Origin of the sequence: Microbacterium sp. 70-16, assembly GCF_001898315.1 — a bacterium.
Taxonomy (GTDB): domain Bacteria; phylum Actinomycetota; class Actinomycetes; order Actinomycetales; family Microbacteriaceae; genus Microbacterium.
On record NZ_MKTQ01000008.1, the window covers coordinates 54609 to 112279 of the forward strand.

47 protein-coding genes (2 of these 47 cut by a window edge) are annotated in these 57671 nt (G+C 70.1%); 18 read left to right on the forward strand and 29 right to left on the reverse strand.

Annotation, left to right across the window (positions count from 1 at the left end):
* Positions 1-744: the 3' portion of an NADH:flavin oxidoreductase/NADH oxidase gene (locus tag BGO46_RS00805; protein ID WP_292674665.1), read on the forward strand. 330 nt of this gene lie to the left of the window's left edge; 744 of the gene's 1074 nt are visible here — the last part of the coding sequence; its start codon lies beyond the left edge, outside the window; the stop codon is at positions 742-744.
* A gap of 72 nt (positions 745-816) precedes the next feature.
* On the opposite strand, the gene BGO46_RS00810 is transcribed toward BGO46_RS00805, so the two are convergent.
* The 3 genes from BGO46_RS00810 to BGO46_RS00820 form a co-directional block, all read right to left on the reverse strand.
* Complete coding sequence (locus tag BGO46_RS00810) at positions 817-1872, reverse strand: hemolysin family protein (protein ID WP_292674662.1); 1056 nt, start codon at positions 1870-1872, stop codon at positions 817-819.
* A complete protein-coding gene (locus BGO46_RS00815) occupies positions 1869-3197 on the reverse strand; it encodes a hemolysin family protein (RefSeq protein ID WP_292674659.1) in 1329 nt (442 codons plus the stop codon). Before BGO46_RS00815 ends, BGO46_RS00810 begins: the two co-directional genes overlap by 4 nt.
* 116 nt (positions 3198-3313) lie before the next feature.
* Positions 3314-4771: a GuaB1 family IMP dehydrogenase-related protein gene (locus BGO46_RS00820; protein ID WP_292674656.1), complete on the reverse strand. Its 1458-nt coding sequence runs from the start codon at positions 4769-4771 to the stop codon at positions 3314-3316.
* 109 nt (positions 4772-4880) lie between these two features.
* Between BGO46_RS00820 and BGO46_RS00825 the strand changes: the two genes are divergently transcribed.
* Positions 4881-8612 carry a multifunctional oxoglutarate decarboxylase/oxoglutarate dehydrogenase thiamine pyrophosphate-binding subunit/dihydrolipoyllysine-residue succinyltransferase subunit gene (locus tag BGO46_RS00825; RefSeq protein WP_292674653.1) on the forward strand — a complete coding sequence of 1244 codons (3732 nt, stop codon included), beginning with the start codon at positions 4881-4883 and terminating at the stop codon, positions 8610-8612.
* A gap of 82 nt (positions 8613-8694) precedes the next feature.
* Entirely contained in the window at positions 8695-9594 is a 900-nt protein-coding gene (locus BGO46_RS00830; protein WP_292674650.1) for a diacylglycerol kinase, read from the forward strand.
* Between the two features lie 8 nt (positions 9595-9602).
* Here BGO46_RS00830 and BGO46_RS00835 read toward each other — a convergent pair whose 3' ends face one another.
* Positions 9603-9848 (reverse strand): zf-HC2 domain-containing protein, encoded by a 246-nt coding sequence (locus tag BGO46_RS00835; RefSeq protein WP_292674647.1) that lies wholly within the window; start codon positions 9846-9848, stop codon positions 9603-9605.
* Complete coding sequence (locus BGO46_RS00840; RefSeq protein WP_292674644.1) at positions 9845-10465, reverse strand: sigma-70 family RNA polymerase sigma factor; 621 nt, start codon at positions 10463-10465, stop codon at positions 9845-9847. The genes BGO46_RS00835 and BGO46_RS00840 overlap by 4 nt, the downstream gene beginning before the upstream one ends.
* A gap of 110 nt (positions 10466-10575) precedes the next feature.
* Here BGO46_RS00840 and aroA point away from each other — a divergent pair, with 110 nt between their 5' ends.
* Together aroA and rsgA are read left to right on the forward strand one after the other, a co-directional pair.
* Positions 10576-11919 (forward strand): 3-phosphoshikimate 1-carboxyvinyltransferase, encoded by a 1344-nt coding sequence (gene aroA / locus BGO46_RS00845; RefSeq protein ID WP_292674641.1) that lies wholly within the window; start codon positions 10576-10578, stop codon positions 11917-11919.
* Between the two features lie 12 nt (positions 11920-11931).
* Positions 11932-12969, forward strand: coding sequence for a ribosome small subunit-dependent GTPase A (rsgA, locus tag BGO46_RS00850; RefSeq protein ID WP_292674639.1), 1038 nt, complete (start codon positions 11932-11934; stop codon positions 12967-12969).
* Between the two features lie 35 nt (positions 12970-13004).
* Here the strand turns inward: rsgA and BGO46_RS00855 are convergent, their stop codons facing one another.
* On the reverse strand, positions 13005-14705 hold the full coding sequence (locus BGO46_RS00855) for an AMP-binding protein (RefSeq protein WP_292674635.1): 1701 nt from the start codon (positions 14703-14705) through the stop codon (positions 13005-13007).
* A 95-nt stretch (positions 14706-14800) separates the two neighbouring features.
* Between BGO46_RS00855 and bcp the strand changes: the two genes are divergently transcribed.
* Complete coding sequence (gene bcp, locus BGO46_RS00860; RefSeq protein WP_292674632.1) at positions 14801-15268, forward strand: thioredoxin-dependent thiol peroxidase; 468 nt, start codon at positions 14801-14803, stop codon at positions 15266-15268.
* A 35-nt stretch (positions 15269-15303) separates the two neighbouring features.
* On the opposite strand, the gene BGO46_RS00865 is transcribed toward bcp, so the two are convergent.
* On the reverse strand, positions 15304-15702 hold the full coding sequence (locus BGO46_RS00865) for a histidine kinase (RefSeq protein WP_292674629.1): 399 nt from the start codon (positions 15700-15702) through the stop codon (positions 15304-15306).
* Positions 15703-15962: 260 nt separating this feature from the next.
* Here BGO46_RS00865 and BGO46_RS00870 point away from each other — a divergent pair, with 260 nt between their 5' ends.
* Positions 15963-16211: a WhiB family transcriptional regulator gene (locus tag BGO46_RS00870; RefSeq protein WP_196324119.1), complete on the forward strand. Its 249-nt coding sequence runs from the start codon at positions 15963-15965 to the stop codon at positions 16209-16211.
* A 13-nt stretch (positions 16212-16224) separates the two neighbouring features.
* Here BGO46_RS00870 and BGO46_RS00875 read toward each other — a convergent pair whose 3' ends face one another.
* The 3 genes from BGO46_RS00875 to BGO46_RS00885 are packed head-to-tail and all read right to left on the reverse strand — an operon-like array spanning position 16225 to position 19671.
* Positions 16225-17724: a PAS domain-containing sensor histidine kinase gene (locus BGO46_RS00875; protein ID WP_292674626.1), complete on the reverse strand. Its 1500-nt coding sequence runs from the start codon at positions 17722-17724 to the stop codon at positions 16225-16227.
* Between the two features lie 34 nt (positions 17725-17758).
* A complete protein-coding gene (locus BGO46_RS00880; protein ID WP_292674623.1) occupies positions 17759-19042 on the reverse strand; it encodes a P-loop NTPase in 1284 nt (427 codons plus the stop codon).
* The gene (locus tag BGO46_RS00885) at positions 19039-19671 is read right to left on the reverse strand and encodes an SAF domain-containing protein (protein ID WP_292674620.1); all 633 of its coding nucleotides are present in this window, start codon (positions 19669-19671) and stop codon (positions 19039-19041) included. The genes BGO46_RS00880 and BGO46_RS00885 overlap by 4 nt, the downstream gene beginning before the upstream one ends.
* Before the next feature lie 97 nt (positions 19672-19768).
* On the opposite strand from BGO46_RS00885, the gene BGO46_RS00890 reads away from it, so the two are divergent.
* Complete coding sequence (locus tag BGO46_RS00890) at positions 19769-20050, forward strand: helix-turn-helix domain-containing protein (protein WP_292674617.1); 282 nt, start codon at positions 19769-19771, stop codon at positions 20048-20050.
* A 60-nt stretch (positions 20051-20110) separates the two neighbouring features.
* Here BGO46_RS00890 and BGO46_RS00895 read toward each other — a convergent pair whose 3' ends face one another.
* Entirely contained in the window at positions 20111-20713 is a 603-nt protein-coding gene (locus BGO46_RS00895) for a hypothetical protein (protein ID WP_292674614.1), read from the reverse strand.
* Between the two features lie 170 nt (positions 20714-20883).
* Between BGO46_RS00895 and BGO46_RS00900 the strand changes: the two genes are divergently transcribed.
* The gene (locus BGO46_RS00900; protein WP_292674611.1) at positions 20884-21324 is read left to right on the forward strand and encodes an Rv3235 family protein; all 441 of its coding nucleotides are present in this window, start codon (positions 20884-20886) and stop codon (positions 21322-21324) included.
* Positions 21325-21355: 31 nt separating this feature from the next.
* On the opposite strand, the gene BGO46_RS00905 is transcribed toward BGO46_RS00900, so the two are convergent.
* A complete protein-coding gene (locus BGO46_RS00905; protein WP_292674608.1) occupies positions 21356-22579 on the reverse strand; it encodes a pyridoxal phosphate-dependent aminotransferase in 1224 nt (407 codons plus the stop codon).
* 79 nt (positions 22580-22658) lie between these two features.
* Positions 22659-25466 (reverse strand): preprotein translocase subunit SecA, encoded by a 2808-nt coding sequence (gene secA, locus BGO46_RS00910; RefSeq protein WP_292674606.1) that lies wholly within the window; start codon positions 25464-25466, stop codon positions 22659-22661.
* A 218-nt stretch (positions 25467-25684) separates the two neighbouring features.
* On the opposite strand from secA, the gene BGO46_RS00915 reads away from it, so the two are divergent.
* Positions 25685-26002: a DUF2249 domain-containing protein gene (locus BGO46_RS00915; RefSeq protein ID WP_292674604.1), complete on the forward strand. Its 318-nt coding sequence runs from the start codon at positions 25685-25687 to the stop codon at positions 26000-26002.
* 93 nt (positions 26003-26095) lie between these two features.
* A complete protein-coding gene (locus BGO46_RS00920; RefSeq protein ID WP_292674601.1) occupies positions 26096-27424 on the forward strand; it encodes a hypothetical protein in 1329 nt (442 codons plus the stop codon).
* Between the two features lie 231 nt (positions 27425-27655).
* Here the strand turns inward: BGO46_RS00920 and raiA are convergent, their stop codons facing one another.
* The 5 genes from raiA to mtrA form a co-directional block, all read right to left on the reverse strand.
* Entirely contained in the window at positions 27656-28318 is a 663-nt protein-coding gene (raiA, locus tag BGO46_RS00925) for a ribosome-associated translation inhibitor RaiA (protein WP_292674598.1), read from the reverse strand.
* Between the two features lie 113 nt (positions 28319-28431).
* A complete protein-coding gene (locus tag BGO46_RS00930) occupies positions 28432-29115 on the reverse strand; it encodes a phosphoribosyltransferase family protein (protein ID WP_292674596.1) in 684 nt (227 codons plus the stop codon).
* Positions 29116-29255: 140 nt separating this feature from the next.
* The gene (locus BGO46_RS00935) at positions 29256-30938 is read right to left on the reverse strand and encodes an LpqB family beta-propeller domain-containing protein (RefSeq protein WP_292674593.1); all 1683 of its coding nucleotides are present in this window, start codon (positions 30936-30938) and stop codon (positions 29256-29258) included.
* Positions 30935-32722: an MtrAB system histidine kinase MtrB gene (mtrB, locus tag BGO46_RS00940; protein ID WP_292674590.1), complete on the reverse strand. Its 1788-nt coding sequence runs from the start codon at positions 32720-32722 to the stop codon at positions 30935-30937. The genes BGO46_RS00935 and mtrB overlap by 4 nt, the downstream gene beginning before the upstream one ends.
* Before the next feature lie 10 nt (positions 32723-32732).
* The gene (mtrA, locus tag BGO46_RS00945) at positions 32733-33413 is read right to left on the reverse strand and encodes an MtrAB system response regulator MtrA (RefSeq protein WP_292674587.1); all 681 of its coding nucleotides are present in this window, start codon (positions 33411-33413) and stop codon (positions 32733-32735) included.
* A 252-nt stretch (positions 33414-33665) separates the two neighbouring features.
* On the opposite strand from mtrA, the gene aqpZ reads away from it, so the two are divergent.
* Positions 33666-34481, forward strand: a complete 816-nt coding sequence (gene aqpZ / locus BGO46_RS00950) for an aquaporin Z (RefSeq protein ID WP_292674583.1) — start codon at positions 33666-33668, stop codon at positions 34479-34481.
* 123 nt (positions 34482-34604) lie between these two features.
* Here aqpZ and katG read toward each other — a convergent pair whose 3' ends face one another.
* The 5 genes from katG to BGO46_RS00975 all read right to left on the reverse strand — a co-directional run bounded on the left by katG (position 34605) and on the right by BGO46_RS00975 (position 40633).
* The gene (katG, locus tag BGO46_RS00955; protein WP_292674580.1) at positions 34605-36875 is read right to left on the reverse strand and encodes a catalase/peroxidase HPI; all 2271 of its coding nucleotides are present in this window, start codon (positions 36873-36875) and stop codon (positions 34605-34607) included.
* Positions 36876-36894: 19 nt separating this feature from the next.
* On the reverse strand, positions 36895-37329 hold the full coding sequence (locus BGO46_RS00960) for a Fur family transcriptional regulator (RefSeq protein WP_292674579.1): 435 nt from the start codon (positions 37327-37329) through the stop codon (positions 36895-36897).
* A 336-nt stretch (positions 37330-37665) separates the two neighbouring features.
* On the reverse strand, positions 37666-38649 hold the full coding sequence (locus BGO46_RS00965) for a DUF559 domain-containing protein (RefSeq protein WP_292674577.1): 984 nt from the start codon (positions 38647-38649) through the stop codon (positions 37666-37668).
* A gap of 252 nt (positions 38650-38901) precedes the next feature.
* Complete coding sequence (ahcY, locus tag BGO46_RS00970; protein ID WP_292674574.1) at positions 38902-40380, reverse strand: adenosylhomocysteinase; 1479 nt, start codon at positions 40378-40380, stop codon at positions 38902-38904.
* A 46-nt stretch (positions 40381-40426) separates the two neighbouring features.
* Entirely contained in the window at positions 40427-40633 is a 207-nt protein-coding gene (locus tag BGO46_RS00975; protein ID WP_292674572.1) for a DUF3499 family protein, read from the reverse strand.
* 101 nt (positions 40634-40734) lie between these two features.
* On the opposite strand from BGO46_RS00975, the gene BGO46_RS00980 reads away from it, so the two are divergent.
* A complete protein-coding gene (locus BGO46_RS00980; RefSeq protein ID WP_292674570.1) occupies positions 40735-41169 on the forward strand; it encodes a metallopeptidase family protein in 435 nt (144 codons plus the stop codon).
* Positions 41170-41193: 24 nt separating this feature from the next.
* Here the strand turns inward: BGO46_RS00980 and BGO46_RS00985 are convergent, their stop codons facing one another.
* From BGO46_RS00985 to manA, 4 genes are all read right to left on the reverse strand, one after another.
* Positions 41194-42591: a DUF5719 family protein gene (locus BGO46_RS00985; protein ID WP_292674568.1), complete on the reverse strand. Its 1398-nt coding sequence runs from the start codon at positions 42589-42591 to the stop codon at positions 41194-41196.
* Positions 42588-45515, reverse strand: a complete 2928-nt coding sequence (locus tag BGO46_RS00990; RefSeq protein ID WP_292674566.1) for a glycosyltransferase — start codon at positions 45513-45515, stop codon at positions 42588-42590. The genes BGO46_RS00985 and BGO46_RS00990 overlap by 4 nt, the downstream gene beginning before the upstream one ends.
* 105 nt (positions 45516-45620) lie before the next feature.
* Complete coding sequence (locus BGO46_RS00995) at positions 45621-45938, reverse strand: WhiB family transcriptional regulator (protein WP_292674563.1); 318 nt, start codon at positions 45936-45938, stop codon at positions 45621-45623.
* A 151-nt stretch (positions 45939-46089) separates the two neighbouring features.
* Entirely contained in the window at positions 46090-47238 is a 1149-nt protein-coding gene (gene manA / locus BGO46_RS01000; RefSeq protein ID WP_292674562.1) for a mannose-6-phosphate isomerase, class I, read from the reverse strand.
* Positions 47239-47279: 41 nt separating this feature from the next.
* Between manA and BGO46_RS01005 the strand changes: the two genes are divergently transcribed.
* From BGO46_RS01005 to BGO46_RS01015, 3 genes are read left to right on the forward strand one after another with little or no spacing between them, the layout of a single operon-like run.
* Positions 47280-48683: an O-antigen ligase family protein gene (locus BGO46_RS01005; protein WP_292674560.1), complete on the forward strand. Its 1404-nt coding sequence runs from the start codon at positions 47280-47282 to the stop codon at positions 48681-48683.
* A 48-nt stretch (positions 48684-48731) separates the two neighbouring features.
* Positions 48732-50048, forward strand: coding sequence for an O-antigen ligase family protein (locus tag BGO46_RS01010; RefSeq protein ID WP_292674558.1), 1317 nt, complete (start codon positions 48732-48734; stop codon positions 50046-50048).
* 12 nt (positions 50049-50060) lie between these two features.
* Positions 50061-51056: a glycosyltransferase gene (locus tag BGO46_RS01015; protein ID WP_292674556.1), complete on the forward strand. Its 996-nt coding sequence runs from the start codon at positions 50061-50063 to the stop codon at positions 51054-51056.
* 1 nt (position 51057) lies between these two features.
* Here the strand turns inward: BGO46_RS01015 and BGO46_RS01020 are convergent, their stop codons facing one another.
* A complete protein-coding gene (locus BGO46_RS01020; protein ID WP_292674553.1) occupies positions 51058-52491 on the reverse strand; it encodes a cell wall-binding repeat-containing protein in 1434 nt (477 codons plus the stop codon).
* A 304-nt stretch (positions 52492-52795) separates the two neighbouring features.
* Here BGO46_RS01020 and BGO46_RS01025 point away from each other — a divergent pair, with 304 nt between their 5' ends.
* Entirely contained in the window at positions 52796-55228 is a 2433-nt protein-coding gene (locus tag BGO46_RS01025) for a discoidin domain-containing protein (RefSeq protein WP_292674550.1), read from the forward strand.
* Between the two features lie 14 nt (positions 55229-55242).
* Here BGO46_RS01025 and BGO46_RS01030 read toward each other — a convergent pair whose 3' ends face one another.
* Positions 55243-57087, reverse strand: a complete 1845-nt coding sequence (locus tag BGO46_RS01030; protein WP_292674548.1) for a DUF4012 domain-containing protein — start codon at positions 57085-57087, stop codon at positions 55243-55245.
* Between the two features lie 136 nt (positions 57088-57223).
* Between BGO46_RS01030 and BGO46_RS01035 the strand changes: the two genes are divergently transcribed.
* Positions 57224-57671, forward strand: the 5' portion of a protein-coding gene (locus BGO46_RS01035; RefSeq protein WP_292674545.1) for a glycoside hydrolase family 99-like domain-containing protein. The gene runs 746 nt beyond the window's last position; only the first 448 of its 1194 coding nucleotides appear in the window; it begins with the start codon at positions 57224-57226; its stop codon lies off the right edge, out of view.

The window sequence follows — 57671 nt, forward strand, 5'->3', positions numbered from 1 at the left end:
TCGCCGTTCACGGGGCAGCGCGGTTCCGTGCCCGTGGACGCGGGCGGCTGGCAGACCGTCGCGCCGTCGGCTGTGGCGTTCGACGGCTTCGCCGACCCGGTCGCGCTGGATGTCGCGGGCATCGACGCCGTCGTCGAGGCGTTCGCCGCGGCGGCGGTCCGCGCGGTCGCCGCCGGGTTCGAGATGCTCGAGCTGCACGCGGCACACGGGTACCTGCTGCACCAGTTCCTGTCACCGCTGTCCAACCTGCGCGAGGACGAGTACGGCGGGTCGCTGGAGAACCGCGCGCGGCTGCTGCTGCGCGTCATCGACGCCGTGCGGGCGGCAGCGCCCGACGCGATCCTGACGGTGCGTCTGTCTGCCACCGACTGGGCCGAGGGCGGCTGGGATGCCGCGCAGACCTCGACGGTCGTGCGCTGGGCCGCCGAGCACGGCGCCGTGTTCTTCGACATCTCGTCGGGCGGGCTCGTCGCCCACCAGCAGATCGTCACCGGCCCGGGCTACCAGGTGCACCTGGCCGCCGAGGTGCGCGCGGCGGCGGGTGTCGCCGTCGGCGCGGTCGGCGAGATCACGACCGGCCCGCAGGCCGAGAGCGTCCTCGCCGAAGGCGATGCCGACGTCATCCTCGCGGGTCGTGAGTGGCTGCGCGACCCGCACTTCGCGCTGCGCGCCGCGACCGAACTCGGCGAGCCCGCCGCGGCCCCCTGGCCGCCGCAGTACGTCCGCGCCCGTCCCCGCGCATGACCCCGGACGATCGCCCCGGCGCATAGCGCACTGACCCCCGAGCCTGTCGCGACCCCCGAGCTTGTCGAGGGGTCAGTACCCCCGCCGGGTCGCATCGTGCACTTCGCCGACGAGCTCCTCGATGATGTCCTCCAGGAACAGCACGCCGGTCGTGACGCCCTCGGCGTTGCGCACCTGCGCGAGGTGACGACTCGAGCGGCGCATGAGGGCGAGGGCATCCTCGAGGTCGGTCGATTCCAGCAGCGACACCATGTGGTGGATCCGCTTGGACTTGATCGGTGCGGCGACCTTGTTCTCGGCATCCGCGCCTTCGGCGGCGCGCAGCACGTCCTTGAGGTGCACGTAGCCGATGGGCACGTCGGCGGCATCCACGATCACGTACCGCGAGAACCCGTGCTTGGCGACGGCCCGCTCGATCTCGTCGGGCGTCGTGATCTCGGGCAGCGTCACCAACTGCGACAGCGGCACGGCGATGTCGCGCGCCTTCTTGTCGGTGAACTCGACGGCAGCCGTCACGGCACCCGACGCGTCGTCGAGCACGCCCTCGATGCGCGACTGGTTCACAATTGTGGCGACCTCGTCCAGCGTGAACGTCGACGCGGCCTCGTTGCGCGGCTCGACGCGGAATAGCCGCACCGCGTGATTGGCAACCCAGTTCAGCGCAACGATGATCGGATAGAAGAGCTTCGACACCCACACGAGCGGCGTCGCGAGCATCAGCACGGCGCGATCGGGCAGCGAGAACGCCAGGTTCTTCGGCACCATCTCGCCGAACACGACGTGCAGGTACGACACGACGACGAGCGCGATCGCGAACGCGACCCCGCCGATGACGGCTTCGCTCCAGCCGGTGAGGCCCAGCGGCCCCTCCAGCAGGTGGTGGATCGCCGGCTCCGACACGTTCAGGATCAGCAGCGAGCAGATCGTGATGCCGAGCTGGCAGGTGGCCAGCATGAGCGTCGCGTGCTCCATCGCGTACAGCGCGGTCTTCGCCCCGCGCGACCCCTTCTCGGCGAGCGGTTCGATCTGTGAGCGACGGGCCGAGATGACCGCGAACTCGGATGCCACGAAGAATCCGTTGAACGCGAGCAGCACGACCAGCCATGCCAGGCCTGCCCAGTCGCTCATCGCCGCTCACCTCCCTCGATCTCGGCCCCTTCCGGCAGCGGACGCGGGGTGAACTTCACGCGGTCGACGCGGCGACCGTCCATGCGCTGCACCTCGAGGATGCCGTCCTCGAGTTCGATGCTGTCGCCGACGGTGGGGATCCGCTCGAGCGTCGACATCACGAACCCGCCGACGGTGTCATAGACCTCGCCTTCGGGCACGCGGATGCCCGTGCGGTCGAGCACCTCGTCGGGGCGCAGCTCACCGGGGAAGATGACGGCGTCGGCGACGCGGACGACGCCGGCGCGGCTCCGGTCGTGTTCGTCGAGCACCTCACCGACGATCTCCTCGACGAGGTCCTCGAGCGTCACGACGCCAGCGGTGCCGCCGTACTCGTCGACGACGATGGCCATCTGGTACCCACCGGCGCGCAGTTCGGACATCACGGCATCCAAGTGCACGGCCTCCGGCACGCGCAGCGGTTCTTCCGCGATCGCGGCGGCGGGCACTTCGGCGCGGCGGTCGCGGGGAACACTGACGGCCTGCTTGAGGTGCACGATGCCCGTGATGTCGTCCATCGAGTCGGCGTACACGGGGAACCTGCTGTGGCCGGTGCGGCGCGCGAGCTGGATGACATCCTCGACGCTGTCGCCGGCGGCGACCGCGTGGATCGACGGGCGCGGCGTCATGACATCCGCCGTCGTCAGCCGCGCGAAGGTCAGGGTGCGGTTCAGCAGCGACGCGGTGTCCTGCTCGAGCACACCCGCGCTCGCGGAGCGCCGCACGAGACTCGACAGCTCGTCGGCCGTTCGAGCGCCCGACAGCTCCTCCTTGGGTTCGATCCCCATGCTGCGCAGGATGGCGTTCGCACTGCCGTTGAGCACCGCGACGGCGGGGCGGAACACGGTCGTGAAGCCGACTTGGAACGGCATGACCAACTTGGCCGTCTGCCGCGGGATGGCCAGAGCGAAGTTCTTCGGCACGAGTTCGCCGAGGATCATCGAGAAGATCGTGGCGATCGCGATGGCGACGACCGTCGAGATCGTGCGCGCGACGGCATCCGGTATGCCGCCCGCCGTGAACAGCGGGCTGAGCAGGTTCGTCAGCGCCGGTTCCATCGTGTAGCCGGTGAGCAGCGTCGTGAGCGTGATGCCCAGCTGCGCGCTGGAGAGGTGGGTCGACGTGATCTTCAGCGCGTCAATCGTCAGTGACAGCCGCGACTCGCCGGCGGCCTGGCGGGCTTCGAGGTCGGCGCGGTCGAGGTTGACGAGCGCGAACTCGCTCGCGACGAACAGGCCGGTACCAACGGTGAGCAGCAGCCCCACGCCCAACATGACGTAATCCATCACATGTCACCCCCGCTCACGCGGGAGGAGGGTTGGTGGGGCGAACGTCTGCAACTGGGAGGGTCGTCCATTGTGCCGACGATTCTACGGCACCGCCGCCGAGATGCCGCCGTGTCCTACCAGCTGACCGGCAGGGCCTTGCCCTCTTCGTACCCGGCGGCGGACTGCAGTCCGACGGTCGCGCGCTCGTGGAACTGCGCGACCGTGGATGCCCCGGCGTAGGTGAACGACGAGCGCACGCCCGACGTGATCATGTCGACGAGGTCCTCAACCGAAGGGCGCAGCGGGTCGAGGTAGATCTTCGACGACGAGATGCCCTCGGCGAACAGCTCCTTGCGGGCGCGCTCGTACGCGTCGAGGCGGCCGAAGCGGCCCTGAACGGCCTTCGTGGAGGCCATGCCCCACGACTCCTTGTACACGCGGCCGCCCTCATCGACCTGCAGGTCGCCCGGCGCCTCGATCGTGCCGGCGAACCACGAGCCGATCATGACGGATGCCGCGCCGGCGGCGAGCGCCAGGGCGACGTCGCGGGGGTAACGCACTCCCCCGTCGGCCCACACGTGCGCACCCAGTTCGGCCGCCGCTTGCGCGGTCTCGAGCACGGCGGAGAACTGCGGGCGGCCGACGGCGGTCATCATGCGGGTCGTGCACATCGCGCCGGGGCCGACGCCGACCTTGAGGATCGAAGCACCCGCCTCGACGAGGTCGCGGGCTCCCTCGGCTGTGACGATGTTGCCGGCCGCGATCGGGATGCCGAGGTCGAGGCCCGCGACGGTGTCGAGCGCGCGCAGCATGCCCTCCTGATGCCCGTGCGCCGTGTCGACGACGAGCACGTCGACACCGGCTGCGACGAGGGCCCGCGCCTTCGCCGCGACGTCGCCGTTGATGCCGACCGCGGCGGCGACGATGAGCCTGCCGTCCGCGTCGACGGCGGGCCGGTACAGCGTCGCGCGCAGCGCGGTGCGCTGCGAGAGCGTTCCGACGAGGTAGCCGTGGTGCAGAACGCACACGATGTCGGCCTCGGTCGCGACGACCAGGTCGAACGCGTGGCGGGCATCGGTCACGTCGTCGGCGTCGATGGCGGCGGCGCGTCCGCGCGCGAGATCGCCCAGGCGGGCATCAGGCAGGGCCGTACCGAGCCGCGTCGCCGGCAGCACGCCGAGGATGTCGTCGACGTGCACTCGGTCGGATGCCTCGCGCACGACGACGATCCCGTGCCCGGTCGTCGCCGGCAGCAGCACCGCGGCGTCGGCGACAGTCGCCTCGGCAGGCAGCACGATGGGGGTGTCCCACCGCACAGGCTGGTCCTTGACCCAGCGGATCGCGGCATCGAGGTTCTGCAGCGGCATGTCCTGCGGCAGCACGCCGAGTCCGCCCCGTCGGGCGAGGGCAGCGGCCAGGCGCGGACCCGTGACGGAGTTCATGTTGGAGGCGACGAGCGGGATCGTGGCGGTCGAGCCATCCCCGGGCGACAGGTCGACGTCGAGGCGGCTCGTCACGGATGAATGCCGCGGAACCAGGAAGACATCAGAGTACGTCAGATCGACGGTGGGAGCCGGGCCGGAGAAGTGCATGCGACCACGGTACCCACTGCATTCCTGGGATACCCTTGATGAATGTGTGCGTGTGGGCTGCACAGGCCCCGCACCGTGTGGACTTCATCGATGAAAGCAGGCGCATACCGTGTCCAATCCGGCGACCGGCGTGGGGACTTCGAACGACGGCGACTTCGGGGCCAACGAGTGGCTCGTCGCTGAAATGTACGACCAGTTCGCGAAGGATCGCGAATCGGTCGACCGGTCGTGGTGGCCGGTGCTCGAGGCGTACGAGCAGGCACACAAGGATGCCCCGGCAGCGCCGCAGGCATCCACCCCCGCCACCCCCGCCACCCCGGCCGCCTCGGTCGCGACGACGGCGCCCGCCGCCGCGACCGAGGCTCGCCCGCTGACTGCACCGATCCCCGTCGTGGGCGCTCAGCCGGTCGCGAAGACCACCACGCGCCCCGCCGCGCGGCCGCCCGTGCCCGCGCAGGCGCCGAAGGTCGAGCCCGCTGCGCCGACCGACGAGACCGGCGTCGATGTCGTGACGCCCCTGCGCGGCATGCCGAAGACCCTCGCGGCGAACATGGACGAGTCGCTGACCGTCCCCACTGCGACGAGCGTGCGCACGGTGCCGGCCAAGCTCATGATCGACAACCGCATCGTGATCAACAACCACATGTCGCGCACGCGCGGCGGCAAGGTCAGCTTCACGCACCTCATCGGCTGGGCGCTGATCCAGGCGCTGAAGGTCTTCCCGAGCCAGAACGTGTCGTACGCAGAGGTCGACGGCAAGCCGTCAGTCATCGCCCCCGCCCATGTGGGTCTCGGCATCGCGATCGACCTGCCCAAGCCCGACGGCACGCGCGCGCTCATGGTGCCGTCGATCAAGCAGGCCGAGTCGCTCACGTTCGGCGAGTACCTCGCCGCGTACGAAGACCTCGTCAAGCGCGCCCGCGGAAACAAGCTGACCGCGGCCGACTTCCAGGGCACGACGATCTCGCTGACCAACCCGGGCGGCATCGGCACCGTCCACTCGGTGCCCCGCCTCATGAAGGGCCAGGGCTGCATCGTCGGCGCCGGCGCCCTCGAGTACCCCGCCGAGTTCCAGGGCTCGAGCGAGAAGACGCTCGTCGAGCTCGGCATCGGCAAGACGATCACCCTGACGAGCACGTACGACCACCGGGTCATCCAGGGCGCCGGCTCGGGCGAGTTCCTCAAGATCGTGCACGAGCTGCTCACGGGCCAGCGCGACTTCTACGAGGGCATCTTCGCGGCGCTGCGGATCCCGTACGCGCCGATCCACTGGTCCAACGACATCAACGTCGACCTCGCCGAGCGCGTCGACAAGCAGGCCCGCGTGCAGGAGCTCATCAACTCGTACCGCGTGCGCGGTCACCTCATGGCCGACATCGACCCGCTCGAGTACGTGCAGCGCACGCACCCCGACCTCGAGATCGAGAGCCACGGCCTGACGTTCTGGGACCTCGACCGCGAGTTCGTGACCGGTGGCTTCGGCGGCCGCCGCACGATGAAGCTGCGTGACATCCTCGGCGTGCTGCGCGACTCGTACTGCCGCACACTCGGCGTCGAGTACATGCACATCCAAGACCCCGCACAGCGAAAGTGGTTCCAAGACAACGTCGAGGTCAAATACCAGAAGCCCAGCCATGCCGAGCAGCTGCGCATCCTCGACAAGCTCAACCAGGCCGAGGCGTTCGAGACGTTCCTGCAGACCAAGTATGTCGGGCAGAAGCGCTTCAGCCTCGAAGGCGGCGAGTCGCTGATCCCCCTTCTGGACCAGATCCTGCAGGGCGCGGCGGGCGCGAACTTGGAGGGAGCCGCGATCGGCATGGCTCACCGCGGCCGCCTCAACGTCCTGACCAACATCGCCGGCAAGACCTACAGCCAGATCTTCCGCGAGTTCGAGGGATCAGTGGCGATCGGCTCGAAGAGCGGGTCGGGCGACGTCAAGTACCACCTGGGCACTGAGGGCACGTTCGTGTCGGATGCCGGGACCGAGATCCCGGTCTACCTCGCCGCCAACCCGTCGCACCTCGAGACCGTCGACGGCGTGCTCGAGGGTGTCGTGCGCGCCAAGCAGGACCGCATGCCGATCGGCAGCTTCGCGTGGATGCCGATCCTCGTCCACGGTGACGCGGCATTCTCGGGCCAGGGTGTCGTCGTCGAGACGCTGCAGATGTCGCAGTTGCGCGGATACCGCACCGGCGGCACGGTGCACGTCGTCGTCAACAACCAGGTCGGCTTCACGACGCTGCCGCAGGATGGCCGCACGTCGGTCTACGCGACCGACGTCGCCAAGACGATCCAGGCGCCGATCTTCCACGTCAACGGCGACGACCCCGAAGCTGTCGTCCGCGTGGCAGAGCTCGCCGTCGCCTACCGCCAGGAGTTCAAGCGCGACGTCGTCATCGACCTGGTCTGCTACCGCCGTCGCGGTCACAACGAGGGCGACGACCCGTCGATGACGCAGCCGCTCATGACGAACCTCATCGAGGCCAAGCGCTCGGTTCGGCGTCTGTACACCGAGTCACTCGTCGGCCGCGGTGACATCACCGAAGAGGAATACGACAAGGCGAAGGCCGACTTCCAGAACCGCCTCGAGATCGCCTTCGCCGAGACGCACGCGGCCGAGACGGGAGCCACCGGCATCGTCTCGCCCACCAGCGGCAGCCTCGACCCGGTCGTCGGCGAGCCCGAGACCACCGGTGTCGCCACCGAGGTCGTGCACCAGATCGGCGACGCGTTCGTCAACAAACCCGAGGGCTTCACGGTGCACAGCAAGCTGCAGCAGCTGCTCGAGAAGCGCCTCGACATGAGCCGCAACGGCCTCATCGACTGGGGCTTCGGCGAACTGCTCGCGTTCGGCTCGCTGCTCATGGAGGGCACCAACGTGCGCCTCGCCGGTCAGGATGCCCGACGCGGCACGTTCGTGCAGCGCCACGCCGTGCTGCATGACCGCGCGAACGGCCAGGAGTGGCTGCCGCTGGCGAACCTGTCCGAGAGCCAGGGGCGCTTCTATGTCTACGACTCGCTGCTGAGCGAGTACGCGGCGATGGCGTTCGAGTACGGCTACTCGGTCGAGCGTGCCGACACCCTCACCCTGTGGGAGGCCCAGTTCGGCGACTTCGCCAACGGCGCCCAGTCGGTCATCGACGAGTACATCTCGGCGGCCGACCAGAAGTGGGGTCAGCAGTCGAGCGTCGTGCTGCTGCTGCCGCACGGCTACGAGGGCCAGGGCCCCGACCACTCGTCTGCGCGCATCGAGCGCTACCTGCAGCTGTGCGCGCAGGAGAACATGACGGTCGCCCGCCCGTCGACGCCGGCGTCGTACTTCCACCTGCTGCGTCGCCAGGCCTATGCGCGGCCGCGCCGTCCGCTGATCGTCTTCACGCCGAAAGCCATGCTGCGTCTGCGCGGCGCGACCAGCAACGTGCAGGACTTCACGACCGGCCGCTTCGAGCCCGTGCTCGACGACGAGCGCGGCATCGACGCGTCGGCCGTGACGCGCGTGCTGCTGCACTCGGGCAAGATCCACTGGGATCTGAAGGCAGAGCTCGAGAAGAAGCCGAACCCGCAGATCGCCCTCGTGCGCCTCGAGCAGCTGTACCCGGCGCCCGTCGACGAGCTCAACGCGATCATCGACCGCTACCCGAACGCCGAGCTGGTCTGGGTGCAGGACGAGCCCGAGAACCAGGGTGCGTGGCCGTTCATCGCACTCGAGGTCGTCAAGCACCTGCACGGGCGCACGATCCGCCGCATCTCGCGGGCTGCTGCCGCCTCGACGGCGGCCGGATCGCCCAAGGTGCACGCCCGCGAGCAGGCCGCGATCCTCGAGACGGCGCTCGCGGTCTGACCAGGATTGCGAGTGGGGGCGGGTGCCATGGCATCCGCCCCCACTCGCATCCCCTCCTGCCTCTCCACCCCTGAAGGACGACATGGACGTCGCGCTGTTGCTGAACCCGGCGGCACGCTCGGGCGCGCACACGGGCGTCGCGACGCGCGCCGCGGAACGCCTGCGCGCGGCGGGCATCCGCGTGACAACAGTGTCGGGCGGCAGCGCCGCAGAGTCGTCGCGTCTGCTGCGCACGGCGCTGACGCTCGGAGCGGATGCCGTCGTCGTCGCCGGCGGTGACGGCACGGTCTCGCTCGCCATCCAGGAGCTCGCCGGCACGGGCACCCCGCTCGGGATCGTGCCCGCCGGCACCGGCAACGACTTGGCGACCTCGCTCGGACTGCGCGACCTCGACGCCGGTGCGGCGGCGGACGCCGTCATCGCGGGCCGCACCCGGACGATCGACCTGGCCCGCGTGACCCGCGCCGACGGCACGACGACGCTGTACGGGACGGTGCTGGCGGCGGGGTTCGACTCGAAGGTCAACGACCGTGCGAACCGCATGCGATGGCCGCGCGGCGCGATGCGCTACAACATCGCGATCCTCGTGGAGTTCCTGCGGCTGCGTGGCATCCCGTTCGAGGTCGAGCTGACCCTGGCCGACGGAAGCACCACCCGCGTCGCGCGCGATCTGATCATGGCCACGGTGGGCAACGGCCGCACCTACGGCGGTGGCATCCCCATCTGCCCCGACGCCGATCTCGAAGACGGACTGCTCGATGTGACGCTCGTGCTGCCCGTCAGCAGAGCCAGACTGCTGCGACTGCTGCCGCGTGCATACCGTGGCACGCATACGTCGCTCGATGACGTGTCGACGTTCCGCGTGCGCTCAGCGCGCCTTACGGCCGCGGACGTCACGGCGTACGCTGACGGCGACCCGATCGGGGCGCTGCCGCTGCAGGTCGATGTCGTGCCGAGCGCGCTCGTGGTCTTCGCGCCGTAGGCTCGCCCTCAGTGGTGGGTGGCTTGCTCGCTGCGCAGACGCGCGAGCACCTGGTCACGCAGCTGCTCGGGGGCGGTCTCCTTGCAGGCACGGGCGATCACGGCCGTCAGGGTCGTCGCAACGAGGGCCTCATCCCGGCAGGCGGGGCAGTTCTCGAGGTGCTCGGTGATGTCCGAGTGCTCGGTCTTGCAGACCTCGTGGCGAAGGTACTCTTCCAGGTCCTTCCGGGCTTTGGTACAGCCGCAGTCGCTCATTTCTTGCTCCTTGAGGGGGCGGCAGCCGGCACCTTGATGCCGCGCTCCCGCGCGTAGTCGGCCAGCAGGTCACGCAGCATCCGCCTGCCGCGATGCAGACGGCTCATGACCGTGCCGATGGGGGTTTTCATGATGTCCGCGATCTCTTGATACGCGAAGCCTTCGACGTCGGCGAGGTACACCGCGAGGCGGAAGTCCTCGGGCAGCGACTGCAGGGCATCCTTGACGACGGATGCCGGCATGTGGTCGATCGCTTCGGCTTCGGCCGAGCGGGTGCTCGTCGCGGTCGTCGACTCGGCGCCGCCGAGCTGCCAGTCCTCGAGGTCGTCGATCGTGCCCTGGTAGGGCTCACGCTGCTTCTTGCGATACGTGTTGATGTACGTGTTGGTCAGAATCCGGTACAGCCACGCCTTGAGGTTCGTGCCCTGGGTGAAGGATGCCCACGAGGCGAACGCCTTCACGAAGGTCTCCTGCACGAGGTCGGCGGCATCGGCCGGGTTGCGGGTCATCCGCATCGCGGCGGCGTACAGCTGGTCCATGAACGGCAACGCCTGCTGCTCGAACTGGACGCGCGGATCCTGCGTGGTCTGCGGCTCTGCGGCCGCCTGCTCTTCCATCGCGGCCCAGTCTACTTCTGAGAGGTCCGCGGGAACGGGGGCGAGTGTCGCTGTCACCGGGGGATGCCTTCTTTTCTGCGCGTCGGACGGGTTCGTTAGGGTAGAACCCGATGACCACGTCCGGGTATTCCCTTCCGCAGTCCGCATCGTCGTCGCCGTGGCCGGCGCCCCGGCTCGAGACGCCCGTGCAGGCGACGGTCGTCGTGCCCGGATCGAAGTCGCTGACCAACCGCAAGCTCGTGCTCGCCGCCCTCTCCGATGCGCCGAGCACGCTGAGCGCTCCCCTGCACTCCGAGGATTCGGCGCGCATGGTCGACGCGCTGCGGGCGCTCGGTGCGACGATCGACGAGGTGCCCGGTGACGGCGCCTTCGGGCCCGACCTGCACGTGACGCCGCCGGCGGCGTTCCACGGCGATGTCACGATCGACTGCGGGCAGGCGGGCACCGTCATGCGGTTCATCGCGCCGCTCGCGGGCCTTGCGACCGGCGATGTGACGATCACGGCGCACGCCAGCGCCCTGCACCGCCCGATGGGCGAGATGATCAAGGCGCTGCGCGAGATCGGCGCCGACATCGACGACGGCGGGCACTGGGCGCTGCCGTTCACGGTGCGCGGGCGCGGGCACATCCGCGGCGGCGAGGTCACGATCGACGCGAGCGCATCGAGCCAGTTCGTGTCGGGACTGCTGCTGGCCGCTCCCCGCTTCGACGTGGGACTGCACCTGATCCACTCCGGAGAGCGCCTGCCGTCGATCCCGCACATCGACATGACGGTCGAGACGCTCGCGCGCCGGGGCATCCAGGTCGAACGCCCGAACGCCAACGAGTGGCTCGTCCCCGCCGGTGTGCCGCGCGGGCGCGACACCGCGATCGAGCCCGATCTGTCCAACGCCGCACCGTTCCTGGCCGCGGCGCTGTTGACCGGCGGGTCGGTCACGATCCCCGGCTGGCCGCCCACTTCGACACAGCCCGGGGCGCTACTGCCCGAGATTCTGGCGTTGCTGGGTGCGCGCACGGGCCGCCGCGGCGGCGCGCTCACCGTCACAGGCACGGGCCGCGTCGCCGGCGTCGACCTCGACCTCACGGCGGCGAGCGAGCTCACGCCCACCCTGTTCGCACTCGCGGCCTTCGCCGACGCGCCCACGACGCTGCACGGCATCGGTCACATCCGTGGGCACGAGACCAACCGGATCGACGCGCTCGTCACCAATCTGCAGCGCCTCGGCGGAACGGCCGAAGAGCTACCCGATGGCATCCGGATCACGCCCGTGCCCCTGCACGGGGGCCTCTGGCGCGCGCACCACGACCACCGCATCGCGACGGCTGGGGCCCTCATCGGTCTGCGCGTGCCCGGTGTCGAGGTCGATGACATCGGCACGACGGCAAAGACGATGCCCGAGTTCCCGCAGTTGTGGCACGACATGATCGTCGCCGACGGAGTGGGCACCCCGTGAGCCTGGTCTGACATGAGCTGGCTGGACGACCTCGACGACGACGAGCCTGAGTTCGACGAGTCGGACGTGCGTGTGCGGCCGAACCCGAAGGCCAACCGCCCGCGCACCAAGCGTCGCCCCGCCCACGCCGACGCGCGCATCGCACGAGTCCTGGGCGTCGACCGCGGTCGCTACACCGTGCTGATCGACGAAGACGGCCCCGACGAGCACACGGCGCTCGCGACGCGTGCGCGCGAGCTGCGCAAGCAGCCGATCGTCACGGGCGACCGCGCCCGCGTCGTCGGCGATGCAACCGGAGACGAGGGAACGCTCGCGCGCATCGTCGGCATCGAGGAGCGCACGTCACTGCTGCGCCGCAGCGCCGACGACACCGACCAGGTCGAGCGCATCATCGTCGCCAACGCCGACCAGATGCTCATCGTCGTCGCAGCCGCCGACCCCGAGCCGCGCCCGCGGCTGGTCGACCGCTACCTGATCGCGGCGCTGGATGCCGGCATCCACCCCCTTCTCGTCGTGACGAAGACCGACCTCGCCGACCCGACCGACTTCCTCGCCCATTTCGAGGGTGTCGACGACCTGCGCGTGTTCCGCAGCGGGTCGGGCGACATGCCGGTCGACGAGATCGGCGCGCACCTCGTCGGCCACTCCACCGTCTTCGTCGGGCACTCCGGCGTCGGCAAATCGACGCTCGTCAACGCGCTCGTGCCGACCGCGGGCCGCGCCACGGGACATGTCAACGAGGTCACCGGCCGCGGCCGGCACACGTCGAGCTCGACGGTGTCGCTGCGCTACCTCGGTGCGAGCGGCCGAGGCTGGGTCATCGACACACCAGGCGTGCGCTCGTTCGGCCTCGGGCACGTCGACCCGGCCAACATCCTGAAGGCCTTCAGCGACTTGGCGGCTGTTGCGGAAGACTGCCCGCGCGGGTGCACGCATCTGCCGGATGCCCCGGACTGCGCCATCATCGAAGCCGTGGCCGAAGGCCGCCTCGGCGAGCGCGGCGCGGCGCGCCTCGACTCGCTGCAGCGCCTGCTCGAGACCTTCTCCTGAGGGCCGACGCTCGGGAGCTCGGCCCTTGAGACCCGTCAGCCCTTGAGGCCCGCGAAGTCGCTCTCGCGGAACTCCGTATCGATGCGGGTGCCCGCCCGTTCGACTTCGCGCTCGCGCAACTCGACCCGACGGATCTTCCCCGAGATCGTCTTGGGCAGCTCGAAGAACTCGACGCGGCGCACCCGCATGTACGGCGGCATATGCTCTCGCGCGTGCGCGAGGATCGAGCGCGCCGTCTCGGCATCCGGCGTCGCACTGGATGCCAGGTGCACGTAGGCCTTCACGACGTTCAGGCGCACCTCGTCAGGCGCGCCCACGACGCCGGCCTCGGCGACGGCGGGATGCGTCAGCAGGATCGACTCGACCTCGAACGGCGAGACCTTGAAATCGCTCGCCTTGAAGACATCGTCGGTGCGGCCGACGAACGTGAGGAACCCCTCGGCGTCACGGACGGCGACGTCGCTCGTGTGGAAGTAGCCGTCATGCTCGACCTTCGCCGTGCGCTCGGGCTCGCCGAGATACCCCGGCATCAGGTTGAGGGGGCGCACCGGCACCGTCGGCAGGCAGATCTCGCCTTCGTCGGAGACCTCACCGGTCACCGGGTCGAGCAGCACGACGTCGTTGCCCGGCAGGGCATGTCCCATCGCGCCCGGCTTGAGACGGATGCCCGGCGGGTTGCCGATGACGGCGGTGAGCTCAGTCTGTCCGTACCCGTCGCGGATCTGGATGTCCCACCAGCGCTCGATCGTCGCGATCACCTCGGGGTTCAGCGGCTCGCCCGCCGACAGCAGCTCGCGCAGCCCGTGCGGGCGGGTGTCGAGGTCGGCCTGGATGAGCATGCGCCACACCGTCGGCGGAGCACAGAACGTGTTCACGCCGGCGCGGTCGAGCTGGTCGACGAGCGCGACGGGATCGAACCGGCGGTAGTTGTAGACGAAGATCGTCGCCTCGGCGATCCACGGCGCGAAGAACAGGCTCCACGCGTGCTTGCCCCAGCCGGGCGCACTGATTGTCATGTGCACATCGCCCGGGCGCACGCCGATCCAGTACATCGTCGACAGGTGGCCGACCGGGTAGGAGATGTGCGTGTGCTCGACCATCTTCGGCCGTGAGGTCGTGCCGCTCGTGAAGTAGACGATCGCGGCGTCGGTCGAGTCGACGACGATGCCGGGTGCCTCCTCGCTCGCTGCGAGCGAGTCGTCGAATGCGTGCCAGCCCGGCCGCGTGCCGCCGACGACGATGCGGATCAGCTCGCCCGCGACGCCGTCGAGCTTCACGGCATCCGCCGGGTCGGCGATCACGGCGCGCACGCCGGCCCGCTCGATGCGCTCGGCGAGGTCGTCGACGCCGAGCACGACCGACGTCGGCAGGATGACGGCGCCGATCTTCATGATCGCGAGCATCGCCTCCCACAGTTCGACGCGGTTGTCGATCATGAGCATGATGCCGTCGCCGCGGCGCACGCCGCGCGCGGTCAACCAGTTCGCGACCTGGTTCGACCGGCGGCGCATCTGGTCGTATGTGATGGCCGTCTCGGCGCCGTCCTCCTCAACGACACGCAGCGCGAGGCGCTCGTTGCCTGTCGCGATGGCGTCGAACCAGTCGACGGCCCAGTTGAAGTGGTCGCCCACGTCAGGCCACGCGAACGCGGCACGGGCCGCCGCGAGATCGTGCGAGTGGGTCAGAAGCAGGTCGCGGGCCGCGCGGAACGCGTCGCCGGCGGAAGTGGAAGCCATGGTGTCTCGATCTGCGCACCGTCCGCGGCACGCTGGCTCAGTCTACGACCGCCGCGCCGCCTCGCCGCCTGCCTCCGCCGCCTAGGCTGGATGCCATGACGCTGCCCGAGACCGGATCAATTGCGCCCGACTTCACCCTCGTCGACCAGGACGAGAAGCCGGTCACGCTGAGCGACCTGCGCGGCGGCGGCGTGATCCTGTTCTTCTATCCGGCGGCGATGACTCCGGGGTGCACGAAAGAGGCGTGCGACTTCCGCGACAGCCTCGCTCCCCTGCAGGCGGCCGGGTACACCGTGCTGGGGATCTCGCGCGACCTGCCCGCGAAGCTGCGCGAGTTCCGCGAGCGCGACGGGCTGACCTACGCCCTGCTGAGCGATCCCGACCACGTCGTGCACGCCACCTACGGCGCGTGGGGCGCGAAGATGAACTACGGCAAGCTCATCGAGGGTGTCATCCGCTCGACGTTCGTGATCGATGCCGACGGGCAGGTCACCCACGCGCTGCGCAACGTGCGCGCGACCGGGCACGTCGCGCGGCTACGCAAGCTGCTCGGGCTCGGCTGAGACCGGCATTCCGGCAGCCTGCCCGGTTCCGCCGATCAGCCCTCCGGCGACTCCTGCTTGCGCCGCACGCCCGCGCGGCGGGCGGCGCTGAACAGCGCCACGAGCCCGAGCACGGCCGGCGCCGCCACGACGAGCGCGAACCCGGGCGCGGGCGCGGGCCCGGTGACCGCGCCGAGCGCGACGGCGAGCATGAGCAACTGCGTCACGATGCCGCCCGAGCGCCCCCACGACTGCCCGCGCGAGACCGCGACAGCGAACGCGACCACCGCGGCGGCACCGATCACCGTCAGCACGATCAGCGCGATCGAACTGGTCGGGTCATCCGTGTCACCACCGACGAGCGCGACGACCTCCCACCCCGCGACACACAGCAGGGCAAGCCCCTCCAGCGCCAGCAGAGCCGTGGCCAGTCGCTCGGGAACGGTGATCGACATGGGCGGGAATCTCCTCGAATACGGCCGGGACAGGCGCTGCGGATGCCACGAGATCACCCGGTCATGCGGCGGATCCACAGCATCCCCGCGTGAAATTGCCGAGTTCACCCTTGATTCATCTGAATCTGCATGGGACCATGGATAAAGCAATGTGCTCCCACAGCGAAGTGGGGCGAGCTTATGCCCGCGCACCCACCAGGGTATCGGACGCCCGAGTCCGCACCCACCCACTTCTCAATCCCGCATCAAGGAGCACCCCTATGGATTGGCGTGACAAGTCCGCCTGCCTGACCGTCGACCCCGAGCTGTTCTTCCCCGTGGGGAACACCGGGCCCGCCGTGGAACAGATCGAAAAGGCCAAGGCCGTGTGCGCACGCTGCACGGTCACCGAGGTCTGCCTGCAGTACGCCCTTGAGACCGGTCAGGACTCGGGCGTATGGGGTGGCCTCTCTGAAGACGAGCGTCGCGCCCTCAAGCGTCGCGCCGCGCGCGCACGCCGCGCCAGCTGACGCGCGTCGCCGACTAACCGCGCACTTCGCCGCGGTCCAGGTAGCGCATCGGGATCTCGATCGTCACTTCGGTGCCCGAGCCCACAAGGGTGTGCCAGTCGATCGTCCCGCTGAGCTCGCCCTGGATCAGGGTGCGCACGATCTGCGTGCCCAGGCCCCGACCGACCTGCCCCTCAGGCAGTCCGACGCCGGTATCGCGCACCTTGACGCCGAGCTGGTCCTCGGTGCGCTCGGCGATGATCTCGACCTCGCCCTCCTGATCGGCCAGCCCGTGCTCGACGGCGTTGGTGACGAGCTCGGTCAGGGCGAGCGCGAGTGGCGTCGCGTACTCGCTCGGCAGCGTGCCGAACGTGCCCGTCTTCGACGTGCGCGCCCGCGTGTTGGGTGAGGCCGCGACCTCTGCGACGAGCTTGAGCACGCGGGCGAACACCTCGTCGAAGTCGACGTTCTGCGCGAGCCCCTCAGAGAGCGTGTCGTGCACGACGGCGATCGCCGACACGCGCCGCATCGCCTGGATGAGCGCGTCGCGCGCTTCGTCCGAGCGCGTGCGCCGCGACTGGATGCGCAGCAGCGACGCGACCGTCTGCAGGTTGTTCTTCACGCGGTGGTGGATCTCACGGATCGTGGCATCCTTCGTGATGAGCTCTTGCTCCTGATGCCGGATCTCGGTCACATCGCGGCACAGCACGATCGCGCCGATGCGGTGACCGTGGTCTTTGAGCGGAATCGTGCGCAGCGACACCGTCACCCCGCGTGCCTCGATGTCGGTGCGCCAGGGGGCGCGGCCGGCCATCACGATCGGCAGCGACTCGTCGAACTGGCGCCCCTTGGGCAGGATGCCCGTCGACACCTCCAGCAGCGACTCGCCCTCGAGCTCGTCTTCGAAGCCGAGACGGTTGAACGCCGACAGCGCGTTGGGGCTTGCGAAGGTCGTGACACCGTCGACGTCGATGCGGATGAGCCCGTCGGATGCCCGGGGCGCGCCGCGCCGGGGCGAGGTCGGCGCCGCCAGATCGGGGAAGTCTGCCGAGGCGATCATGCCGAAGACGTCGTCGGCGCAGTCGTTGAACGTGATCTGCTGGCGCGACGGCGTGCGCGCCTCACCGAGATTGGTGTGCCGGGTCAGAACGCCCACGACGGTCGCCGGTCGGTCAGCGGTGCCGTGCTCGCGCACGATCGGCACCGCCCGCACGCGCGTGGGGGTCTCCTCGAACCAGTCCGGTGACGCCGAATCGACGATCTCGGCGCGCGTGAAGGCATCCCGCACCTGCGTCCGCCACTGCGGACGCACCCGGTCGCCGACGATGTCGCGATAGAACAGCGTCGCCGCACCGCTCGGGCGCGTGTGCGCGACGGCGATGAACGAGTCATCGGCCGTCGGCACCCAGATCACGATGTCGGCGAAGGCCAGGTCGGCCAACAGCTGCCCGTCGCCGGCGAGGCGATGCAGCCACTCGACATCCGCCGCCGTAGAGCGGCCCTGGGCGTAGACGAGATCGCTGAGTGTCGACACTCCCCCAGCCTAGGGCGCCCGGCGCACGCGCGCGCTATGCCGTGCGCGCCCGACGCACGCCGGCGCGGCGCACACGCGCGGTCTCGCGCTGCGCGCTGCGTGCCGGCGCGGGCGGCTCGATCGCCTCGCCGACGAACCGGCGGATCGCCGCCGCCAGCGGCGACCGGCCCGCGACGTGCGCGACCGGCTGCGCGGCGAGGGTCGCGGCATCGGCCGCCTTGGCATCCCACGGCGCGAACCACATGTCGCGCGCACCGGCGTAGCGCTCGAGCGTGCGCCGCACCTGCCCACGCGCGTCGAGGCCGAGCGTCGAAGTGCGGGTCTTGTTGACGAGGATCCGCACCGGCGTCGCGCCGATCACGGCCCGCAAGTCGGGGTGCGCCCGCACGAACCGCGACACACCGACGGGGTCGGCGGCGACGACCGCGACGACGAGATCGGCGGATGCCAGTGCCGCCAGCGTCGCCGCATTGCGGCGCGGCCCCTCGAGATCGCTCACGATCTCTTCGTCGCGTTCGAGAGGCGCAGCGACGTCGACGACGATGTCATCGGCCCAATCACGGCAGCGCTCCAGCGCGCTCGCGACGCGCGCCTGCCCGAGCTCGGGCCAACGGCTCGGGCGGTTGATGCCGGTCAGCACGTCGACGGGACCCAGCCGCACCGCGATGCGCGTGAGCTCAGCGGTCGTCAGGGTGCCGCGCTCGGCCTGGCGGCACGCCGCCGCAAAGCCGGGCCCCTCGTCCGCGAGTCCCGTGGCCATCGCGAGCGAGGGCGCGTGCGCGTCGGCGTCGACGAGCGCGACCCGGCGTCCGTCACGCGCGAGCTCGCAGGCGAGCTCGATCGCCATCGTCGTGCGCCCGGGAGCGCCGGCGGCACCCCAGACCGCGATCACCCGCCCGCGCGTTGCGGGCGCGGCCGGGGCGTCGTTCCACGCGGGTGCGAGCAGCTCGTCCGCCGTCGCGTCGAGGCCGCAGGCGACGACGCCGAATGCCTCGGCGACGCGCCGCTGCGCGGCACCCTCGCACAGGGCGACGATGCGCACGCCGAACCGGTCGCAGGCCGAGACGAGCTGAGGCGTCAGCGCGCCCCGGTCACCGGTCGTCACGAGCACGTCGAGGCGCGTCAACTCGCCGCGCAGCTCGATGACCCCGGGGAGGTCGACCTCGGGAACGGCATCGATGACGGCGGATGCCGGTGCGTCGGCATCCACGACGAGACGGACGTCGGCACCCGCCGCGCGCAACTCGACTGCGAGATCGTCGCCGCGGGCGCCGCCCACCGCCACGACAACGCGCGTGCGGGCCGACACGCCGGTCACCGGGTGCCGCCCGCCGTCGGGACGATCGACAGACTCGCGCCGCCCGAGATCGCCGCGAGCGTGTCGGCGACGTCGGCCCGCTCGATGACGAGTTCGACGGCTGAACCTGCGGTGCCCATGATCGAGTCATCCTCCGCAACCGCGACGACCGTCGCGGCGGGCACGAGGATGCGCGGCGTGTCGAACACGCCGCGCTCGAGCTGCGGCGCGGCCCACACTTCGACGACCGAGCCAGATGCGACCGCCGCCGGAAGCTCGGTCGCGCTGTGCACGACGACCGTCGTGGTGCGCAGGCCCGCCGCGTCGCCGATCGCGTCGCGCGGCACAAGCTCACCCGCGGGGATCGTGCGGACGGCGACAGCTCCCGGCTCGAGCGTCGCGGGTGAGGCATACGCCTCTTCGATCTGGCCGAGGCTGACCTCGACGACGCGCAGATCCGCCGAGCCGACGGTCTCGCCCGGCACGATCGTGCGTGCGGCGGCGAAGACCGGCACGGTCTGCCGGGCCGCGGCGACGACGAGCCAGACGCCCGCGACGGATGCCACGATGAGCGCGACCCCGAGCAGAAACCGGATGTCGGTCCAGAAGGCGCGGGGCCGCGGGCGCGCGGCGGAGTGATCGGTCGTCATGCCAATATCGTGACGCGCGACGGCGGTCGCGTGCCGATGTTATCCACAGGCGAGAGTTCAGCGGCTTGCGCGAGGGATCGCAGACCATAATTGCCTCATGCCCGAAACCCCCGATTCGAGGGCTCGACTGTTCACGCCCGCGCAAGTCGCGGAGATGCTGCAGCTGCCCGTCGACGAAGTGATCGCGCTGGTGCTCGACGGGCAGCTGCGCGGCATGAAGGTCGGCTCCCCCGCGCGCTGGCGGATCGAGGCGGACAGCGTCGAGGGATACCTCGACGACCAGGCTGAGGAGGCTCGCCGCATGGCGCTGTGGCGCGAGTCGCAGGCCGCGAGCTTCCCCGAGCTGTGGGGCCGGGGCCCCGTGCGCGGCGCGGACTGAGACGCGGGGCGGGGCCGCGGGCAGCGCCGGGGCGGGGCCACGGGCAGCGCCGCGCCCGCTTCAGACCAGGTCGCCGCCTGCCGACAGGCGCACCGCCACGACGGCCGTGAACGGGACGAGCCGGTAGCCCGTCACGTTCTCGGCGCGCCGGGGTGCACCTGGATCGTGCAGGGCGAGATCGAGGTGATCCACGCCCGCCCGGTCGATCGTGCCGCTGAGCGTGCGGCCGCTGTGCAGCTGCACGCCGACCGCGAGACGCCGACGGACAAGATCGCGCACGATGAACCCGAAGCCCATGCGCTGCTCGATCGCGGGGCCGGCCTGCGCATCGCGGACGCTCGCGAGCACGGCGTCCGCCGTCGTCGCAATGCCGACGATGCCCCACAGCGGCACGACCACGATGCCGCCAGCGCCGTCCGCACCTTCCGCCGTGACCGCGAGCCAGTCGGCCCCGACGCGGGAGAGCCGACCGACGAGCGTCGTGTCGTCGGTCAGCTGCACACTGACCGGGCGCGGATCGCGCGCGAGCGCGACGAGCCGCTCGCGCAGGCTGACGCGTGAGAGCCGCAGCCGTTCGGCCTCGGTGTCCAGCGCGGCACGCTCGGCCTCCCATTCGGAGTCGAGTTGATCTTCGAGGTCTTCAAAGAACCGGTCCCAGCGCACGTCGCGAGGGTACGCGGCTGGCGGGATGCCACGCGAGAACTATCCACAGCCGGAGCGGCCGAACTATCCACAGGTGAGGGGATTCTCATCCCACGTGCTGCGGCGCTGTGTTGTACTCGGTCCCACGTCGCTGTACTCGGTCCCACGTCGCCCGGCTCCAGGAGGTCACCATGGCTCGCTCAGCATCCGAGGCTGCGCACCCCGCCGGGCGACCGGGTTCGGCGCTCGACGTCGCCGAGTACTTCGCCCCGCAGCCCACCCCCACGACCGACCTTCCCGCGCCCGAGCCTCTGCTCGTGAACCTCACGGTCGGCGTCCTCGAGGTGCTCGCGGGCGTCCGCGAGGCCGACCAGCTCGCGCGCTGGCTCGGCGAGGACGCCTTCCGCGCGCTCGTGACCCGCGCGAACCTCTCCGCTCGCGCACGCAACGCGCGGGGCGTCGCTCCCGCACGGCCGGCGTTCCGCATCCTCTCGACGCACTGCTCCTCCCCCGCCGACGGCGTCGTCGAGGGTGTCGTGATCACCGCGGGCGCGGCGCGCACGCGCGCCGTCGCCGTCCGCCTCGAGGGCTGGGACGGCCGCTGGCGCGCGACGTCGCTCAGCATCCTGTGAGCCGGGATGCCGCGCGGCATCCCGGCTCGGCTTACTGCCGGTACGAGGAAAGGAAGTTGCCGAGCCGTTCGATCGCCTCGGTGAGCACGCGGGCCTCGGGCAGCGTCACGATACGGAAGTGATCGGGCGTCGGCCAGTTGAAGCCCGTGCCCTGCACCAGCAGCACGTGCTCGGCGATGAGGAAGTCGTAGACGAACTTCGCGTCGTCGTGGATCTCGTACACCTCGGGATCGAGCCGGGGGAAGGCGTACAGTGCGCCGCGCGGCTTCGAGCACTGGACGCCCGGGATCGCCAGCAGGCCCTCGTACGCGGCATCCCGCTGCTCGTGCAGACGCCCGGTCGGCGCGATCAGCGCATCGATCGACTGCACGCCCGACAGCGCCGCCTGCACCGCGTGCTGCGCGGGGACGTTCGGACACAGGCGCGTCGAGGCCAGCAGCTGGATGCCCTCGAGGAACCCGCTCGCGTGCTTCTTCGGCCCCGTGATGACCATCCAGCCCGAGCGGTACCCTGCGACGCGGTACGTCTTGGACAGACCGTTGTAGGTGAGGCACAGCAGGTCGGGTGCAAGGGTCGCGAGCGGGATGTGCTGCGCGTCGTCGAACAGGATCCGGTCGTAGATCTCGTCCGACAGCAGCAGTAGCGAGTTCTCACGCGCGATCTGGACGATGCCCTCGAGCGTCTCGCGCGAGTACACGGCGCCGGTCGGGTTGTTCGGGTTGATGACGACGATCGCCTTCGTGCGCGGCGTGATCTTCTCGCGGATGTCGTCGAGGTCGGGCTGCCAGTCGTTGTCGTTGTCGCAGCGGTAATGCACCGGTGTGCCGCCGGACAGGCTCGTCATCGCCGTCCACAGCGGGTAGTCGGGTGACGGGATCAGGACTTCGTCGCCCTCGTCCAGCAGCGCCTGCATCGTCATCGTGATGAGCTCGGACACCCCGTTGCCCAGGTAGACGTCATCGGGATCGACGTGCGGGAAGCCGGGGGTCTGCTCGTAGCGGCTCACGACGGCGCGGCGAGCGGACATGATGCCGCGGCTGTCGCTGTAGCCGTGCGCGTGCGGGATCGCCTCGATCATGTCGCGCACGATCTGGTAGGGCGCCTCGAAGCCGAAGACGGCGGGGTTGCCGGTGTTCAGCTTCAGGATCCGGTGGCCGTCGGCCTCGAGGCGATCGGCCTCGACCAGGGCGGCACCACGGATCTCGTAGAGGACGTCTTTCAGCTTCGATGACTGGTCCAGGATGCGCGGGCTCATCGACTCAGGATATCCCCGCCGCCCAGGTGCCAATCGCCGCCCCGTGGCCCCCGCCTCATGGCGAGTGCGGGCGGCGGGGTTACTTCTTCTTGTCGGCGGCGCGACGCTGGGCGCGGTTCTGCGGGGCGGATGCCGGGGCATCCGTGCGCTGTCCGAAGGCGCCTCGCGGGGCATCCCCCTCGGCAGCAGGCGCGGCGGGTGCAGCCTGCGCAGCCGCGGCGGCCTGCGCCGCCTCACGCAGCTTCGAGGTCGCCGCCTGCTGCACCTGGCCGCGGTCGTTGCGCACCTCGACCTCGCCGGCCTCACCGGGCGCCGTGTACTGCAGCTTCTGCGCCTCGACCGGCGGAGCCTGCAGCCCCTTGGCCTCGACCTGACCGTCGCCGGCCTGACGCACCTCGACGTCCAGGTTGTAGAGGAAGCCGACCGACTCCTCCTTGATCTGGCCCATCATCGCCTGGAACATCTGGTAGCCCTCGCGCTGATACTCGATCAGCGGGTCACGCTGGGCCATCGCGCGCAGACCGATGCCGTCCTTGAGGTAGTCCATCTCGTACAGGTGATCGCGCCAGCGGCGGTCGAGCACCTGCAGCACGACGCGGCGCTCGAGCTCGCGCGTCGCGGCGGTGCCGAGGGTCTCCTCACGCTTCGTGTACGCGATCTTCGCGTCGGAGAGGATCTCGCGCTTGAGTCCGTCGGGCGTGACGCGGCCCTTGTTGCCGCTCTCGGCGACGACCTCGTCGATCGTGACGCCGACGGGGTAGAGCGTCTTCAGCTCGGTCCACAGCGCGTCGAAGTCCCAGCTCTCGTTGTGGCCGGCGCCGGTGTGGTCGTCGATGACGGCACCGATGGCATCCTCGATGAAGTGCTGCACGCGGTCGGAGAGGTCATCGCCCTCGAGCATGTGACGGCGGTCGGCGTAGATGGCCTCGCGCTGGCGGTTCAGGACGTCGTCGTACTTGAGCACGTTCTTGCGGATCTCGGCGTTGCGCGCCTCGACCTGCGACTGTGCGCTCTTGATGGCGCGCGAGACCATGCCCGACTCGATCGCGACGTCGTCGGGGAAGTTAGCGCGGGCGAGGATCGCCTCGGCCGCACCGGACTGGAACAGTCGCATGAGGTCGTCGGTCAGCGACAGGTAGAAGCGGCTCTCGCCGGGGTCACCCTGACGGCCCGAGCGACCGCGCAGCTGGTTGTCGATGCGCCGCGACTCGTGCCGCTCGGTGCCGAGCACGTAGAGACCGCCCGCCTCGACGACCTTCGTGGCCTCCTCGGCGACCGTGTCGCGCATCTGCGTGTACACGGCATCCCACTCCGCCTCGTACTCCTCCGGCGTCTCGACCGGGTCGAGGCCCTTCGCCTTCAGCTCCTGGACGGCGAGGAACTCGGCATTGCCGCCGAGCATGATGTCGGTGCCGCGGCCGGCCATGTTCGTCGCGACCGTGACGGCCCCCAGACGCCCGGCGCGGGCGACGATCTCGGCCTCGCGGGCGTGGTTCTTCGCGTTGAGGACCTCGTGCTTGATGCCCTTCTTCGCGAGCAGGCGGGACAGGTATTCGCTCTTCTCGACGCTCACGGTGCCCACGAGCACCGGCTGCCCGGTCTCGTGTCGGCGCGCGATGTCCTCCACGACCTGGGCGAACTTCGCCGGCTCGTTCTTGTAGACGAGGTCGGGCTGATCCTTGCGGATCATCGGCTTGTTCGTCGGGATCGGCACGACGCCGAGCTTGTAGGTCGACATGAACTCCGCCGCCTCGGTCTCGGCGGTGCCTGTCATGCCGGCGAGCTTGTCGTAGAGGCGGAAGTAGTTCTGCAGCGTGACGGTCGCGAGCGTCTGGTTCTCGGCCTTGACCGGCACGCCCTCCTTGGCCTCGATCGCCTGATGGATGCCTTCGTTGTAGCGTCGCCCGACGAGGATGCGGCCGGTGTGCTCGTCGACGATCATGACCTCGTCGTTCATGACGACGTAGTCGGTGTCGCGCTTGAACAGGGCCAGCGCCTTGATCGAGTTGTTCAGGAACGAGATGAGCGGCGTGTTCGCCGACTCGTACAGGTTGTCGATGCCGAGGTAGTCCTCGACCTTCTCGATGCCGGGCTCGAGGACGCCGATCGTGCGCTTCTTCTCGTCGACCTCGTAGTCCTCGCCCGCATCGAGCGTCTTCGCGATCTTCGCGAACTCGACGAACCAGCGGTTCGCCTCACCCGACGAGGGACCCGAGATGATGAGCGGCGTGCGCGCCTCGTCGATGAGGATCGAGTCGACCTCGTCGACGATCGCGAAGAAGTGACCGCGCTGGACGAGGTCCTCCTTGCGCCAGGCCATGTTGTCGCGCAGATAGTCGAACCCGAACTCGTTGTTCGTGCCGTATGTGATGTCGGCGTTGTACTGCTCACGGCGCACCTCGGGCGTCTGACCCGCGACGATCGTGCCTGTGGTCATGCCGAGCGCGCGGTACACGCGACCCATGAGCTCGGACTGGTACGAGGCGAGGAAGTCGTTGACCGTGATGACGTGCACGCCCTGCGCCGCGATCGCGTTGAGGTAGACCGCGAAGGTCGCCGTCAGGGTCTTGCCCTCACCGGTCTTCATCTCGGCGATGTTGCCGAGGTGCAGGGCCGCGCCGCCCATGATCTGCACGTCGTAGGGGCGCTGGCCGAGCGTGCGCTTGGCGGCCTCACGGACGGCGGCGAACGCCTCGGGCATGAGCTTGTCGAGCGACTCGCCGGCCTCGTAGCGGGCGCGCAGCTCGGCGGTCTCGCCGCGCAGCTCTTCGTCGGTGAGCTGCACGTAGTCCTCTTCGAGGGCATTGACTGCCTTCACGACCTGCTGCAGCCTGCGCAGAATCCGGCCTTCACCGGCGCGGAGCAGTTTCTCGAGAGGGTTTGCCACGGAGGATCTCCATACTTTCGGGTGCGGGTGGTGCGGAGACCACCCGTGGCGCGCACGGGTGGCGACACACCGTCCCTATGTTATGCGGTTGTGACCTTGAAGCGGGCTGTGTCCGTTTTGGCACGGCGCATTTCCACGGTCATCCGGACGCCTCGGCCGCACCGAGCGGGGTACCGTCGCGATCAGCGCGACCGGGCGGCCGCGCGGGAGAGGAAGTCATGGCCAGCATCGACCTGCATTCCAATCGTGAGGATGCCCTCGCACACGCGTCCACGGGCGGCTGCGCTTGCGGCGGGCACGACGAAGCTCTGCCGGAGCTCGATGTGCAGACCATCCCGCACGCGGTGCGACACGCGGCGATCTTCGGCGCCCTCGACGGGCTGCGCCCGGGCAGCGGCCTCGTGCTCTCGGCGACCCACGACCCCGTGCCGCTGCTGACCCAGCTCGAGGAGCGCCGGGCCGGCCTCTTCAGCGTCGAGTACCTCGAGCGCGGCCCCGAGCGCTGGCGGATCAAGCTCGTCCGCGCCGCGGGCTGACCGCTGCCCCGCGTTCGCGAGCGTTCGCGACGAGCGGAGCGTTCCGGGCATCCGCCCGGCTTACGCAGAGGGCCGCCGCTCTAGGATCGTCGTATGGCCGGATTCTGGGGCGCACGCAAGAAGGAACGCGAACAGCTCGCCGCGCAGGATGCCGAGTTGGGGCGCCGCGCCGATGCCGCGCTCGTCGCCGCCGACGAGCGCGTGCGCACGACGACCGACGAGCTGATGTTCGCCGAGCTCGAGCTCGGCACCGAGGCCACGCGCGACCTGCGGCAGGCCGTGACGGCCGTCCGCACGCACCTGGGTGAGGCGTTCCAGCTCAATCAGCTCAATCACGACGAGATTCCCGACACGCCCGAAGACGCGCGCACGCGCAACGCGCGCATCATCCAGTTGTGCGATTGGGCGCAGGATCTGCTCGACGACCGGTTGCAGGCGCTCGCGGCGCCCGTCGAGCGCGCGCGGCGCGCGCCGGAGATCATCGCGGGCATCCGCGCTTCGGTCGAGCGCGACGAGGCCCGCGTGCCCCGCGTCGAAGCGGTGCTGGAGCGCCTGTCGACACGCTACTCGCCCGAGGCGATGCGCAAGATCCTCGGCAACACCCGTGAAGCGACGCAGCTGCTCGAGTTCGCGACGCACGGTGCCGACGTGTCGGCGCAGCGCCGCGAGTCCGGCCAGCGCGAGCAGGCGAACCTGGCGCTGGAGACCGCGATCGAGGCGGGACGCCGCGCAACGGCGCTGCTGGATGCCGTCGACACATTCGAGATCGAGGCGCTGCGCGCCGAGTCGACGCTCGACGCGATCATCGACGACTCACGCGAAGACCTCGCCGCGGCGCGCGATCTGCGCGCGGTTCCCGCCGTCGCCTCCGCGATGACCGAGCTCGAGCGGGAGCTGTCGGCGCTCACGCCCGCCGACCAGAAGCCCGACCCGTTCGCCGAGCTCACGCGCCTGCGCGCGGCGAATGCGGCGCTGGATGCCGCGGTCGCCGCCGCCCGGCACCGTGCCGCGCACCCTGCTCCTCCCGAGGCGCACGTGCGTCACGCGATCGACGACGCCGACCGACAGCTCGGCGTCGCGCGCAGCGTCATCTCGGGTCACCGCGGCTGGATCGGCGCCGACGCGCGCACGCGTCTGGCCGAGGCGGAGCGGCTGCGGCTCGACCTTGCGGCACTCGCGGCAGTGCCGATCGCGGAAGACGACCGCGAGAAGGCCCTCGCCGACGCCCGACGCTGCGGACAGCTCGCCTCGGAGGCGCTGCAGCTCGCGCAGCGCGACATCGACTCCTCCCGCCCGAACGACGGCGGGTGGGGCGGCCCGGGAGCGGGCGGAGGCGGCCGCCGCGGCGGCGGGAACGATGTCGTCAGTGGCATCCTCGGCGGTCTCGTCATCGGCAGCATCCTCGACGGCATCTTCGACTAGCGCCGCCTCCCCCCACCGGTCGTTGAGCGAAGCCGCCGCAGGCGGCGCAGACGAAACGCCGCCACCTCGACGAGGGACGTTTCGTCTCGCTGCGCTCGCGGGGCGACCGGGTAGCGGGATGCGCTCGCGGGGTGACCGGAGGGTGCGCGGCCGCGGGGCGACCCGCCGCACGCGGCCGCGGGAACGCAAGAGGGGGGATGCCGCGGCATCCCCCCTCTGTTCCTCAGCGTGTCAGGACGCCAGCTCCTCCGCTGCGGGCGGCGCGCTCGCCGTCAGCGAGATCACGCCGTAGTCCCAGCCCTTGCGGCGGTAGACGACGCTCGGGTGATCGGTGCGCGCGTCGATGAACAGGAAGAAGTCGTGGCCGACCAGCTCCATGCGGTCGACGGCGTCTTCGACGGTCATCCACTCCGCGTCGAAGTTCTTCGTGCGGATGACGACGGGCGTGTACTCCTCTTCCGCGTCGTCCCCGATCACGGGGACTTCACCCGTGGCGACGGCGCGCAGCGTGTCGACCGACGCCGGCTGCACATCGATGCCCTGCAGCGCACCGCTGCCCTTGTCGAGCTTCGCGCCGCGCGGGTGGTTGCGCGCGTCGACCCGCTTGTCCTTCGCGCGGCGCAGCTGCTCGGCGAGCTTGTCGACCGCCAGGTCGAGCGCCACGAACTTGTCACCGTCGGTCGCTTCTGCGCGAACGACGGGCCCCTTTCCGGTGATGGTGAGCTCGACCGTCTCATCTTCGCGACCACCGTTGTGGTACGTGCGGTGTGTGACTTTCACATCGAGACGCTGCGCCCGCGGGGCGAGGGTCTCGATGCGCAGGGACTTGTCATCCACGACGGTGCGGAACCGATCGGAAACACTCACGCCGACCCCGACAATGCTGGTATCCATCCCTGACCTCCTTGTTCCGGGTTCGCCCGGTCAAGGGAGAACCCTGAGTTCGCCTTGTCACCCCCACGCTATCTGGGCGTACGACGCGTGTCACGCTCCATTTGCCGTGTATTTCATTGCGGGTGCTGAGCAGTCGCCCCAGAGCGACGCGGGGTGGATGCCACGGTCGCCGCACCGACCACCCGCGCGCCCGCCGATTCGCATGCCCGCACCGCTTCGCGCAGGGTCGCACCGGTCGTGACGACGTCATCGACGACGAGCACACGGCGCCCGGAGAGCGCCGTAGAGCGGGCCCGCATGCTGCCCTGCACGTTGCGCTCACGCTCGTCGATTCCGAGGTGGCGCTGGTCGCCGGCACGACCGGTGGCCTGCAGCAGGCGCTGGGGATGCAGGCCACCGCGGGCGGCGAGGAGCTCGACCACGCGGTACCCGCGCCGGCGCATCGCGGACGGCGAGGTCGGCACCGGCACGACGACGACCGGGCCGGGCTCGGCGCCCTGCAGTGCCGCCGCCGCGGCGGCCGCGAGCGCCGGTGCCAGCGCCCGCACGAGCGACGTGCGACCCTCCTCTTTGCAGGCCCGCAGCGCGCGGGCGGTGACGCCGGAGAACTCGAGCCCGGCCCAGACGGCGAGGCCGCCGACCGACCTGCTCACGACCGTGGGCTGCAACTGCCGCCGACAGTCGGTGCACAGCGTCGCGTCGGGCGCATCGCACCCCACGCACCAGACCGGGAACACGACGCTGAGCGCGCCGGCGAGCGCCTCACGGACGGGGGTTCGTGCGTGCGGGGCATCCATCGCCCCACGATGCCGCCGGACGGCCCACCGTGGGGCGGCAGACCGCCGATCTGTGGACAGTTTCGCGGATTCGCCGCCTGGGGAGGAACTGGCGAGCACCGCGATCACCGGGTGGCCCCGGGCTCACCCGCAAGGGAGCGTCAGCGCGGCGACCCCTGCTGGATCGCGAGCACGCGGATGCCCGATGCGAGGTGCTGCCAGTTGTTGGAGCTGCGCTGCCCGTACAGCTCGCCCGCCGCGTCGCGCACCCGCACGCCGCCGGACTGCGTGCCGCCGGCGAGGGCGGTCACCTCATCCGGCGAGCGCTGGAGCGTGCCGAAGCCGCCGATCTGGTGCGTGTACAGGTACAGGTCGCCGTCGTCCTCGGTGACCACCGCGACGGTCGCCGAGTCGACCCAGGTGAGCGCGGTCGTCTTGCCCGGCAGCGTCGCGAGCACCTTCGGTACGCCGAGCACGGTCGGCACCCCCTCGCGGTCGCGCTGGATGGCCGCGACCCACAGGGCGTACTCGTCGCCGGTGCGCACGACGGCGGCAAGGCGCGTGCCGTCGCGTGAGACCCGCTGCGCGAGCACTTCGGAGGCACCCGGCCAGGCATCCGACAGCTCCACCTCGACACCATCGGCGCGCAGCGCCTGCAGACCCGCAGGCTCCGACTGCGGCACCGACCAGACGATGCCGTACGGGTCGATCGACGGGGCGATGAGCCCGACACGGTCGTCGAGGACCTCATTCGTTCCGTCGCTGTCGACCGCGAGCACCTCGCCGTTCGCGTCGCGCACGGCCGCTGTCGTGCGGTCGGCGCCGACCTCGATATCGGTCGCCGTCGTCTCGAGGATCGCGGCGGACAGACCCGTGATCTCCTCGACGGACGTGCCGGAGAGGAATCCGAAAGCAGTGTCGGTCAACACCAGCGGACGGGTGTCGACCGTCGTCCGCCGCACGGTCACGGCGTCGGCGACCAGCAGCTGTTCGTCGACGAGCATGTCCACCTCGCTGACGCCGGCGGTGGCCAGGCTCGCTTCGAGCTGGGTCTGCATGCGATCGAGCACGAGCTGATCGAGGTCGCGCGCACCCTCTTGCAGCGAGACGGCCGCGACGCCGGACTGCTCGGGCACCGCGACGGTGGCCAACCGCGCGCCGTCCGCGAACGCGGTCGACACGGCTCCCGTGAGCCACGGGCTCGGGCCGCCGTTGACAAGCGCTTCGGCGATGCTCGTGCGCGCGTAGGTGCGGGGGAACCAGCGATCGTCGGGGACGAGGTAGGTCCAGCTCGGGTCGAAGAACTGCAGCGCATAGCTGTCGAAGACCGTGCCGAAGGTCGTGCGATCGAGCACGATGCCGTCGGGCGCCTGCGTGATGCGCCATTGCCCGTCGGCCTGCTGCGCGAGCGTGAACGGCAGCGAGATCTCGCCCGTCTCGGTGGAGGTCGACAGCTCGCCCGTCGCATCGACGGTGGCCGCCGGGGTCACCACGAGGATGAACTCGTCCTGAGCGACCTCCTCGAGCTCGCGCTGGCCCGCGCTGTACACCGTGACGCCGGCACGCGGGTTCCACGCCACATCGGGCGCGAGGAACTCCTTCGCCGTCGCCCAGTTGTCGCGCGGACCGGAACCTGCAGCGATGAATCCCTCCACGATCTGCTGCGGCGTGGCATCCTTCGTCGGCCCGTCCGGAATCAGGACGAGGTTGTCGTTGGAGTCGTCGTCGGCGATGGGCTGCCCCGCGTTGACGGGCCCCGTCGTCGGCAGACTGCCGCACGCCGCCAGCACGAAGGCGAGCAGAATCACCGCAGCGGCGGTGCCCCATGAGCGCGCACGCATCATGACTGCTCCCCCTTCTCGGCGGCGACCTGCTCGGTGGCGACCTGCGCGACACCGACCGGCGCGTTCTCGGTGGCGGCCTGCTCGGCCGCGACCCGCTCGGCCGCGACCCGCGCCGACGGATCCGGCAGGAAGATCGGCTGCGTGAGCCCCAGATCGTCCAGCGGCGTGTCATCGCCCGGGTCGAGGGGCACCGGCGCTCCGGCGCCGACGGGATGCCCGTGCCGTGGCAGCGTCAGAACGAAGTTGGTGCCCCGCCCGAGCTCGGACCACACCGCGAGCGTGCCGCCGTGCAGGCGCGCATCGCCCAGCGCGATCGACAGCCCGAGTCCCGTGCCACCGATCGTGCGCTTGCGTGACGGGTCGGCGCGCCAGAACCGGTCGAAGACGCGCTCGGCGTCGGCGGCGCGCATGCCGAGACCGAAGTCGCGGACGCCGAGCGCCACGGCATCCGCATTGCTGTCGACCGTGACGACGATGGGCCGCCCCTCGCCATGCTCGATCGCGTTGCCGAGCAGATTGCGCACGATGCGGCGCACGCGCCGCGGGTCCATCTCGACGGGCGAGTAGCCGCCGGGGGCGACCAGCCGCACATCCGTGCCGTGCTGGTCGGCGAGCTGCTGCATCGAGGCGATGACGTCTTCGGCCAGGTGCGCGAGCGACGTCGGCTCGTTCTCGAGCTGCACCGATCCGGCGTCGTACCGGCTGATCTCGAGCAGATCGGTCAGCAGCACCTCGAAGCGCTCGACCTGCGCGTGCAGCAGTTCGGCGGCACGTGCCGTGGTCGCGTCGAACGAGTCGCGCTGGTCGTTGAGCATGTCGCTCGCGAGGCGGATCGTCGTCAGCGGCGTGCGCAGCTCGTGCGAGACATCCGAGACGAACCGCTGCTGCACGAGCGAGAGCTCGGCGAGCTCCTTGATCTGCGCCTCGATCGAGTCGGCCATCGCGTTGAACGAGCGCCCCAGCGTCGCGAACTCATCGTCGCCGCGCACCGCCAGGCGTACGCCCAGGTCGCCTGCTGCGAGGGTGGCGCTGGTCTCAGCCGCCTCTGCGATCGGCACGGTCACCGTGCGCAGGACGAACCACGAGATGCCGCCGATCAGCAGGATCAGTCCCGCACCGACGAGCCACAGCGTCACCTGCACGAACCGCAGCGTCTGCGCTTCGGATTCGAGGTCGTACGCGAAGTAGAACTCGTACGCCCCCACCTCGGGGAAGATCAACTGCTGGCCGACGACGACCCCCGGCACGATGCCGTCGTCGGTGGGCAACCCGATCGACTGCCACCAGCGCTGATCAGCGTCACGCTGCACCGACTCACGCAGCCCGTCGCTGACCAGACTCGCATCGAGTCCGTTGCGGCCGAAGTCCTGCGGCGCGATCACCGAGGGCTCGCTCGAGACGCGGAAGCCCGCGATCATGTTGGTGCCCGACTGGCGGGTCATCGCGAGCACCGCGGCATCCATGAGCGACTGCAGCGCCGCCGAGTCGCCGTCGACCTGTGCGGCATCGAGCGTCTGCTGCGTCGACGCCGTCGCGCGAGCGACAGACTGCTGCACCTGGTCGACCCGCGACTCGAACAGGTCGTTCTGGATCGCGAGGGCCATCGTGACGAACGCGCCGAGGATCGCGAAGGCGGTGAGCCCCAGGGTCAGCACGAGCGTGCGGAAGCGCAGCGAGCCGCGCCACGCGTGGGTGACGCGCCCGGGCCAGCTGCGCCAGTCGCTCCACCCGGTCCAGCCCCGCCATCCGCTCCGCACCGGAACGGTCGCCGTCGTCGGCGTCATGCCGGTGCGCTCACACCACCGCGCCGGCGCGGTAGCCCACTCCGCGAACCGTCATGACGATCTTCGGATTGTCGGGATCGATCTCGACCTTGGCGCGCAACCGCTGCACGTGCACGTTGACCAGGCGGGTGTCGGCCTTGTAGTGGTAGCCCCACACCTGTTCGAGCAGCATCTCGCGCGAGAACACCTGCTGCGGACGGGATGCCAGTGCCACCAGCAGCTCGAACTCGAGCGGCGTCAGGGCGATCGGCTCTTCACCGCGCCGCACCTCGTGCGCCGCGACGTCGACGACGACGTCGCCGACCCGCAGGGACTCGCTCTCGGGCTGCGCGCCCGGGCGCAGCCGGGTGCGGATGCGCGCGACGAGCTCTTTCGGGTTGAACGGCTTGACGATGTAGTCGTCGGCCCCCGACTCGAGGCCGCGGACGACGTCGGCGGTGTCGGTGCGGGCGGTCAGCATGATGATCGGCACACCCGATTCGGCGCGGATGCGCGTGCAGATCTCGATGCCGTCCATTCCGGGCAGCATGAGGTCGAGGAGCACCAGGTCGGGGCGCTGGGTGCGCCAGGCATCCACCGCCGCAGCGCCGTCGGCGCAGAACACCGGTTCGAAGCCCTCGGTGCGCAGCACGATGCCGATCATCTCCGCGAGCGCGGTGTCATCGTCGACGACGAGGATGCGAGAAGTCATAGCGGAGAGTTCGTCCTTCGGGTGGGCGCCCATGCGCGTGCATCATTCGATGCCATCGCTACAGTATCGAACGCCTCGCTGGAAATGCCCTGCCACTGCGGCCCGGGCGGATATCCGCGCCCGTGCGACACCGCCACGACACCTTCTGACACACCGCGACACGCGGGTACACAATCGCGCACGCACTGCAGCGGGCGGCGCAAAGGGTGCACAATCGCGAACAGAGGCAGTCTCTGCGAAAGGACCTCACTCATGAGCACCGACCCCCGCCCCGAAAAGCGCGTCGCTCCGACGCGACTCGAACACTCTCCCTCGGCCGGAGGCGGCGCACCGGCGCCGGCGACCTCCACGAAACTCGCCGCGGAGGCGGCGGGAACGTTCCTGCTCGTCTTCGGCGGCGTCGGCACGGCGCTGTTCGCCGCCAACAACGGGCTCGCTGACAACGGCTTCCCCGTCGGCGTCGGCTATGTCGGCGTCGCGCTCGCCTTCGGCCTCACGGTCGTCGCCGGCGCGTACGCGTGGGGTCCCATCTCGGGTGGCCACTTCAACCCGGCCATCACGCTGGGCTTGGCCGCAGCGGGCCGCTTCGCGTGGAAGGACACCATCGGCTACATCATCGCGCAGCTGGTCGGCGGCGTGATCGCGACGAGCATCATCGCGCTCGTCGGCGTGTTCGGCCCGGACGGCTGGCTCGCCACAGCTCAGGACGGCGGCTTCGCGAGCAACGGCTTCGGCGACCACTCGCCGGGCGGGTTCGGACTCGGCTCGGCCATCACGATCGAGATCGTGCTGACGGCCGTCTTCGTGCTGGTGATCCTCGGCGTCACGCACGCGACGCGGGGCAACGCGACGATCGCAGGCCTCGTGATCGGTCTGACGCTGACGCTGATCCACCTCATCTCGATCCCGGTCGACAACACCTCGGTCAACCCGGCCCGATCGCTGGCCGCGGCGATCTACGGCGGCGGCGATGCGCTGGCGCAGCTGTGGGTGTTCATCGTGTTCCCGATCGTGGGTGGTCTTCTCGCAGGCCTGCTGCACCGCGCGCTGTTCTCCACGAAGGCCTGACCGGTCCATTCGGCATCCGGTCGGATGCCACGAAGGCCCGTTCCCCCGGTGGGAACGGGCCTTCGTGTTGATGCGGTGTTGCGATGTCGCGTTGACGCGGTGCCGCGCCTGCCCGGGGTTCGCTCAGCGGTGCAGGTCGAACCGATCGAGCTCGGTGACCTTGCCCCAGGCTGCCGCGAAGTCGCGCACGAACTTCTCCGTGGCATCATCCGAGGCGTACACCTCGGCGAGCGCGCGCAGCTCGGAGTTCGAGCCGAACAGCAGGTCGACACGCGTGCCGACGCCGACCTTCTCGCCCGAGCCCTCCTTCACGCCGGCGAAGGCATGGCTGCCGGGGTCGAGCGGCGTCCAGGTCGTGCCGAGGTCGAGCAGGTTCACGAAGAAGTCGTTCGTGAGCACGCCCGGCCGGTCGGTGAACACACCGTAGTCCGAGCCATCCCAGTTGGCACCGAGCACGCGCAGGCCGCCGACGAGGACCGTCGTCTCCGGCGCGGTCAGCGTCAGCAGGTTGGCCTTGTCGATGAGGTGGTACTCGGCGGGCATCGACGCGGCCGGGCCCTGGTAGTTGCGGAACCCGTCGGCGACCGGCTCGAGGTAGCCGAACGACGTGGCGTCGGTCTGCTCCTGCGAGGCATCCGTGCGCCCTGCGTGGAACGGGATCTCCACGCTCACTCCGGCATCCGCCGCCGCCTTCTCGACCGCGGCGTTGCCCGCCAGGACGATCAGGTCGGCCAGCGACACGGTCTTGCCGCCCTGGTCGAACTCGGCCTTGACACCCTCGAGTACGCCCAGCACCTTCTGCAGCTGCGCCGGGTTGTTGGCCGCCCAGTCCTTCTGCGGGGCGAGGCGGATGCGAGCGCCGTTGACGCCGCCGCGCTTGTCGCTGCCGCGGAAGGTGGATGCCGCGGCCCACGTGACCGACACGAGCTCGCCGACCGACAGGCCGGACTCCAGGATCTTCGCCTTGAGGGCTGCCGCGTCGGCCGCATCGATCAGGTCATCGCCCGGTGCGGGCACCGGGTCCTGCCAGATGAGCTCTTCGGTGGGCACCTCGGGGCCGAGGTACCGGGCGGCGGGGCCCATGTCACGGTGCGTGAGCTTGAACCAGGCCCGCGCGAACGCGTCCGAGAACGCGTCGGGGTCGTCGCGGAAGCGCGCCGAGATCTTCGCGTACTCGGGGTCGAAGCGCAGCGACAGGTCGGTCGTCAGCATGCGGGGCTCGCGCGTCTTCGACGCGTCGTGCGCGAGCGGCACGAGTCCGTCGCCGGCGCCGTTCTTGGGTCGCCACTGGTTCGCGCCGGCGGGGCTCTGGAACAGCTCCCACTCGTACGCGTACAGGATGTGGAAGAACTCGTTGTCCCAGCGGGTCGGGTGGTAGGTCCAGGTGACCTCGAGGCCCGAGGTGATCTGGTCGTCGCCCTTGCCCGAGGCGTAGTTGTTCTTCCAGCCGAGGCCCTGGCGCTCGAGACCGGCCGCCTCGGGGTTGTCCTCGAGGTGCGAGTCGGGGGCCGCGCCGTGGGTCTTGCCGAAGGTGTGTCCACCGGCGATGAGGGCGACGGTCTCTTCGTCATCCATCGCCATGCGGGCGAACGTCTCGCGGATGTCGTGCGCCGCGGCGATCGGGTCGGGCACGCCCTCCGGCCCCTCGGGGTTCACGTAGATGAGGCCCATCGTCGTGGCCGCGAGGGGCTTCTCGAGGTCACGGTCGCCCGAGTAGCGGCGGTCGGTGCCGAGCCACTCGGTCTCCGAGCCCCAGTACACGTCGTCGTCCGGCTCCCACACATCCGGGCGTCCACCGGCGAAGCCGAAGGTCTCGAAGCCCATCGTCTCGAGCGCGACGTTGCCCGCGAGGATCATGAGGTCGCCCCACGACAGCGACTGGCCGTACTTCTTCTTGATGGGCCAGAGGATGCGGCGTGCCTTGTCGAGGCCGACGTTGTCGGGCCAGCTGTTCAGCGGGGCGAAGCGCTGCTGACCGGTGCCCGCACCGCCGCGGCCGTCGGTGACACGGTAGGTGCCGGCCGCGTGCCACGCCATGCGGATGATGAGGGGGCCATAGTTGCCGAAGTCGGCGGGCCACCAGTCCTGGCTCGTGGTGAGGGTCTGCGCGATGTCCGCCTTGACGGCGGCGAGGTCAAGGGCCTCGAACGCGGCCGCGTAGTCGAAGTCGGATGCCAGCGGGCTACGCGCCTCGGAGTTCTTCGCGAGGATCTTCAGGTTCAGCTGGTTCGGCCACCACACCCGGTTGGCCGAACCCGTCGTCGGGTGCGGCATCGCGTGGATGACGGGGCAGGCGCCGGCCTGCTCGGCCGGCTCGTCGGTGACGGTCACCGACTGGTCGATGTCGGTCACATCCTCGCCGATGCCGGCGATGGACGGGTCGTTCTCGGTCATGGGTTTCCTTCCTCGGGGTTCATGCGGCGGCCGCGGCGCACGCGGGGCACAGGCCCCAGTACGTGACCTCGGCGGTGGAGATCGTGAAGCCGTGGGCGTGCGACGGAGTGAGGCACGGAGCGTGGCCGACGGCACAGTCGACGTCCTCGACGGCGCCGCACGAGGTGCACACCAGGTGGTGGTGGTTGTCGCCCGTGCGCAGCTCGAACAGCATCGATTGCCCGGCAGGCTCGATGCGCCGCACGATCCCCGCGTCGGCGAAGTCGCCCAGCGCGTTGTAAACCGACTGCAGACTCGTGCGCGGCAGGTCGGCGGCGATCGCCGCGAAGATCGCGTCGGCGCTCGCGTGCGGCTGGTCGAGCAGCGCGGAGTAGACGGCCGTGCGCGACTCGGTGACGCGCAGGCCCGCGCCGCGCATCGCCTCAGCGGCGTCGAGCGGAGCGGTCGCGGTCATGGCATCCACCCTAGCTTCTTCTTTTGAGTCTTTCAAAAGAAGTCCTGGTGAACTTTGTCTGCCCCGGCTGGTTTGGGGTCGCGTATTGCCGGGTCATGCGCCGCGAGGCGACGACACGCGACCCCAAACTTCCAGCCAGGCGACCTCCCGCGCCGCGAGGCGACTTTTGGGGTCACATGTGGTCGCCTCAGGCGCGGCGAGGCGACCGCACGCGACCCCAAACTTCAGGGCAGGCGACCGCACGCGACCCCAAACTTCAGGGCAGGCGACCACACGCGACCCCAAACATCAAGGCAGACGACAGCACGCGACCCCACACACGAGGGGATGCCCGGGTCAGCGCACCGCGCGTCTCGCGAGAGCTTCGGCAACGAGCGCGACAACGCGGGGATTCTCGCCCCGAATGTGGCGCGAGGTCACGCGGATGACCTCCCAGCCGGCCGCCGCGAGGGCGGCGTACTTGTCGAGGTCGCGGTTCCACTGCCGGTCACTCGTCGCGTGATGGCGGCCTTCGACCTCGACGATGACGCGTTGCTCGCGATACACCGCGTCGACGATGCCGATCAGCCGGCCCGCATCGTCACGGATCTCGACGTCGAGTTCGGGTTCGGGCAGGCCCGCGCGCGCCGTCACGAGGCGGAAGTCTGTCTCCAGCGGCGACATGCTGCCCACTCGGATGAGTTCCAGCGCGGCGAGCAGTCGCTCGCGGCCCCGACGCCACGGCACGAGCGCCGCGGCCCGTAGGGCTTCGATGGTCGCCTTCTGCTGTGCTGGCCGCGGGCGCCCGCGGTCGTCGCGCGGGATGCGCACGATCGCGTCGCCGAGCACGACGAGTGCGTCGACGTCGAGGTGGTCGGCGCACAGCGCCCACGCCGTGGCGGGATCCGCGACGCGCAGGCCGTCGACCACGCACGTGCGCACCATCCGCGGCGACACCTTCGTGCCGTGGATGCCACGCGCGCGAGGCGCGTGCCGCGGCGGGTACGCCGCGACCGTCAGAGCTGCCCCCTCCCACCCGGTGCGCAGCGGCAGATCGTGCGCGGCGAGGGCGACCGGGCCGATGAAGAACGACCCGGCGGGCGCGACGGCCGCGTACGCGCGCGCTCGACGCAGGATTGCGCGGCGGATCCTGCGGTCGAGCTCGAGGGGCTCATCCGGGGCATCCGACGCCGCCGTCTCCGGCTCACGCCGCAGACGGGCACCGCGGAACGGCCGCTCGAGATCGCCCGCGCGCAGCCGTCGCGGGCTGACTCCGGCGCAGCGGGCCTGCGCGCACGCAAAGCCCTCGCCGAGTGACTCGGGCAGGGGGTGCGGTGGCATGGGCATCCCCACACCCTGCTCGATCGCAGCGGCGCGCGGCGGGCCCAGACCCACATCTGTGGACGCCTGGCCAGAATTCCCCATTGTGGAGGAGCCGATGTCGTCGCAGGTTTGGGGTCTCGTGCTGTCGGGTCACGCGTCGCGAGGCGACCACACGCGACCCCAAACTTCAGGGCAGCCGACGACACGCGACCCCAAACACGAGGGGATGCCCCGGACCAGCGCCAGCAGCCCCGGGCGGCGATCAGGCGCTCAGTAGCGGTAGTGCTCGAGCTTGTACGGGCCCTCGACGGGCACGCCGATGTAGGCGGCCTGCTCGTCAGTGAGCTCCGTGAGCTCGACCCCGAGGGCGGCCAGGTGCAGGCGCGCGACCTTCTCGTCGAGCACCTTCGGCAGCACGTACACGCCGACGGGGTACTCCTCGATCTTCGTGAACAGCTCGATCTGGGCGAGCACCTGGTTCGTGAACGACGCGCTCATGACGAACGAGGGATGCCCCGTCGCGTTCCCCAGGTTCAGCAGGCGCCCCTCCGACAGCACCAGAACGCTCCGACCGGGACCGCCTGCGGGGCTGGCAGGCAGTCGATACTCGTGCACCTGCGGCTTGATCTCGATCTTCTCGACACCCGGTAGCGCCTCGAGACCCGCGATGTCGATCTCGTCGTCGAAGTGGCCGACGTTGCCGACGATCGCGAGGTGCTTGAGCTGCTGCAGGTTCTCGACGGTGACGACGCGCGTGTTGCCCGTTCCGGTGATGAGGATGTCGACGTCCCCCGCGACGTCGTCGAGCCGCGCGACCTGGAAGCCGTCCATCGCGGCCTGCAGGGCGCAGATCGGGTCGATCTCGCCGATGATGACGCGCGCGCCCTGGCCGCGCAGCGCCTCGGCCGCGCCCTTGCCCACGTCGCCGTAGCCGACGACGTAGGCGACCTTGCCGCCGATCAGCACGTCGGTCGCGCGGTTGATGCCGTCAGGCAGCGAATGGCGGATGCCGTACTTGTTGTCGAACTTGCTCTTGGTCACCGAGTCGTTGACGTTGATCCCGGGGAACAACAGCTGCCCGGCCGCGGCCAGCTCGTACAGGCGGTGGACGCCGGTCGTGGTCTCCTCGGTCACACCGAGGATGCCCGCCGCCATGCGCGTGAAGCGCTGCGGGTCGCGCGCGAGGCTCGCGCGCAGGGTGTCGAGCACGATGCGGTACTCCGCAGAATCGGCGTCGGATGCCGCGGGCACCGCCCCCGCCTTCTCGAACTCCACGCCCTTGTGCACGAGCAGGGTCGCGTCACCGCCGTCGTCGAGGATGAGGTTCGGTCCGTCGAAGCCCTCGGCCGACCAGTCGAAGATGCGGTCGGCGAGCTGCCAGTACTCCTCGAGCGTCTCGCCCTTGAAGGCGAAGACGGGGATGCCGGCGGGGTGCTCGAGCGTGCCGGTCGGGCCGACCGCGACGGCGGCCGCGGCTTCGTCCTGCGTGGAGAAGATGTTGCAGCTGGCCCAGCGCACCTGCGCGCCGAGCGCGACGAGGGTCTCGATGAGCACGGCGGTCTGCACCGTCATGTGCAGCGATCCCGCGATGCGGGCGCCGGCGAGCGGCTGCGAAGGGCCGAACTCCTCGCGCAGCGCCATGAGTCCCGGCATCTCGTTCTCGGCGAGGCGCAGCTGGTGACGGCCGGCCTCGGCGAGGCTCAGATCGGCGACGACGAAATCGGGCGTGGTGGCGGTGGCGTTCGGCATCCCGCCATTCTCCCATCCGGAGGGGCGTGCCACCGAACGCGGGATCTCAGACGCGCAGCGTCTCGTGGCGGACGACGAGCCAGCCCTTGGGCACCGACAGCCGGTCGGTGTGGATCGCGCAGAGGTCGTGCGCGTGCGGGTCGCCTGCTGCACCGAGCGGACCGAGCGCAGCCATCTGGTCGGCGTAATCGTACGTCAGGGTCGTCACAGCCTCGCGGGCGCAGCCCACCTTCGAGCACAGTCTGGTTCGCATCACCGCCACGCTAGTCGCGCCGTGGACGAGGCGCCGGATGCCGCGCCGCCGCGGTGGCATCCGGGGCCGATCCCGGCACCCCGCGACCTAGACTGGATGCCATGATCAGGCGGCGCCCGGCGCGCACCACAGCGCGCAGGCCCGCGCGGCACGGCCGACACGGTCGCGAAGGCCGCAGCCCCGTCGTGCGCCCGCCGCTGCTGCCGCTCGAAACCCGCGAGGAGCGGTTCGACTTCACCGTCGGCACGGCGGCCGAGTTCCTGCGCAGCGCGTGGCCCGAACTGCGCGAGGTGCGCTTCGAGGTCGGGCTCATGCCACTCGCGTCCGATGACGACGGCATCCCGCGCTGGAGCGTCCACCCCGACGAGCGGCGGATCGTCCTCTACCGCCTGCCCATCGAGCGGCTCGGCGACTTGCACCACGACGACGACCTGCACCGGCGCATGCAGATCGAGAGCTGCGTGTTCCGGGCGGCGGCCGAATACCTCGACCGCGATCCGTGGGACCTCGGCCCCGAGCGCTTCCGCTACTTCTGACCCCGCGTCGCGCCGACCCGCGGGTCAGCGCGGGTACACGAGGATGGCGGCCGCCGCGGCATCCCCCGGCTGCACCGGGTATCCGGCGAGCGCCCCGTCGGCCGCGTACGAGATCGCGGCGCGCACGGCACCCGAGCCCGCGTCGATGCGATAGACGCTACCCGCGGTGACCGACACGTCGACGCTTGCTCCTGACGGCACGACCACGTCGCGCGCGTCGCCGCCGTCCGCTGCGGTGACCGTGACGGTCTGGTCGTCGCCCTCGTCTGCCGCGAGGGTCAGCACCGGCGACGGCCCGTCGGCGACGGCAACCAGCGCAGGCTCGGTCAGCAGCGCCGCCCCCGTGAACCAGCCGAAGTCGCTACCGGCGGTGAAACCGGTCGTCGCCCAGACGCCGCCCGTGATCGGCGTCGTCGCCGACACACTGACGGTGTAGGTGCCGACGGCGAGGCCGGTGAGGTCGAGTTGCAGGGGCACTCCCGCCGTCAGCGGCACGACGTGCGGCTCGCCGGCAGCACCGGAGGCGGAGCGGATCGTGACGGTGGCGGTGCCGTCGGATGCCGGCGCCACCAGCCGCAGCGTCGTCGGGATGTCGCTCGCGTCCGGGTCATCGGGCGCCAGCGCGACACGCACCCCGGGGATGACCAGGGACGTGTCGGGCGCCCCGACAGCGGCGATCTGATCGACTCCGCCGGGGGTGAGCACGCGCGTGAGGCTCGCCTGCAGGGATGCCTGCACGGGCGCCTGCGTCGAGGTCACGCGGACGATGGGGTTCTCTTCGCCGAGGGCGAGGGCTGCGAGCGGGATGACCCGCTGCGTGCCAGGCGCGACGACGATTTCGGCACCGGCGGGCGGAGCGACCAGCCCCGTCGAGCCGTACACGGTGAGGGTCACGAGCGCCGCGACGTCGCCCGGGTTGCCGAGCACGACGAGGTCGGCGGCGCCTGTCGTCGCGGATCCCGCGACGAGCCACGAGTCCATCGACGAGCGCACGCACGCCGATGCGGCGAACCCGGCGAGATCGTCGTCGTCGAGCTGCGCGGAGCCGGCCGCAGCGAGGTCGGTGCGTGCGCCGTCGACGGGCTGTGCCGTGACCGCCGAAGGGCCGGCGCCGTCGGTGACGTTCTGCGGCGAGAGCGTCGCGATGTCGATCGGGGCAGCAGCCGCGCTCGCGGTGACGTTCTGCGCCGCGGCATCCGTCAGCAGCGATGCCTGCGTCGAGTCGCGTCCGCTCGCGAGCAGCGGCCCGGTGCAGGTGGCGACGGATGCCGTGGCGGGCGGCTGCGCCGACAGCGAGACGGGCTCACGGGTGATGCCCGGGGCGTCGACCGTGACGAACAGGACGGCGGCGGCTACCAACGCGGCCGCGACGACGACGCCGACCGCGACACTGGCTGTGCGGGCCGCAGACATGGCGCTCATGCGGATCCTCCCTCGGCCGGCGGCCCGGCGGCGGCAGGCGATGCGTCGGCACGCGGCTCGGCGTCGGCACGCGGCTCGGCGGCAGCCGGCGCGGCAGCGGCCGGCACAGCCCCCGTCGCGGTGGCCGGCACCCGCCGCGACGCGGCGCGGCGCGGCCGCGCGAGCCCCACGACGCGCGGGCGGCGGCGCGCCTGCGCGAGCGAGAGCCGCGTCGGCAGCGCCAGCAGCAGCGCGGCGAGGATGATCCCGCCCTGCAGCAGCGCGACGCGCCAGATCTCCCCCGCCGGCGTCGCTGGCCGGTCGGTGACCTCAGACGTCACGCGCCACAGCTTGCCGCGCGCGGTCTCCCCGACGATCTCGAGGTCGGCGCGCTGGTCGAGCGTGCTCTCTGCTTCGCTGCGGATGCCGTCTGCGGCATCCGTTCCCGGCGCGCTGTCGTCGAGCAGGATGAAGGCGATGCCGTGCGCCGCGAGCTCCTCGATGACGGGGCCATCGGGGTCGGTGATCAGCTGTGCGGCGTACTGCGCGGTGAGCTCGTCACCGGCATCCGGTGCCGTGCGCGCCGACCGCAGCGTCGTCTGCCCACCCAGTGACGCCGTCTCGCCCCAGACGACGTCGGTGATGACGGCGCCGTCGCCGGTCGGCGTGAGGATGAACGTCGCCGTCGACAGGCCGTCGCGCCCCTCGGCTTCGACGTAGGCCGGCAGGGTGCTGCTGGATGCCTCGGTGATGTCGGCGGCGCCGCGCAGCGGCGCGGTCAACGCGGGAACGGCACTCGCCGCGAGGGTCAGCATGACGAGCGCCGCGAGGTTCGGGCGCAGGTGCACGCGGTCGGGCAGGGCGTCGAGCGCGAGCGCGGCGGCGCAGACCGCGGCGAGCCAGTAGAGGCTGATCGCGGCTCCCGGCCACAGCGCGACAGGCGTCGCACCGTCGGATGCCACGGTGATCCCGAGCGCGCCGATCGCGGTCGCGAGCCCGGCGAGCCCGGCGATCGCGAGCACGGCGGCGGGCACGATGCGTCCGATGATGGGTGCGGCGATCGCGAGGACCAGCAGCGGCGCGACCAGCACGGGCGTCCAGACGGCGATCTCGGTGCCCGACAGTGCCGCCCAGCCGTCCGCCTGCGGGAATCCGAGAGCGAGCAGCAGTCGGCGGCCGGCATCGAGTGGGCCGGAATCGGCGAGCGGCACCCCGGGGTCGGCCAGCAGCGCCCACGCTTCGCCCGCACGCAGCCGCTGCCAGACCAGCGGCGCGAACACGACGGCCGTCGGGATCACGAGCCAGATGACGCGCGCGAGTCCCGCGCCGCGCCCGACGGTGGCCGTCAGCAGCAGCGCGATGACCCACAGCAGCACGAGTGCCGGCGCGATCGAGGGCGCGCACGCGACGACGGCGACCGCGACGATGGATGCCACACCGGCCGCACTCCACGAGCGGTGCGCGACGGCAGCCGTCCACAGCAGCCAGGGCAGCAGCAGGTGCAGGATGACGACCGTCGGGCGCCCCGTGACGAGCGCGTCGAGCAGAGTGGGGGCGAGCGCCCACGCGACGGCGGCGACAGCGCGGACGATCGCGCGGTCACTGAACCGGGTCGCGGCGAACCAGCCGCCGAGGGCGGCCAGCGGCAGGGCGAGCACCCACAGCACGACGATCGCCTTCGACGGTGCGGACGGCGACAGCGAACCGATGACCGCGACGACGGCACTGAACGGGTCGGCAGCCCCGCTCGTGGCCCAGCCGAGCGGGCGCAGGCCGAACGCGGCATCCTCCCACAGCGCGCCGACGGTCGCCCGCAGCGGGGCGAGCGCGCCACCGCCGAGCACCGGCCAGGCCAGCAGCGACAGGAACGCGACGACCGAGACCACGAGTGCGGCCAGCACGATCCATGCGCCGCCGCCGCTGAAGAAGTGCAGTTCGCCGCGGCCGGAGCCCGCCGGGATCTCGTCGTCGAGGCGGTGCCGCAGTTCGGTCGAGCTGACCCGCAGCGGGGCAAGCCGCGCCCACGAGACGACGCGACCGGTGCGGATGCCTCGGCGCGCGCGCGCGACGCCGCCGAGTCGGAACATCGCGGTCAGCGCCGCGCCCCATTCGGGCAGGATGCGCGACGGCCGCTTGCCGAGAAGCGCACCGAGCGAGCGCAGCAGCGCGAGTGGTAGAAGTGTCAGCCAGTGCAGCGGGACGGCCACGGCGGGGGCGTAGACGAGACGGCGGTGCAGTTGGGCCGTGCGCTGCGCATACGCGGCGCGCAGCGGCGAGGGGTTCGAACCTGCGATCGCGACGAGCGCCGTCGGCGCCAGCACGATGCGCCCACCGCGCAGGCGCGCACGGATGCCGAAGTCGAGGCCTTCATCGGCGCCCGCGAGGGCCGCGTCGATGCCGGCGAGCTGTTGCCACGCGTCGGCACGCACGAGCACGCCGCGGATGTCGGTGCCGAGGACATCCTCGCTGCCGTCGTACTGACCCTGGTCGTGCTCGCCGTCGGCGAGGCCGACCGTCCGACCGAACCGTGTCATCGACACGCCGAGCGACACGATGCGGTCCTTCTCGTCGGCGCGGACGAGCTTGGGCGCCGCGAACGCGACCGACGGCGCGGTCTCGAGCGCGCCGGCGAGCCGCGCGAGGGCGTCGGGCTCGGGCGTCGCGTCGTGGGTCAGCAGCCAGATGGCGTCACCCTCGAGGCGGTGCGAACCGAGTGCGACGGCCTGAGCGAAGCTCGTGCGCCGGTCGGCGGTGATGACGCCTTCGGCGTGGGATGCCGCGGCGACCGCACGCACGGATTCGTCGGCGTCGCACAGCACGATCGTCAGCGCGTCGACGGGGCGCGACTGTGCACGGAGCGCAGTGAGCGTCCGTTGCAGATGGATGTCTGCGGCTACGCGCCCCTCGGGGCGGACGACCAGCAGCGCATGGACTCGGGCGGGCATGACCTGGTCAGCCTATGCGGCCCCACCGGATCATCCCGCCCGCCACGCCTGATCGCCGTGGTTTGGTCCGTGAGGTTCGGCGCGCGATCGCGCCGATGCCGCCGCTCAGGCGCGGCGCTTGAGCTTGCGGCGCTCGCGCTCGCTGAGACCGCCCCAGATGCCGAAGCGCTCGTCGTTCTGCAACGCGTACTCGAGGCATTCGCCGCGCACGTCGCACGTCGTGCAGATGCGCTTCGCGTCGCGCGTCGAGCCGCCCTTCTCAGGGAAGAACGCCTCCGGATCGGTCTGTGCGCACAGCGCGTCGGCCTGCCAGGCCAGAGTGCTGTCGGCTTCTGCCGGTTCTTGGCGTCGCACACCGGGGACGCCCAGGTCCACCGGATCGACGAACCAGTTCTCAGGAACCCCGGAACGGTAACCCGTCATAGCGCTCTCCCCCGTCGATTCCCGTCACGCTCGTCCGCGTGTTGGAATAATTACACCGCTGTCATTCGCTGGGGTCAAGTCGCAGATGTTAAACCCTCAAGGCGTGATTGAACCTTCACCCGCGCCACGCCCGGCGTGTCGCGGGTGCGGCTCACGCCTCGCCGCGCTGGGCGACGAACGCCTCGCCGACGCCGGAGAGGACGACCTCGTCGCTGCCGCCGCCGACGTAGACGGCGCGGCCGGGGGCCAGCGTCACGGCATCCGTGCCGTCGGATGCCGTGACCTCGCCGGCGGTCGCCAGCACGATCGCCGGGCCCCGCAGGGCGACGGGCACGGGGGCGCCGGCCGCCGTCACGCGCGTGAGCGCGAAGTCGGGGACGGCGACGGCGTACTCGACGACGCCCGGCGCGACCTCGCGAGGGATGACGAGCGGTGCCGGCCCGGCGGTCGCATCGAGCACGGCGAGCAGTTCGGGCACGTCGACGTGCTTGGGTGTGAGGCCGCCGCGCAGCACGTTGTCGCTGGCCGCCATCAGCTCGACGCCGAGGCCGGACTGGTAGGCGTGCAGCACGCCGGCGGGGGCGAACAGCGCGTCGCCGGGGCGAAGCGTCACGAGGTTCATGAGGAGGGCGACGTAGAGGCCGCGGTCGCCGGGGAAGTCGGATGCCGCGGCGCGCAGCGCCGTGATCTCGGGCGCGAACTCCGCGTCATCCGACGCACCGAGCGCCGCCGTCAGCTCGGCCACGTCGGCGTCGGTGGCCTGCGACAGGGCCCACTCGAGCGCTGCGCGCAGGCCGTGCTCTTCGTCGGCATCCGCCAGCAGTCCGTCCAGGTGCGCGATCGCGGGGCCGCCCGCGAGCCGCGCCAGCAGACGTCGGGTCGCGGCGACCGGGCGCAGTCCGACGAGCGCACGGAAGGGGTCGCTCAACGCGACGATGATCTCCGGCTTGTGGTTGTCGTCGCGGTAGAGGCGGTCGCCGGCGTCGCGCGGCAGACCGGACTGCTCTTCGCGTGCGAAGCCCGCGACGGCCTGTGCCTTGGTCGGGTGGGCCTGGATCGACAGCGACGACCCGGCGGCGAGGAGCTTCATGAGGAACGGGAGGGCGGGCTCGGCGGCGCTTGTCAGCGCGGCATCCAGCGTCGTCTCGGTGCCCACGACCCGCGACGGGCTGCCCGGGTGGTCGCCGTACCAGATCTCCGCTTCCGGAGCACCGGTGGGCGTGCGGCCCTCGAGGCCTGCGATGAGGTCGACGGAGCCCCAGGAGTAGTCCCGCGGCGTGTTGGTGATCGCGATCAGCATGCCCTCAGCTTATGGCTCGCCCGCGATAGCCTGATGTGACCATGGCCGTCCAAACCCAGCACCCCGTCTCGGCGCCGCCCACCGCGCCGATCCGGGAGAAGACGGGTCATCTGCTGCTGCGCGGATGGTGCATCTTCGTGATCGCCGCCGCCCTCGCAGGCACGTCCTGGCTGATGGCGTTCGGGACGATCGGCGCGGGGATCGCGGCGTTCGGCTCAGCCATCGTCTCGATCGTGCTGTGGATCGTGCTGCGCCCCGAAGTGCAGTGGCCGCGCCTCCCCTGGTTCGCGGCGCTGTACGTCGCGTGGGCGGTGGCATCCCTCACCTGGACGGCGTATCCCTCCGCGACGCTGCTGACGCTCGGGCTGCTGCTCGCGACGACGGTGCAGGCGATGTTCGTCGGATCCGTGCTCACCTGGCGTGAGCTCGTGCGGGCGATCGCGTCGGCGCTGAAGTGGATCCTCGCGCTGTCGATCGTCTTCGAGCTGTGGGTGTCACTGGTGTGGGGCGGGCCGGTGCTGCCCGAGTTCGTGCGGCCCGACGGGCCGGTCGACGACCCGATCGTGTACTGGTCGCGCGACAACCTCTTCGAGGGCGGGCGCATCCAAGGCCTGTTCGGCAATGCCAACCTGCTGGCCGTCGTGGCGTTGCTGGGCATGATCATCTTCGCCGTGCGGTGGGCATCGCACGCGCCGCGGCGCCCGCTGCTGGTCGGCTGGTTCGCGCTGGCCGCGGTCCTGTTCGTGCGCGCAGGGTCGGCGACGGCGTGGCTGACCGCCGGCACTGTCGTGGTCGTGCTCGTCACGGTGCTGCTGATGCGCACCTCGACACGCGCCGGCGGCCGCACGCGCTACTACATCGCCTACGCCGTCGTCGGCCTCGGCGGGCTGACGGCGCTGTGGCTCACGCGCGACTCGATCTTCACGCTGCTCGGCCGCTCGTCGGATCTGACCGGCCGCGAGGGCATCTGGGCGGATGTGTGGGCCAAGGCGATCGAGCATCCCGTGATCGGCTGGGGGTTCTCGACCCCGTGGGTGCCGACCGACGCCTTCTTCGACGGCTGGATCACCGACCACGGTCAGACCGTCATGCAGGCGCACAACATGTGGCTCGACGTGTTCTTCCAGCTCGGCGCGATCGGGCTCGTGCTCATCGTGCTCACCGTCGCGGCGTTCGTGTGGCGCTCGTGGTTCTTCGCGGTCGACCGCCCCCGCTGGGACCTCGTCGCCGACCGCCCGTACTCGCCGCTGACGCTCGTGCCGACGCTCGTCGGCGCCGTCGTGCTCGTGCAGGGCCTCGCCGAGACGGGACCGCTCGTGGGCTGGGGCTGGATGTTCATCGTGATGCTCGCGTTCAAGATCAAGCAGGCGCCACTGATCGGTCGCGGGCCCTCGGAACAGCGGCTCGTCGGCGAGCAGGGCGAGACGCCACGGGATGGACGATGACCCCTGCAGCACCGATGACGACGGAGCGCCGATGACAGCGGAGCGCCGATGACGACGGATGCCCGCAGCGCCGGCGCCCGCGCTCTGTCGCGCCTGCTGGGCTCGGCGGATTTCGCGCGGGCGCTCACGCTCGCGATCCTCGCGACGCTCGTCGGCTCGCACCTGATCGAGGCCGTCTCGGGCACCGTCACGCTGCGCACGATCATCGTGGGGCTGTGCGTGCTCTCGGCGGGCGTGCTCGTGGTGCGCCGTGAGGAGATCTCGCTGCTGCGGCTCGTGCCCACGACGCTGCTGATGGTGCTCGCGTGGGCGTTCGCGAGCGTGTTCTGGAGCACCGATCCGGCGTCGAGCTTCTGGCGCTGGGTCGCGATGGCTGGCGTCGCGTTCCTGGCCGTCACGATCGGGCACGTCCGCGACACGCTGCAGACGGTGCGCGCGCTCGGTGACGTGCTGCGGGTCGCGTTGACACTGTCGCTCGTGCTCGAGATCCTCAGCGGGATCATCTTCGACCGCGGCATCCGTTTTCTGGGCATCCAGGGCAACATCGCCTCGCTCGGGCCGGTGCAGGGCATCTTCGGCACGCGCAACATGCTGGGCTTCATCGCGGTCATCGCCCTCATCACGTTCGCGGTCGAGATGCGCGCCCGCTCGGTGCGCCCGGGGCTCTCGGTGTACTCGCTGTCGCTCGCGACAGGGCTGGGGTTGCTGTCGGCGTCGCCGACGGTGCTGATCCTCGCGGTCGCCGTCGGGTCGGCGACGGCGGCGCTGTGGCTCGTGCGATCGGTGCCGCCGCAGCGGCGCCCCACGGTGCAGTGGACGCTGGCGGGCGTCGTCGCCGCCGCATCCATCACCCTCTATCTGCTGCGCACGCGCATCATCGATCTGCTGGGCGCGACCGATGACCTCGCGATGCGCAATCAGCTGTGGTCGCTGACGCGCTTCTACGTGGGGCGTCGGCCCGTGCAGGGCTGGGGATGGTTCGGCGCGTGGGATGTCGACGAGCAGCCGTTCGCGGCGCTGAACCAGCTGCTCGGCGAGCACCACACGACCGCCCTGAACGCGTACGTCGATGCGCTGCTGCAGCTGGGGTGGGCGGGGCTGCTGCTGATCTGCGCGCTGGGCGCCGTCGCGCTCGTGCGGTCGTGGGTCGACGCGAGCCAGCGACGATCGGTCGTGTACGCCTGGACGCCGCTGACGCTCGTCGCGCTCGCGGTGACAAGCGTGTTCGAGTCGTTCACGCTGTACGGCGTGGGGTGGATGCTGCTCGTCCTGTGCGCCGTGCGGGCCGGGCAATCACGCGGTTGGCGCGAGCGGCTGGGCACCGCGGCTCCCACCGGCACGATTCCCACACTGCCCGCGGGGTAGAATCACCTGGTCATGACGATCCCCACTTCACGCCCCGACGAGGCGACCGCCGAACGGTTCGAACCGGCGAGTGCGACGATCGCGATCGTCACGTTCAACCGCTCGGGCCTGCTCACGCGCCTGCTCGACAGCATCACCGCGATGGACCCCAAGCCGGGCCACGTCGTGATCGTCGACAACGCCTCCACCGACGACACCACGGCCGTCGTCGAGTCGTACCGCGAGAAGATCGGCACGCAGCTCGTCTACCGCCGGCTCGATGAGAACACCGGCGGCTCGGGCGGATTCAGCGAGGGCATGCGCGTCGCGTACGAGCTCGGCTCGACGTGGATGTGGCTCATGGACGACGACGTCGAGGTCATGCCCGATGGGCTGGCCCGCATGGGCGCGTGGGCGCCGCGGTTCCGCTCGATCCAGGGGCGCCGCTACGACTTCGACGGCAGCGAGTTCTACTGGCAGTACCGGATCTCCGAGCCCCTGGGTATCCCGATCCCCTTCGCGCCGAGCACCTTCGACGAGTCGGGCTACAAGGAGATGAACTCGGGCTGCTTCGAGGGCATGTTCATCCACCGCGACATCGTGGCCCAGATCGGTCTGCCCGACCCGCGCTTCTTCATCTACTGGGACGACCAGACCTACGGCTGGCTCGCGTCGCGCATCACGACGTCGGTCATCGTGAACGAGTTCGTCCTGCGCCGCACCCGCGAGATCAAGCAGTGGGACATGGGCATCCGCCACATGAACGCATCGTCGGATGCCTATCGCTACTACATCATGCGCAACCGCGCGATCATCAAGCGCTACTACCGCTCGCTGGGCGTCTACAACCCCGTGCTGTTCGGCCTGGGCACCGCCCTGACCTTCGGCAAAGAGCTGATCCGCCTGCTGTTCGTCGAGCGCAAGGTGCGCGGCACGTCGAACCTGTTCCGCGGCCTGCGCGACGGCCGCGCCATCGCCCGCGACCCGCAGTGGCAGCCGATGCCGCCGCTGGTTGCTGCGGGGGCCTGAGTCAGTTCCTCGCCTTGCGGTAGCCGGCGTCGACAGCGGCTTGCTCGGTCGAGAAGCACTCCTCGGGGTTCGTCTTGTCGTACGAGCCGCCGCCGGGCACATGATAGATCCCTGAGCTCGCGTTGCCCTTGATCGGAGCCCACGACGGGCACGACCCCAGGCTCGGCGTCGTGCGCGACGGGGTGGGCACGGCGCCCGTGCTCGACGACGAGGCCGACGCGGTGACGTAACCGGTGCGTGACCCCGTCACGTTCACCGCGATGCGCTGGCCCACATGGGCAGCTGTCACCGTGAAGGTCGAACCGCTGCCCGCGGCCGCCCCGTTGACCGTCCATGCGTAGGTGAACGACGTCCCGGCCGTCCACGCTCCCGCCTGAGCCGTGAGGGTGCTTCCGACGGCGACCGTGCCCGAGATGGACGGTGTGCCCACAGCGAGGCAGCCGAGCGAGTTGCCGGCATTCGTGCCGACCGACTTCGTGTCGCCCATGACGACCGTGGCCCGCGGAGCGCGCGCACTCAACGACTCTCGGATCGAGCCGGGCAGGCATTCCTGCAGCGTCGTGTAGATGGGCGCACCGATACGACCGGCGACGGCCGCAGCCGACAGAGCATCGGGGAAGTTTGCGCCCGCCGTGATGAAGGCTGTGTCCACCGTGTTCGGGAAGTACGCGTCGTTGATGAGCGCAGCGGTCTCATAGCGGCCGCTTCCGCCGTATCGGGCGACGTCCAGTCCCGCGCCGCGCAACTGAGACTCGATGCCGGCAGAGACCGACTTGACATCTCCGACGATGCCGACGGATGTCACGCCCAGACGCTTGATCATGTCGAGGGTGCTCGACGGTGCGGTCGCGGCCGTTCCGTTCACGAGGATGACCGGTGCCTGCCGCGAACCAGCGGCGCCGGTTGCGGCGAGCGCGTCGGGGAAGTTGCCGCCGTTGGCGATGATCGCGTGGGATGCCGAGGTGAACGCCGTGCCGACGATGAGGCGGCCGGTCTCGTAGCGGTCGATCCCACCCAGTCGCGTGGTCGGCGCGATGGCCGACAGCGCGCGCACCACGCCATCGCTGATGGAGCGGGCGTCGCCGGTCACGTAGATCTTCTGCGGCGCGAGTCGGCGTACTTCGGCCGCGGTGTCGGCACGCAGACCGTCGCCGGGAGTGAGCAGCAGCGGCCCGCCGAGAACGGCCGCAGCTGATGCCGCCGACAGCGCATCGGGGAAGTTGCTGCCGAGCGACACGAACAGTACGGGAGCGCCGGGCGCGTAGTTCGCCGAGGTCGCGATCGAGGTCTGGTAGCGATCAACGCCGGCCAGACGCGTCGTCCCCGACGCGAACGACGTGATCGTCGTCTGCGCGGCGACGGCAGTCGTGGCGACGCCGCCGGTGAGAACAACGGCGGCGGCGGCGAAGGCCGCGATGATTGGACGAATGCGCATGCACAGTGCCTCTTCCCCAGGGTGGTGCTTGGTTGCGATCCTATCCAGGTCCATAGACACGCGCAGCGACACGATCGGCGGAAATATCCCGTGTCGTCGGGGGCCGCTCGGCTGCGGTATCCCCGCGGGGCCGCCTGCGGACCCAGTTAGACTCGGATGGCGCGCTCGACCCCGTGGTCGAGCGCCGACACCGGTGACCACGACCATCCAGAAGGGCCGTGTCTTGACGACTTCACGCCGTTCCACCCGTTCTCCCCGCCGCGCATTCGCCGCTCTTGCGGCCGCCACCGCTGTGACTCTGGCATTGGCCGCGTGCACGGGTTCGCCCGAGCCCGTCGACTCGACGACGGCACCTCCCCCGCCGCAGTATCCGGCGCAGCCCGACTTCGCGACCGTCCTCGACCCCGCGGCGTTCGCTCCGGCGGAGGAGAGCACCGCGGTGACCTTCACCGGCAGTTACGCTGACAAGGGCACCCCCTATGACGCAGCGCAGATCATGAACGCGTCGCAGGGCGGCTACTCGACGATGACCAACTCGCGCTGGTTTGCCGACAAGCTGCCCCAGCTCTCTGAGATGGGGTTCGAGCAGGTTCGCATCGACCACGTGCTCGATGACGTGTTCTATCACGTCGTCAACAAGCAGTCCGACGGCTCGATCGCCTATGACTTCACGCGCCTCGACGACCTCGTCCTCTCGATCGTCGCCCAGGGCTTCCAGCCCCTGCTCGTCCTGTCGTACACGCCCACGGCCTTCGGCAAGTCGGCGAACACGATGCCCTCACTGCCGGAATGGACCGCGGCGGTGACGGCCGTCGTCTCGCACTATCGCGACCTCGGCTACACCGGCTGGGACTGGGAAGTCTGGAACGAGCCTGACCACGACGCGTGGACCGCCCAGCAGTACATCTCGCTCTATGAAGCGACCGCACCCGCCGTCAAGGCCGCCGACCCGACGTCGCGTGTCGGCGGCGCGACGGCCGCGTTCCTCACCTCGGACGGCAACATCTCGGGGCAATTCATCGACTGGGCGGGGGCGAACCGGGGCATCCCCGTGGATTTCTTCTCAGTGCACAGCTATTTGAGTAGCGATTGGGAGGTGGTCGCCTCGGCGAAGGGCCTGCTCGCGGCTGCCGGCCTCGATCTGCCGGTGCTCATCACCGAATGGGCGCTCAACCCGACGATGACAGCCGGAGCAGGGCAGGGCTCAGACACCAACTCAAGTCCGACCGGTGCAGCATATGTCGCCCGACGGCTGGCTGCAGCAGCCACATCGGGCGCCGAGCGGGTGTTCTACTTCTCACCTGCTGAGGGCTTCACCTACTCGATGCCCTACAACGGTGATCTCGGCTTGATCACGGTGGACGGCCACCGCAAGTCGATCGGCAACGTATTCGAGATGTATGCCGGTCTCGGCGACACGCGCGTCGCGCTGACAGCAACCGGCGCCGCGACGGAGAACCAGAACGTGTCCGGCTTCCTCAGTAAGGACTCGGCCACGTCTGACGCGACCGTGCTGCTGTGGAACAATACCTCGGCCGACGCCACCGCATCGGTCACGATCGACGACCTGCCCTTCGAGTCGGGCAACGTGCGCATCGCGCAACGCGTAATCAGCGCGACGCAGGGCAACGGATTCTCCGACGCGTCGACGGTCGTGGCGCCGAGCTATCCGAGCGCGAACGAGAATGTGCCGACCGTGTCCGACGAGGTCGTCGAGGCCACGTCGACCTACACCGACGAGATCATCATCCCGGCGTATGGCGTCGTGGAAGTTCAGCTCGCAGCCACTGATCTCGACGCCGGCTCGCAGACCCTGAGCCTAGAACCGACGGCGACCAACCTTGCGGCCGCCGCGTCGGGGGCGGCGGTGTCTGCCACATCGTCTACCGAAGACCCCGCCACCGGTTGGGGCCTGGCTGCGGCGAACGACGGCAGGCGGTATTCGGTAGACATCGCCAGCAGCACCGTGCGCGGATGGTCGTCGCAGACGCACCCCGCTGCCGAGGCGACAGAGTCGCTCACGCTCGACTTGGGGGCTGTCACGCCCGTCGACAGCGTGTCACTGTGGCCGTACACGCCGCGATCCGCGCCGAGCTCTGCGTTCCCCCTCGATGCGGAGATCAAGGGATCGGTCGACGGTGAGACGTGGACCACCCTGGCCACCGTGCACAACGAGGCCGGCGCCCGTGTCGCTGGCGAGCAGACGTTCTCATTCGACCCGGCCGAGATTCGCTTCATCACCGTCGAAGCGACGAACCTGGGCGCGGTCGCGGGGCAAGACGGCGCGTTCGCGTTCGCCCTGGCGGAGATCGAGGCCTACCGCCTCGGCGTCAGCGACGGCGGCTTCGAAGCAGCCGACCTTGCCACATGGGATGTGCGCAAGGATGCCACTGTGCAGGGCGATGTCGCACATCGGGGGCAGCAGTCGCTCGCGCTCGGCCGAGACGCATCGGCGACCATTGAGATCCGCGGGCTGCGGCCGAACACGACGTACACCGTCGGCGCCTACGTGAAGGCCTCGGCGGGCTCGACCGCGACGCTGACCACGACGCTTCCGGTCTCGGGTGAGCAGTCGATCTCTTCAGCGAATACAGGCTGGTCGCATCGCTGGCTGACGTTCACGACCGGTGCGCTGGAGACGAGCGTCGAGATCACTCTCGCCAACACGGCTGGGTCAGCCACCGTCTGGATCGACGACGTGAGCGTCTCGCAGACGCCGACGGCAGGCGCTGAGTAACCGGCGCGCCGCAATCAGTTCTGCGGCACTGCGGCGCAGTCGAGTGGCGTCGTTGTCACGGCCGTCGGCGTGACGAGCGGCGTCACCTGCGCTTCGAAGGCGCGGGCCTCGGTGCCCTCCAGGGTGAAGAAGTACTCCATTGAGAGACTTCCGCCCGGCGGCACCTCGATGACAGCCTTGCCGACTGGGTAGTCGGTGTCATGCATGTCGGGCAATGTGACGGCCACGCCGTTGACGGTGGTGCCAGTGATCGTGGATCCCGGGGGTGCATAGAGCCGTATTGTCATCCGATTGACGCCCGGCGCCGTACCCACCTTGTTCCACTCACCGGTGATATGGAATGGGAGGTCCGCTGCGACCGCCGGGTCAATCAGGTTCGACAGATTGATCGCGACGCGGTAAGTCGTCGTGCCGTCGTCCGAACATTGCGCCTGGCTCAGTTCGACTGACTGCCGCAGGTAGTAGCTCAGCTTCGACCCGACGCTGTCCTGGAAGTAGACGCCTGCCCGCACCGTCGTGTCATCGGTGATCGGCAGCTCACCGTTCGGAACGTTGGAGTCGAGCAGTGCTTGCTCATCCTCGTGGGAGCTCCAGAACAGGATCCGGTGCTCGTTCCACCCCTGCGAGAGCGCACCGATCAGCGTCGATGCATCGAGTGCACCACCGGTCAGCCGCGAGAAGACGGCCTGCACGACTTGGGCGTAGACCGCGTCGTGAGCCAGATTGGCCTGTACGACGGGAAGAGATCCGTAACGCAGATACACGCCGTTGAGCAACAACGGCACCAACGACGTCTCATCGAGAGTATCGCCGGTAGCAATGGGGATGGGTCCGGTCGCACGTAGCATGTAGCTCAGCGCGACCGGATCGAGCGAGAGCACGCCATCGAGATGCTCACCGAACTGAAGCTCCCACATCGTGGACACGATCTGGCCCGCCGTAGTGAAGCTCGGACGGGCACTCGCCTCTGCGATAAAGGTCCCGAACTCGCCGTAGGGGTAGACGTCTTCGGCACCGTCCGGAATTGGGATGACCGACTCGGCATACTTCGAGAAAGACCCGGTCGATGCAGCAACGGTCTGCCCCAGGGTGATCTTGCCGTTGTCAACCTCGATGCTGGTGAGACTGAGCGTGGCGCCGCCGAGCGCACGGGGCTCAGCCGGGTTCTGAAACATCAGCACGTAGTGACGTGGTCCGTCGGCACCCATCGCCGAGGGCAGCAGCGGAACGACCACGTCGAGCGTGGAGAGCACCGGCGCGACCTCTTCGAGCATCCCGACGACCTTCGTGCGAGCATCAGCCACCGCACCGATCGTGAACTGGGTGGGGACGTTGCGCGCCTTGGCGAGAGTATCGACCATATTCGTGTTGGCAGTGTGCACCGCGTCGCCGGCGGCGATGATCGGCGCGAGGTCAATCGCGCCATCCTTGGGCGCGAGCGACGCGGGATCGATGTTCGTCACCACCGACAGGAGCGGTTCTGCAACGCCGGTCATCGTGTTGTCAGCGACTTCGGCGAGTTCGCGGACGGCCGTCAGGTTGGGGCCAAGGAACGGCACGATCTCGGCGATCCGCCACACAGGGTCGCCCGTCAGCGCAGCTGCCTGCGAGCTGTGCTCTTTCACCGCTGCGAGGGTTTGCTTTGCAGGCTCCACCTCGAGAGCCAGAGCCTGCTCTTTCAGCGTGCCGATCTGCTGCTGTGCCGCTTCGAGCTCGCCTTTCGCCAACCACCCTCGAACACCGATCCAGACCGACGACAGCACGATATATCCCGCGATGGCGATGATCGCCCAGAACCACCAGCGGCGAGTGAGACGCTTATTTGGCCGAACGCGCGCACGAGTTTGGGGGGCAGACACCGCACGATTCAATCACAGCGAGCGTGAGAATCATCTGAGCGCGGCGCGGATCGACTCGTCGTCACCAAGTACGATCGTTATCGCCGCCAGCGCATCACGAGCGCTACCATCCAGTCGACATCGCGCGCCGAGGAACATGAGAACCCTAGCCTTTTACCTGCCGCAATTCCATAGGATCCGCGAGAACGACTCGTGGTGGGGAGAGGGCTTCACTGAGTGGGTCAACGTCCGTCGCGCAGAGCCGGCGTTCGCGGGACACGCCCACCCGCGCGTGCCGACCGAACTGGGTGAATACGACCTGACTGACCCGTTGGTGCACCGACGTCAGACGGAACTGGCGCAAGCGCACGGGATCGACGGCTTCTGCATGTACTTCTACTGGTTCAACGGTGCTCGCCTACTGGAGCGCCCGACCAATGCGTGGCGCGAGGACTCCACCTTGCTGCCGTACTGCCTATCGTGGGCGAACGAGAGCTGGACGCGACGTTGGGACGGTAAGTCGAAGAGCGTACTCATGGGTCAGGATTATCTCCCTGGCTTTGTCGACGGCTTGTTCGCCGATCTTCTTCCTCACTTCAAGGCCC

Coding starts and splice junctions, on each gene's coding strand:
- BGO46_RS00905 (WP_292674608.1), bottom strand. CDS start 22,579: ATGAGCCCGCGCATCCTGGACCAGTCATCGAAGCTGAAAGACGTCCTC.
- BGO46_RS00900 (WP_292674611.1), top strand. CDS start 20,884: ATGGCTCGCTCAGCATCCGAGGCTGCGCACCCCGCCGGGCGACCGGGT.
- BGO46_RS00810 (WP_292674662.1), bottom strand. CDS start 1,872: ATGAGCGACTGGGCAGGCCTGGCATGGCTGGTCGTGCTGCTCGCGTTC.
- BGO46_RS00835 (WP_292674647.1), bottom strand. CDS start 9,848: ATGAGCGACTGCGGCTGTACCAAAGCCCGGAAGGACCTGGAAGAGTAC.
- BGO46_RS00920 (WP_292674601.1), top strand. CDS start 26,096: ATGGCCGGATTCTGGGGCGCACGCAAGAAGGAACGCGAACAGCTCGCC.
- ahcY (WP_292674574.1), bottom strand. CDS start 40,380: ATGCCGAACGCCACCGCCACCACGCCCGATTTCGTCGTCGCCGATCTG.
- BGO46_RS00975 (WP_292674572.1), bottom strand. CDS start 40,633: ATGCGAACCAGACTGTGCTCGAAGGTGGGCTGCGCCCGCGAGGCTGTG.
- BGO46_RS00935 (WP_292674593.1), bottom strand. CDS start 30,938: ATGATGCGTGCGCGCTCATGGGGCACCGCCGCTGCGGTGATTCTGCTC.
- BGO46_RS00915 (WP_292674604.1), top strand. CDS start 25,685: ATGGCCAGCATCGACCTGCATTCCAATCGTGAGGATGCCCTCGCACAC.
- BGO46_RS00890 (WP_292674617.1), top strand. CDS start 19,769: ATGCCCGAAACCCCCGATTCGAGGGCTCGACTGTTCACGCCCGCGCAA.
- BGO46_RS00865 (WP_292674629.1), bottom strand. CDS start 15,702: ATGTCGATCACCGTTCCCGAGCGACTGGCCACGGCTCTGCTGGCGCTG.
- BGO46_RS00830 (WP_292674650.1), top strand. CDS start 8,695: ATGGACGTCGCGCTGTTGCTGAACCCGGCGGCACGCTCGGGCGCGCAC.
- bcp (WP_292674632.1), top strand. CDS start 14,801: ATGACGCTGCCCGAGACCGGATCAATTGCGCCCGACTTCACCCTCGTC.
- BGO46_RS00930 (WP_292674596.1), bottom strand. CDS start 29,115: ATGGATGCCCCGCACGCACGAACCCCCGTCCGTGAGGCGCTCGCCGGC.
- rsgA (WP_292674639.1), top strand. CDS start 11,932: ATGAGCTGGCTGGACGACCTCGACGACGACGAGCCTGAGTTCGACGAG.
- BGO46_RS01015 (WP_292674556.1), top strand. CDS start 50,061: ATGACGATCCCCACTTCACGCCCCGACGAGGCGACCGCCGAACGGTTC.
- BGO46_RS01005 (WP_292674560.1), top strand. CDS start 47,280: ATGGCCGTCCAAACCCAGCACCCCGTCTCGGCGCCGCCCACCGCGCCG.
- BGO46_RS00980 (WP_292674570.1), top strand. CDS start 40,735: ATGATCAGGCGGCGCCCGGCGCGCACCACAGCGCGCAGGCCCGCGCGG.
- BGO46_RS00990 (WP_292674566.1), bottom strand. CDS start 45,515: ATGCCCGCCCGAGTCCATGCGCTGCTGGTCGTCCGCCCCGAGGGGCGC.
- aroA (WP_292674641.1), top strand. CDS start 10,576: ATGACCACGTCCGGGTATTCCCTTCCGCAGTCCGCATCGTCGTCGCCG.
- BGO46_RS01010 (WP_292674558.1), top strand. CDS start 48,732: ATGACGACGGATGCCCGCAGCGCCGGCGCCCGCGCTCTGTCGCGCCTG.
- mtrA (WP_292674587.1), bottom strand. CDS start 33,413: ATGACTTCTCGCATCCTCGTCGTCGACGATGACACCGCGCTCGCGGAG.
- BGO46_RS00820 (WP_292674656.1), bottom strand. CDS start 4,771: ATGCACTTCTCCGGCCCGGCTCCCACCGTCGATCTGACGTACTCTGAT.
- BGO46_RS01020 (WP_292674553.1), bottom strand. CDS start 52,491: ATGCGCATTCGTCCAATCATCGCGGCCTTCGCCGCCGCCGCCGTTGTT.
- BGO46_RS00855 (WP_292674635.1), bottom strand. CDS start 14,705: ATGGCTTCCACTTCCGCCGGCGACGCGTTCCGCGCGGCCCGCGACCTG.
- BGO46_RS00840 (WP_292674644.1), bottom strand. CDS start 10,465: ATGGAAGAGCAGGCGGCCGCAGAGCCGCAGACCACGCAGGATCCGCGC.
- BGO46_RS00995 (WP_292674563.1), bottom strand. CDS start 45,938: ATGACGGGTTACCGTTCCGGGGTTCCTGAGAACTGGTTCGTCGATCCG.
- BGO46_RS00885 (WP_292674620.1), bottom strand. CDS start 19,671: ATGACGACCGATCACTCCGCCGCGCGCCCGCGGCCCCGCGCCTTCTGG.
- raiA (WP_292674598.1), bottom strand. CDS start 28,318: ATGGATACCAGCATTGTCGGGGTCGGCGTGAGTGTTTCCGATCGGTTC.
- BGO46_RS00960 (WP_292674579.1), bottom strand. CDS start 37,329: ATGACCGCGACCGCTCCGCTCGACGCCGCTGAGGCGATGCGCGGCGCG.
- BGO46_RS00870 (WP_196324119.1), top strand. CDS start 15,963: ATGGATTGGCGTGACAAGTCCGCCTGCCTGACCGTCGACCCCGAGCTG.
- BGO46_RS00815 (WP_292674659.1), bottom strand. CDS start 3,197: ATGGATTACGTCATGTTGGGCGTGGGGCTGCTGCTCACCGTTGGTACC.
- manA (WP_292674562.1), bottom strand. CDS start 47,238: ATGCTGATCGCGATCACCAACACGCCGCGGGACTACTCCTGGGGCTCC.
- BGO46_RS00965 (WP_292674577.1), bottom strand. CDS start 38,649: ATGCCACCGCACCCCCTGCCCGAGTCACTCGGCGAGGGCTTTGCGTGC.
- BGO46_RS00985 (WP_292674568.1), bottom strand. CDS start 42,591: ATGAGCGCCATGTCTGCGGCCCGCACAGCCAGTGTCGCGGTCGGCGTC.
- mtrB (WP_292674590.1), bottom strand. CDS start 32,722: ATGACGCCGACGACGGCGACCGTTCCGGTGCGGAGCGGATGGCGGGGC.
- aqpZ (WP_292674583.1), top strand. CDS start 33,666: ATGAGCACCGACCCCCGCCCCGAAAAGCGCGTCGCTCCGACGCGACTC.
- katG (WP_292674580.1), bottom strand. CDS start 36,875: ATGACCGAGAACGACCCGTCCATCGCCGGCATCGGCGAGGATGTGACC.